At 72.4% G+C, this 56,407-nt stretch carries 55 protein-coding genes (1 of these 55 cut by a window edge); 25 read left to right on the forward strand and 30 right to left on the reverse strand.

Features of this window, described 5'->3' with window-relative positions:
• The first annotated feature begins 14 nt into the window (after positions 1–14).
• Positions 15–5,141 (forward strand): SDR family NAD(P)-dependent oxidoreductase, encoded by a 5,127-nt coding sequence (locus ACT4N7_RS20440; RefSeq protein WP_444830468.1) that lies wholly within the window; start codon positions 15–17, stop codon positions 5,139–5,141.
• A gap of 49 nt (positions 5,142–5,190) precedes the next feature.
• A complete protein-coding gene (locus ACT4N7_RS20445; RefSeq protein ID WP_444830397.1) occupies positions 5,191–5,376 on the forward strand; it encodes a DUF5302 domain-containing protein in 186 nt (61 codons plus the stop codon).
• A 204-nt stretch (positions 5,377–5,580) separates the two neighbouring features.
• Here the strand turns inward: ACT4N7_RS20445 and ACT4N7_RS20450 are convergent, their stop codons facing one another.
• From ACT4N7_RS20450 to ACT4N7_RS20560, 23 genes are all read right to left on the reverse strand, one after another.
• Positions 5,581–7,086: an MFS transporter gene (locus ACT4N7_RS20450; RefSeq protein ID WP_444830398.1), complete on the reverse strand. Its 1,506-nt coding sequence runs from the start codon at positions 7,084–7,086 to the stop codon at positions 5,581–5,583.
• Positions 7,059–7,274: a transcriptional regulator gene (locus ACT4N7_RS20455; RefSeq protein ID WP_444830399.1), complete on the reverse strand. Its 216-nt coding sequence runs from the start codon at positions 7,272–7,274 to the stop codon at positions 7,059–7,061. The genes ACT4N7_RS20450 and ACT4N7_RS20455 overlap by 28 nt, the downstream gene beginning before the upstream one ends.
• Positions 7,271–7,882, reverse strand: a complete 612-nt coding sequence (locus ACT4N7_RS20460; RefSeq protein WP_444830400.1) for a hypothetical protein — start codon at positions 7,880–7,882, stop codon at positions 7,271–7,273. The genes ACT4N7_RS20455 and ACT4N7_RS20460 overlap by 4 nt, the downstream gene beginning before the upstream one ends.
• A gap of 21 nt (positions 7,883–7,903) precedes the next feature.
• A complete protein-coding gene (locus ACT4N7_RS20465) occupies positions 7,904–8,692 on the reverse strand; it encodes a thioesterase II family protein (RefSeq protein WP_444830401.1) in 789 nt (262 codons plus the stop codon).
• A complete protein-coding gene (locus ACT4N7_RS20470) occupies positions 8,692–9,654 on the reverse strand; it encodes a nitroreductase family protein (RefSeq protein ID WP_444830402.1) in 963 nt (320 codons plus the stop codon). The genes ACT4N7_RS20465 and ACT4N7_RS20470 overlap by 1 nt, the downstream gene beginning before the upstream one ends.
• A gap of 74 nt (positions 9,655–9,728) precedes the next feature.
• Positions 9,729–10,547: an AfsR/SARP family transcriptional regulator gene (locus tag ACT4N7_RS20475; protein ID WP_444830403.1), complete on the reverse strand. Its 819-nt coding sequence runs from the start codon at positions 10,545–10,547 to the stop codon at positions 9,729–9,731.
• 220 nt (positions 10,548–10,767) lie between these two features.
• Positions 10,768–11,730, reverse strand: coding sequence for a ScbA/BarX family gamma-butyrolactone biosynthesis protein (locus ACT4N7_RS20480; RefSeq protein WP_444830404.1), 963 nt, complete (start codon positions 11,728–11,730; stop codon positions 10,768–10,770).
• A gap of 112 nt (positions 11,731–11,842) precedes the next feature.
• The gene (locus ACT4N7_RS20485) at positions 11,843–12,481 is read right to left on the reverse strand and encodes a ScbR family autoregulator-binding transcription factor (protein ID WP_444830405.1); all 639 of its coding nucleotides are present in this window, start codon (positions 12,479–12,481) and stop codon (positions 11,843–11,845) included.
• 162 nt (positions 12,482–12,643) lie between these two features.
• Positions 12,644–14,026 (reverse strand): acetyl-CoA carboxylase biotin carboxylase subunit, encoded by a 1,383-nt coding sequence (locus ACT4N7_RS20490; RefSeq protein WP_444830406.1) that lies wholly within the window; start codon positions 14,024–14,026, stop codon positions 12,644–12,646.
• Positions 14,023–14,502: an acetyl-CoA carboxylase biotin carboxyl carrier protein gene (locus ACT4N7_RS20495; RefSeq protein WP_444830407.1), complete on the reverse strand. Its 480-nt coding sequence runs from the start codon at positions 14,500–14,502 to the stop codon at positions 14,023–14,025. Before ACT4N7_RS20495 ends, ACT4N7_RS20490 begins: the two co-directional genes overlap by 4 nt.
• Complete coding sequence (gene accD, locus ACT4N7_RS20500) at positions 14,499–16,154, reverse strand: acetyl-CoA carboxylase, carboxyltransferase subunit beta (RefSeq protein WP_444830408.1); 1,656 nt, start codon at positions 16,152–16,154, stop codon at positions 14,499–14,501. Before accD ends, ACT4N7_RS20495 begins: the two co-directional genes overlap by 4 nt.
• Complete coding sequence (locus ACT4N7_RS20505; RefSeq protein WP_444830409.1) at positions 16,151–16,411, reverse strand: acyl carrier protein; 261 nt, start codon at positions 16,409–16,411, stop codon at positions 16,151–16,153. Before ACT4N7_RS20505 ends, accD begins: the two co-directional genes overlap by 4 nt.
• Before the next feature lie 30 nt (positions 16,412–16,441).
• Positions 16,442–17,659, reverse strand: coding sequence for a ketosynthase chain-length factor (locus tag ACT4N7_RS20510; RefSeq protein ID WP_444830410.1), 1,218 nt, complete (start codon positions 17,657–17,659; stop codon positions 16,442–16,444).
• A gap of 73 nt (positions 17,660–17,732) precedes the next feature.
• The gene (locus ACT4N7_RS20515; protein ID WP_444830411.1) at positions 17,733–19,004 is read right to left on the reverse strand and encodes a beta-ketoacyl-[acyl-carrier-protein] synthase family protein; all 1,272 of its coding nucleotides are present in this window, start codon (positions 19,002–19,004) and stop codon (positions 17,733–17,735) included.
• Positions 19,005–19,098: 94 nt separating this feature from the next.
• Positions 19,099–19,776 carry a hypothetical protein gene (locus ACT4N7_RS20520; protein WP_444830412.1) on the reverse strand — a complete coding sequence of 226 codons (678 nt, stop codon included), beginning with the start codon at positions 19,774–19,776 and terminating at the stop codon, positions 19,099–19,101.
• 70 nt (positions 19,777–19,846) lie between these two features.
• Positions 19,847–20,503 (reverse strand): hypothetical protein, encoded by a 657-nt coding sequence (locus tag ACT4N7_RS20525; RefSeq protein WP_444830413.1) that lies wholly within the window; start codon positions 20,501–20,503, stop codon positions 19,847–19,849.
• Positions 20,500–21,642 (reverse strand): acyl-CoA dehydrogenase family protein, encoded by a 1,143-nt coding sequence (locus tag ACT4N7_RS20530; RefSeq protein WP_444830414.1) that lies wholly within the window; start codon positions 21,640–21,642, stop codon positions 20,500–20,502. Before ACT4N7_RS20530 ends, ACT4N7_RS20525 begins: the two co-directional genes overlap by 4 nt.
• Positions 21,643–21,649: 7 nt before the next feature.
• A complete protein-coding gene (locus ACT4N7_RS20535) occupies positions 21,650–22,024 on the reverse strand; it encodes an ectoine synthase (protein WP_444830415.1) in 375 nt (124 codons plus the stop codon).
• The gene (gene trpA / locus ACT4N7_RS20540) at positions 22,021–22,866 is read right to left on the reverse strand and encodes a tryptophan synthase subunit alpha (RefSeq protein ID WP_444830416.1); all 846 of its coding nucleotides are present in this window, start codon (positions 22,864–22,866) and stop codon (positions 22,021–22,023) included. The genes ACT4N7_RS20535 and trpA overlap by 4 nt, the downstream gene beginning before the upstream one ends.
• Positions 22,863–23,879: a hypothetical protein gene (locus ACT4N7_RS20545; RefSeq protein ID WP_444830417.1), complete on the reverse strand. Its 1,017-nt coding sequence runs from the start codon at positions 23,877–23,879 to the stop codon at positions 22,863–22,865. The genes trpA and ACT4N7_RS20545 overlap by 4 nt, the downstream gene beginning before the upstream one ends.
• Positions 23,876–24,130: a phosphopantetheine-binding protein gene (locus tag ACT4N7_RS20550; RefSeq protein WP_444830418.1), complete on the reverse strand. Its 255-nt coding sequence runs from the start codon at positions 24,128–24,130 to the stop codon at positions 23,876–23,878. The genes ACT4N7_RS20545 and ACT4N7_RS20550 overlap by 4 nt, the downstream gene beginning before the upstream one ends.
• 1 nt (position 24,131) lies before the next feature.
• Positions 24,132–25,607 (reverse strand): AMP-binding protein, encoded by a 1,476-nt coding sequence (locus tag ACT4N7_RS20555; RefSeq protein WP_444830419.1) that lies wholly within the window; start codon positions 25,605–25,607, stop codon positions 24,132–24,134.
• Positions 25,607–26,419, reverse strand: coding sequence for a cyclase family protein (locus tag ACT4N7_RS20560; RefSeq protein ID WP_444830420.1), 813 nt, complete (start codon positions 26,417–26,419; stop codon positions 25,607–25,609). Before ACT4N7_RS20560 ends, ACT4N7_RS20555 begins: the two co-directional genes overlap by 1 nt.
• A gap of 236 nt (positions 26,420–26,655) precedes the next feature.
• Here ACT4N7_RS20560 and ACT4N7_RS20565 point away from each other — a divergent pair, with 236 nt between their 5' ends.
• On the forward strand, positions 26,656–27,555 hold the full coding sequence (locus ACT4N7_RS20565) for an AfsR/SARP family transcriptional regulator (RefSeq protein ID WP_444830421.1): 900 nt from the start codon (positions 26,656–26,658) through the stop codon (positions 27,553–27,555).
• A gap of 35 nt (positions 27,556–27,590) precedes the next feature.
• Positions 27,591–28,346 carry an SDR family NAD(P)-dependent oxidoreductase gene (locus ACT4N7_RS20570; RefSeq protein ID WP_444830422.1) on the forward strand — a complete coding sequence of 252 codons (756 nt, stop codon included), beginning with the start codon at positions 27,591–27,593 and terminating at the stop codon, positions 28,344–28,346.
• A 58-nt stretch (positions 28,347–28,404) separates the two neighbouring features.
• Here ACT4N7_RS20570 and ACT4N7_RS20575 read toward each other — a convergent pair whose 3' ends face one another.
• The gene (locus tag ACT4N7_RS20575; protein WP_444830423.1) at positions 28,405–29,355 is read right to left on the reverse strand and encodes an aromatase/cyclase; all 951 of its coding nucleotides are present in this window, start codon (positions 29,353–29,355) and stop codon (positions 28,405–28,407) included.
• Between the two features lie 36 nt (positions 29,356–29,391).
• The gene (locus tag ACT4N7_RS20580; RefSeq protein WP_444830424.1) at positions 29,392–30,177 is read right to left on the reverse strand and encodes an SDR family NAD(P)-dependent oxidoreductase; all 786 of its coding nucleotides are present in this window, start codon (positions 30,175–30,177) and stop codon (positions 29,392–29,394) included.
• Between the two features lie 154 nt (positions 30,178–30,331).
• Between ACT4N7_RS20580 and ACT4N7_RS20585 the strand changes: the two genes are divergently transcribed.
• From ACT4N7_RS20585 to ACT4N7_RS20620, 8 genes are all read left to right on the forward strand, one after another.
• Positions 30,332–30,655: an antibiotic biosynthesis monooxygenase family protein gene (locus tag ACT4N7_RS20585; protein WP_444830425.1), complete on the forward strand. Its 324-nt coding sequence runs from the start codon at positions 30,332–30,334 to the stop codon at positions 30,653–30,655.
• A gap of 10 nt (positions 30,656–30,665) precedes the next feature.
• Positions 30,666–31,103: a SnoaL/DnrD family polyketide biosynthesis methyl ester cyclase gene (locus ACT4N7_RS20590; RefSeq protein ID WP_444830426.1), complete on the forward strand. Its 438-nt coding sequence runs from the start codon at positions 30,666–30,668 to the stop codon at positions 31,101–31,103.
• Positions 31,104–31,146: 43 nt separating this feature from the next.
• On the forward strand, positions 31,147–31,986 hold the full coding sequence (locus tag ACT4N7_RS20595; protein WP_444830427.1) for an NAD(P)H-binding protein: 840 nt from the start codon (positions 31,147–31,149) through the stop codon (positions 31,984–31,986).
• 40 nt (positions 31,987–32,026) lie between these two features.
• On the forward strand, positions 32,027–32,914 hold the full coding sequence (locus ACT4N7_RS20600) for an NmrA/HSCARG family protein (RefSeq protein ID WP_444830428.1): 888 nt from the start codon (positions 32,027–32,029) through the stop codon (positions 32,912–32,914).
• A 63-nt stretch (positions 32,915–32,977) separates the two neighbouring features.
• A complete protein-coding gene (locus tag ACT4N7_RS20605) occupies positions 32,978–33,751 on the forward strand; it encodes a TetR/AcrR family transcriptional regulator (protein WP_444830429.1) in 774 nt (257 codons plus the stop codon).
• A 126-nt stretch (positions 33,752–33,877) separates the two neighbouring features.
• Positions 33,878–34,945: an ATP-binding cassette domain-containing protein gene (locus ACT4N7_RS20610; protein ID WP_444830430.1), complete on the forward strand. Its 1,068-nt coding sequence runs from the start codon at positions 33,878–33,880 to the stop codon at positions 34,943–34,945.
• Positions 34,942–35,784, forward strand: a complete 843-nt coding sequence (locus ACT4N7_RS20615) for an ABC transporter permease (protein WP_444830431.1) — start codon at positions 34,942–34,944, stop codon at positions 35,782–35,784. Before ACT4N7_RS20610 ends, ACT4N7_RS20615 begins: the two co-directional genes overlap by 4 nt.
• A 103-nt stretch (positions 35,785–35,887) precedes the next feature.
• A complete protein-coding gene (locus ACT4N7_RS20620) occupies positions 35,888–36,886 on the forward strand; it encodes an alpha/beta hydrolase (RefSeq protein ID WP_444830432.1) in 999 nt (332 codons plus the stop codon).
• Positions 36,887–36,961: 75 nt separating this feature from the next.
• On the opposite strand, the gene ACT4N7_RS20625 is transcribed toward ACT4N7_RS20620, so the two are convergent.
• Both ACT4N7_RS20625 and ACT4N7_RS20630 read right to left on the reverse strand, forming a co-directional pair.
• Entirely contained in the window at positions 36,962–38,410 is a 1,449-nt protein-coding gene (locus ACT4N7_RS20625; RefSeq protein ID WP_444830433.1) for an MFS transporter, read from the reverse strand.
• Between the two features lie 2 nt (positions 38,411–38,412).
• Positions 38,413–39,342 carry a DMT family transporter gene (locus ACT4N7_RS20630; RefSeq protein WP_444830469.1) on the reverse strand — a complete coding sequence of 310 codons (930 nt, stop codon included), beginning with the start codon at positions 39,340–39,342 and terminating at the stop codon, positions 38,413–38,415.
• 183 nt (positions 39,343–39,525) lie between these two features.
• On the opposite strand from ACT4N7_RS20630, the gene ACT4N7_RS20635 reads away from it, so the two are divergent.
• The 3 genes from ACT4N7_RS20635 to ACT4N7_RS20645 are packed head-to-tail and all read left to right on the forward strand — an operon-like array spanning position 39,526 to position 41,584.
• Entirely contained in the window at positions 39,526–39,972 is a 447-nt protein-coding gene (locus tag ACT4N7_RS20635; RefSeq protein ID WP_444830434.1) for a nuclear transport factor 2 family protein, read from the forward strand.
• Positions 39,973–39,977: 5 nt separating this feature from the next.
• The gene (rfbA, locus tag ACT4N7_RS20640) at positions 39,978–40,856 is read left to right on the forward strand and encodes a glucose-1-phosphate thymidylyltransferase RfbA (protein ID WP_444830470.1); all 879 of its coding nucleotides are present in this window, start codon (positions 39,978–39,980) and stop codon (positions 40,854–40,856) included.
• Entirely contained in the window at positions 40,856–41,584 is a 729-nt protein-coding gene (locus ACT4N7_RS20645) for a glycosyltransferase family 2 protein (protein ID WP_444830435.1), read from the forward strand. The genes rfbA and ACT4N7_RS20645 overlap by 1 nt, the downstream gene beginning before the upstream one ends.
• Positions 41,585–41,752: 168 nt before the next feature.
• Here the strand turns inward: ACT4N7_RS20645 and rfbC are convergent, their stop codons facing one another.
• The gene (gene rfbC, locus ACT4N7_RS20650) at positions 41,753–42,325 is read right to left on the reverse strand and encodes a dTDP-4-dehydrorhamnose 3,5-epimerase (RefSeq protein ID WP_444830436.1); all 573 of its coding nucleotides are present in this window, start codon (positions 42,323–42,325) and stop codon (positions 41,753–41,755) included.
• Positions 42,326–42,626: 301 nt separating this feature from the next.
• On the opposite strand from rfbC, the gene ACT4N7_RS20655 reads away from it, so the two are divergent.
• From ACT4N7_RS20655 to ACT4N7_RS20685, 7 genes are all read left to right on the forward strand, one after another.
• The gene (locus ACT4N7_RS20655) at positions 42,627–43,550 is read left to right on the forward strand and encodes a hypothetical protein (protein ID WP_444830437.1); all 924 of its coding nucleotides are present in this window, start codon (positions 42,627–42,629) and stop codon (positions 43,548–43,550) included.
• Between the two features lie 14 nt (positions 43,551–43,564).
• Positions 43,565–44,824 (forward strand): activator-dependent family glycosyltransferase, encoded by a 1,260-nt coding sequence (locus ACT4N7_RS20660; protein WP_444830438.1) that lies wholly within the window; start codon positions 43,565–43,567, stop codon positions 44,822–44,824.
• Entirely contained in the window at positions 44,824–46,287 is a 1,464-nt protein-coding gene (locus tag ACT4N7_RS20665; protein WP_444830439.1) for an NDP-hexose 2,3-dehydratase family protein, read from the forward strand. Before ACT4N7_RS20660 ends, ACT4N7_RS20665 begins: the two co-directional genes overlap by 1 nt.
• Positions 46,288–46,450: 163 nt before the next feature.
• Positions 46,451–47,437 (forward strand): thiamine pyrophosphate-dependent dehydrogenase E1 component subunit alpha, encoded by a 987-nt coding sequence (locus ACT4N7_RS20670; RefSeq protein WP_444830440.1) that lies wholly within the window; start codon positions 46,451–46,453, stop codon positions 47,435–47,437.
• A gap of 12 nt (positions 47,438–47,449) precedes the next feature.
• On the forward strand, positions 47,450–48,487 hold the full coding sequence (locus tag ACT4N7_RS20675; protein ID WP_444830441.1) for an alpha-ketoacid dehydrogenase subunit beta: 1,038 nt from the start codon (positions 47,450–47,452) through the stop codon (positions 48,485–48,487).
• Positions 48,488–48,548: 61 nt separating this feature from the next.
• Positions 48,549–51,338 (forward strand): DEAD/DEAH box helicase, encoded by a 2,790-nt coding sequence (locus tag ACT4N7_RS20680; protein WP_444830442.1) that lies wholly within the window; start codon positions 48,549–48,551, stop codon positions 51,336–51,338.
• Between the two features lies 1 nt (position 51,339).
• On the forward strand, positions 51,340–52,662 hold the full coding sequence (locus ACT4N7_RS20685; RefSeq protein ID WP_444830443.1) for an SWIM zinc finger family protein: 1,323 nt from the start codon (positions 51,340–51,342) through the stop codon (positions 52,660–52,662).
• A 48-nt stretch (positions 52,663–52,710) separates the two neighbouring features.
• Here the strand turns inward: ACT4N7_RS20685 and ACT4N7_RS20690 are convergent, their stop codons facing one another.
• Positions 52,711–53,526: an NAD(P)H-binding protein gene (locus ACT4N7_RS20690; RefSeq protein WP_444830444.1), complete on the reverse strand. Its 816-nt coding sequence runs from the start codon at positions 53,524–53,526 to the stop codon at positions 52,711–52,713.
• 153 nt (positions 53,527–53,679) lie between these two features.
• Between ACT4N7_RS20690 and ACT4N7_RS20695 the strand changes: the two genes are divergently transcribed.
• Genes ACT4N7_RS20695 through ACT4N7_RS20705 form a run of 3 tightly spaced genes read left to right on the forward strand, consistent with a single transcriptional unit; the run spans position 53,680 to position 56,220 of the window.
• Positions 53,680–54,111: an ester cyclase gene (locus tag ACT4N7_RS20695; protein ID WP_444830445.1), complete on the forward strand. Its 432-nt coding sequence runs from the start codon at positions 53,680–53,682 to the stop codon at positions 54,109–54,111.
• Positions 54,111–55,166: a zinc-binding dehydrogenase gene (locus ACT4N7_RS20700; RefSeq protein ID WP_444830446.1), complete on the forward strand. Its 1,056-nt coding sequence runs from the start codon at positions 54,111–54,113 to the stop codon at positions 55,164–55,166. Before ACT4N7_RS20695 ends, ACT4N7_RS20700 begins: the two co-directional genes overlap by 1 nt.
• A 58-nt stretch (positions 55,167–55,224) precedes the next feature.
• Positions 55,225–56,220, forward strand: coding sequence for a Gfo/Idh/MocA family protein (locus tag ACT4N7_RS20705; protein WP_444830447.1), 996 nt, complete (start codon positions 55,225–55,227; stop codon positions 56,218–56,220).
• Between the two features lie 147 nt (positions 56,221–56,367).
• On the opposite strand, the gene ACT4N7_RS20710 is transcribed toward ACT4N7_RS20705, so the two are convergent.
• Positions 56,368–56,407 carry the 3' portion of an ATP-binding cassette domain-containing protein gene (locus ACT4N7_RS20710; protein WP_444830448.1) on the reverse strand. It continues 2,216 nt past the right edge of the window, so the window shows 40 of its 2,256 coding nt (coding positions 2,217–2,256); its start codon lies beyond the right edge, outside the window — the gene reads right to left on this strand; its stop codon occupies positions 56,368–56,370.

Consider the following 56,407-nt stretch of genomic DNA (forward strand, 5'->3'; position numbering starts at 1 on the left):
AGCCCAGTCCGCACATCGAGTGGGTGGGTAGTGGGTTGGAGTTGTTGCGGGAGGGTCGGTCGTGGGTGGCCGGGGAGCGGCCGCGGCGTGCGGGTGTGTCGTCGTTCGGGCTCAGTGGCACCAATGCGCACGTGATCATCGAGGAGCCGCCCGCCCGCGAAACCGCCGCGCCGCCCGCGCCGCTTGCCGCCTACCCGCTTCTCGTGTCCGGCCGAGACGAGTCCGCCGTCCGTGCTCAGGCGAGCCGGTGGGCGGACTGGCTCGACAGCCACCCAGACGCGCGGCTGACCGACGTCGCGGCAACGGCCGCGCTGCGCCGCACCCACTTCGACTACCGGGCGGGCGCCGTCGTCACGTCCACAATGGACGCCGTGGCCGCACTGCGCGGCATCGCCGACGGCCGCACCGCGGTCACCCCCGTCGGGCCAGGGGACGTGGCGGTGCTGTTCACCGGGCAGGGCAGTCAGGAGCCTGGGATGGGGCGTGCACTGTACGCCGGGTTCTCGGTGTTTCGGGCGGCGTTCGACGAGGTGTGTGCGGAGTTCGGCGAGTACTTGGCGCATCCGCTGGCGGAGGTTGTGCTTGGCGGGTCGGATTTGGTGCACCGGACCGAGTACACGCAGCCCGCGCTGTTCGCGTTCGAGGTGGCGTTGTTTCGGTTGTGGGAGTCGTGGGGTTTGCGGGTGTCGGCTTTGGCCGGGCATTCGGTGGGTGAGTTGGTGGCGGCGTATGTCGCTGACGTGTTGTCGCTGGGCGACGCGGTTCGACTCGTCGCCGCGAGGGGACGCCTGATGCAGGCGTGTCCAGAGGGTGGGGCGATGGTGTCCGTGGGGGCCGGGGAGGAGGAGGTTCGGGCGGCGATCGCGGGCTTTGACCATGTGGTGTCCATCGCCGGGATCAACACTCCCACCCAGACCGTGATCAGTGGTGACGCCGACGCGGTCGATGCGGTGGCTCGTCGGTTCGCGGAGCGGGGTCGCAGGACGCGGCGGTTGCGGGTTTCGCACGCTTTCCACAGTGTGCACATGGATTCCGTGCTGGGTGAGTTCGCGCGGGTGGCGGCGACGTGTGAGTTCCGGGTGCCGCGTATTCCGATCGTCAGCACTGTGACCGGTGCGCGGTTGGATCACGTGGATGCGGACTACTGGGTGGCGCAGGTTCGTGGCACGGTGCGGTTCACCGATGCCCTGCGTACCCTCGCCGATACCGGGGTGTTCTTGGAATGCGGTCCCGGCACTGCCCTCACCGCGATGGCCGCGTCCACTGTGGACGACATCGCTTGTGTGGCCGCGCTCGGCGACGGTCTGCCGTACGCGGGCGCGGTCGCCCTGTATGCGGCGGGCGTCGCCCTGGACTGGTCGGCGATCCTCGCCGACACGCCCGCGTCCGACCTGCCGACCTACCCGTTCGCGCGGCACCGCTACTGGATCGACCCGATCGCCAGGCCGGACGCCAGGCGCTCCGGTCTCGACGCCACCGGGCACCCGTGGCTGGCTGCCGCGACCGCACTGGCAGACGGCGGCGGGCACCTGTTCACCGGTCGTGTCTGTGCGGCCGAACACCGGTGGCTCGCCGACCACGCCGTGCACGGCACCGTCCTCATGCCCGGCACCGGCCTGCTCGAACTGGCCGCCGCCGCCGCGCGGGCCCTCGACGCGGGTGGTGTCGGCGAACTCACCCTCGCCCAGCCGCTGCCGCTGACCGGCGTCCCGCTGCGGTTGCAGGTCCGCGTCGGTCCCCCCGAGGAGCGGGGCAGGCCGATCGAGATCCACAGCAGGCCCGAGTCCGGCGACGGCGAGTGGACCCTGCACGCCACCGGCGCCCTTGCCGAGGTCGCTGCCCAGCCCGTGCCCGCCGACCTGCGTAGCTGGCCGGTCCTCGGCGCCGAGCCCGTCCCGGTCGAGGGCGTCTACCCGGATCTGCGCAGCCGCGGGCTGGAATATGGTCCCGCCTTCCGCGGTCTCGCCGAACTGGCCGAGCGGGACGGGGTGGCTTTCGCCCGGGTCGTGCTGCCCGACGCGGTCCAGTCCGGGGCCGCGGGCTTCGGGCTGCACCCGGCGCTGCTCGACGGCGCGCTGCACGCCTTGGCCGCGCTGTCCGGGTCGGACGCCGCCGTGCTGCTGCCGTTCGCCTGGTCCGGGGTGAGCCTGGCCGAAGGCAGCCCCACCGAACTGCGGGTGCGCGTCGAACTCCTCGCCCTGGACAGCGACAGCGGACACGCCCGGCTCGACGCCACCGACCCCTCGGGCAGGCCGGTGATCAGCGTCGGCAGACTCGATCTCGTGCGGGTCACGCCCGAGCGGTTGCGCGTCCGCCCGCCGGGCGCCGACCACCTGTACAAGATCGGGTTCAACGCGATCACGGCCCCGACTGCCCAACCTGGCGCCGCCGTTGCCGTCGTCGGCGCCGGGGCCGTAGCCGAACTGCTCGGCGTCGCGCCGGTCGCCGACCTCAACACACTGCTCGCCCGGCCGGTGCCGCCGCACGTCCTGGTCGACCTGACCGCACCTACCCGCGGCGACCTTGCCACCGCCGCCGGGCACGAGGCCATCCATGCCCTCGACTGGATCCAGGGCGCCCTCGCCGAACCGGGTCTCGACGCCGCCGAACTGATCTGGGTCACCCGCGACGCGGTCAGCGCGGGGCCGGACGACGCCGTGTCGGACCTCGCCAGAGCCGCGGTCTGGGGGCTGGTGCGCGCGGTCAGGGCCGAGTATCCGCAGCGGTCGCTGCGGCTGATCGACCTCGGCGCCGACGTCACCGACGGCGCCCTGCTCGCCCACGCCGTCGGCACCGCCGACGAGCCCGAACTGGTGCTGCGCGAGGACCGCGTCCTCGTCCCCCGGCTGGCCAAGGTCACCGACGCCGTCGCGTTGCCCGACGACCCGCCGTGGCAGCTCGACATCCCGGAGAAGGGCAGGCTCGACGCGTTCGCCATGCGCCCGGTCGAGCGGGTCGAGCTGCCCGCGGGGCACGTCCGTGTGCGGGTGCGCGCGGCGGGCATGAACTTCCGCGACGTGCTCAACGCGCTCGACGTGGTGCACGCCCCGCAGCTCGGCCTGGAATGCGCAGGCGAGGTCGTCGCGGTCGGGGCCGACGTCACCGGCCTGCGGGCGGGGGATCGGGTGCTGGGGCTGGCCATCGGCGCTTTCGGCACCGAGGTCGTCGTCGACGCCCGGATGATGGTGCCGATCCCCGGCACCCTCGGATTCGCCGACGCGGCGACCGTGCCGCTGGTGTTCCTGACCGCGCACTACGCCCTGAACGAGCTGGCGGCGATCCGCGCCGGGCAGCGGCTTGTCGTGCACGCGGCGGCAGGAGGTGTCGGCATGGCGGCGGTGCAGTTGGCCGAACACCTCGGCGTCGAGGTGTATGCCACGGCCAGCCCGGGCAAGTGGCCCACCCTGCGCGCACTCGGCATCCCCGACGACCGCATCGCGTCCTCCCGGGACACGGGGTTCGAGCGGCGGTTCCTCGACCGGACCGGTGGGCAGGGCGCTGACGCCGTGCTCAACGCCCTGGCGGGGGAGTTCGTCGACGCCTCGCTGCGGCTGCTGCCCCGCGGCGGGCACTTCCTGGAGATGGGCAAGACCGACGTCCGAGACGCCGCCGAGGTGGCCGCCGCCCACCCGGGCGTGCGGTACGCCGCGTTCGACCTGATGGGCAGCGGTCCCGAGCGGATCGGCGAGATGCTCCGGGTCGTCGCCGACCTGCTGGAGCGGGGGGTGATCCGGCCGCTTCCGCTGGCGGGCTACGACGTGCGCGAGGCGCCTGCCGCATTCCGCACCATGGCCAAGGGCAGACACATCGGCAAGATCGTGCTCAGCCCGCCGCGCGCGCTCGACCCCGACGGCACCGTGCTGGTCACCGGCGGCACCGGCGAGCTGGGCGCGCTGGTGGCCCGGCACCTGGTGCGCGGGCACGGAGTCCGGCACCTCGTGCTCGTCTCGCGCAGCGGCATGGACGCCCCCGGCGCGGCCGAACTCGGCGCGGAGCTGGCGGCCGACGGCGCCGCGGTGCGGGTGCTGGCCCGAGACGTCGCCCAGCGAGCCGACGTCGCCGCCGCATTGTCCGAAGTGGACAAAGCGCACCCGCTCACCGCCGTTGTGCACCTGGCCGCCGTACTCGACGACGGGGTGGCGCAGAACCAGGACGCCGAGCGGTTCGCCCGCGTGCTGGGGCCCAAGCTCACCGGGGCGGTGCACCTGCACGAGCTGACCGAGGGCCTTGACCTCGCGGCGTTCGTGCTGTTCTCCTCGATTGCGGGCACGTTCGGCTCGCCGGGGCAGAGCACCTACGCCGCGGCCAACGCCTTCCTCGACGCGCTCGCCGCGCACCGGCGCGGGCGCGGGCTGCCGGGCGTGAGCCTGGCGTGGGGGCTGTGGGCGCCGGAGGGCGCGGGCATGACCGCCCGGCTCGGCGCGGCCGACCTCGATCGGATCAGCCGCTCGGGCGCGGGCGCGCTGACCGGCAGCGAGGGGATGGTGCTGTTCGACGCGGTGCTGCACCGGCCGGAAGCCCACCTGGTTCCGGTCAAGCTCGACCTGCCGACCTTGCGGCGCGCGGCCGAACCGCCCGCGCTGTTTCGCGGGCTGCTCCGGCACCGGCCGCGGCAGGCCGCGCCCAGCACGGGTCTGCGTGAGCGGCTCGCCGCGCTGGCCGCCGAGCGACGACTCCCCGCGCTCGTCCAGTTCGTGCAGCAGGAAATCGCGGGGGTGCTCGGTCTGCCGGAGGCGGCCGAGGTGCTCGCGCACAAGCCGTTGCACGACTACAGCTGGGACTCGTTGATGGCGGTGGAACTGCGGAACCGCATCGCTCGGCAGAGCCAGATCCCGTTGCCCAGCACACTTACCTACGACTACCCGACAGCGCGAGCGATCGCCGGGTACCTGCACGAGCGGCTGGCACCGACCGCAGAGGACTCGACCGGTGATCCGCCGACCGACCCCCGGGCGGCCGTCGAGTGGGCGCTGGCCCGCGTCTCGCCTGAGCGACTGCGGCACAGCGGAGTCCTCGACCAGCTCCTGCGGCTGGCGCAGCCCGATGAGCCGGGTACCGCCGGGGAGGCCATGGCCGTCGCGGCCGCACTGTCCGAAGTGGAGATGGACCAGGCGATCGAGGCCGCGCTGGCCAACCTCTGACCGGGCTGACGACCGTCCGACAACCGCACGAACCAACCAGGAGGTGCCCATGAGTACGACCGAGCCAACCCCGGACGAGCGCGGCGACGAGGTCCGGGCCCGCTTCAGCGAAGCGCTGGCCCGCAAGACCGACCGCGTCCGCGAGTCCCAGGAGTCGAGCGGATTCCAACCGAAGATCCACGGGACGCACGGGCCCGCGGTACGCAAGCGGGCGTTCCGCCGCAAGAACGGATAGCGCCGGAAAGCCGGTGGCGTGACCGACCCGTCCGCTGTCCCGCATCCCCGTCTGGAGGAGGTCGCCATGGTCGACATCAGCACGCCGGGCGCATAGCCGCCGCGCGATTCTGCGCCGCGCGCGCCTTCCGCCACGGCAGCGGCTGACCGCTCCCGCTGACCCCCGTGCCGTCCGGCACGGGGGTCAGCCGCCTGCGGGATCTGGTCAACTGACCGATTCCGTCTTGAGCAGGTCGACCTGCTCGGCCTCAGGAGTGGACTCAGCGCTCCTGCCTGCGGGCAGCAGGGACGTCAGCAGCACGGCCAGGACGAAGACGCCGACGTTGTACCAGAGCGTCGTCGTGGTCGCCGCGTCCACATCCGACACCGCGGAACCGGTCATGCTGAAGAAGATCGTGCCCACGAACGCCACGCCCGTCGCCGAACCGAACTGGATCACCGCGTTCACCACGCCCGACCCGGCCCCCGCGTCCGCCACCGGCACGTCCCCGAGGACGACACCGGTCAGGATGGGCGAGGTCAGACCCATGCCCAGACCCAGCACCAGCGACGGCAACCCGATGTGCCACCAGCTCAGCCCCGCCCCCGCCGCGTCCACCATCACGATCGTCAGCAGGGTGCCCGCCGCCATGGTTCCGGCGCCGATCCTGACGAACAGCCTGCCTCGCCCCGCGCCCATGCGCCAAGCGATCTGGAAAGTCGTGGCGATGCCGAGCGGCCAGGCCGCGGTGGCCAGCGCGGTGTGCAGCGGCGACCAGCCTAGGCCCAATTGGAGGTGGTAAGTCAGCACCAGGAAGAACGACCCGACGCCGATGAACATCAGCAGCGTGATCAGCAGGCCCACGCTGAACGACCGTTGGCGAAACAGGGGCGGCGGGATCAACGCCGAACCGTCGCGCCGGTGCCTGCGCACCTGGTAGGCGGCGAAGCAGAACAGCAGCGGCACCGACGTGGCCAGCAGCGCGAACATCCACCACGGCCACCCGTACTCACGGCCCTGTACCAGCGGGAACATCAGCGCCAGCGTGGCGAGCGCCAGCAGCACCATGCCCGGCCCGTCCACCCGCGGCGCGCGCGGCGACCGCGACTCCGGCAGGTACCGGGTGGCCATCACCAGGCCCAGCACACCGATCGGCACGTTGAGGTAGAAGATCGCCCGCCAGCCCAGGCCCAGGATGTCCGCCTCGGTGATCGCGCCGCCGACCGCGGGCCCGATCACCGCGCCGCTGGTCAGGGCCAGCCCGAGCACGCCGAAGGCCTTGGGCCACTCGTGCTGTTCGAACAGCGTGACGATGACCGACACCACCTGCGGCACCATCAGCGCCGCGGCCAGGCCCTGCGCGACCCGGCCCGCGATCAGCAGTTCGGGGGTGCCTGCCGCGCCGCAGGCGATCGAGGCCGCGGTGAACCCCGCGACGCCCACCAGGAACAGCCGCCTGCGGCCGTAGATGTCGCCGAGGCGCCCGCCGGTGATCAGCATCAGCGCGAAGGCCAGCGTGTACCCGGCCAGCGTCCACTGGGCGGTGGCGAAGTCGGCGGCCAGGTCGGCCTGGATGCTCGGCAGCGCCAGGGTGACGACGGTCGAGTCGAGATTGTCGATGAACGCGGCGATGGTGACGATCGCGAGCGCGACCCAGCGCCTGCTGGGAGCCTGCGGCTCCCCGTCTTGTGTGGACACTTCGATCATCCGCTCCTGCTCGGTGGTGGACACCCGGCCGGCCGGTCGGCCGACTGGCGTTTGGCGACGATCTCGGCGAGCTCGTCCAGGCTGTACTCGGCTTTCCCCGGTGTGCCGTAGCGGGTGAGCCGTCCGCGGCTGGCCCACTTGCGGATCGTCGCCTCGGGCACGCCCGCGGCGAGAGCGGCCAACTGGGTCGGCACGGTGCGGTCGCGTTTCATTCGGCCGCACCGATGCTCAAGCGCAGCCAGCGGTGCGGCGCCAGCGCGTGGCCGTCCGCGCAGACCACTTCCGGGCCGGGGCCATCCGGCCGGGACACCGCCGACACCGGGGCAGCGCACCCGGGCTCCGGGCACTGCCCCAGCCTGGTGCGCACGGTCGCACCGGTCCGGGACACCCGGCGCGCGGCGCGGACCGCGCCCGCGACCTCCTCGGCGTAGTCGGCGGCGGCGGGGTGCGCGACGAGCCAGCTGTCGTGCCGGTGCAGGAACGCCGCCAGCGGCCCGACTTCCCTGGCGGGCGGGGTGACCCGCCGCTCGGTCACCACCAGCGCGCACCAGCAGGCAAGCACCTCCACGATGCGGGCGCGCGCTTCCACCGCGCCCGTGTTGAGCCGGATGCCGCTGGGCCGCCAGCCACTGACCCGCTCCCGCAGGTGCGGATTCGGCTGGGACAGCTCTTCCTCGCAGGCCGCGAACAGCTCGGGCAGCGCAGCGAGATCGTCGGCGACGTGCGCGACGCACGGCGCGCACAGCCGCCACCGAGGCCCGGCCGCCCGGGTCCGGTCGCAGTCGGGCTTCTCGCATAAGCCCTCGTTCGCTGTCGTCATCCCTGCCTCCTACCGCGCCGCTCAGCCCGCGGCACGCAGGCGTGGCGCCGCGCCCGCGGTGGCGACGTCGGCCCTGATCTGGCCGACTACGTCGGCCAGCCGCTGCCGGAAGTAGAAGTGGTCGCCGGGGAACAGGTGGACGCCGAGGAACCGGTCGGTGTGCTCGGCCCACGCCGTCAGCCGCTCGGGCGGCACCGCGGGATCCCGCGTGCCGCCGAAGGCGGAGACCGGCACCGGCAGCCGTGGCCTGCCAGCCACCGGACGCCAGGTCTCCACTAGCCGGAAATCGGCCCGCAGCATGGGTTCCAACAGTGCCCACCACTCGGGGTCGTCCAGGATCTCCCGGGGCGAGCCGCCGATGCGGGCCACCGCCTCCCGCAGCTTGGGGGAGGGCAGCGTGTGGCGCGCAGGCGTGTCCAGCCCGCCGTCCGCCCTGGGCGCGCCGCGCCCGGACAGCCCTACCCAGGTCGGCAGCGGCAGATCGTCAGCGGCCAGTCGGAGGGTCAGCTCCTGGGCCAGCAGCGCGCCCATGCTGTGGCCGAAGAACACGAACGGCAAGTCCAACCACGGCCGCAGCCCGGTCAGCAACCAGTCCACCGCCGAGTCCACATCGGACATCGCGGGGGTCCCCGCGTCCCGACCGCGGCCGGGCGCGTCGACCAGAACCGCATCCCAGTCGGCGGGCAGCAGGGGCAGCCAGTCCCGGAACAGGTGGTGTGAGCCGCCCGCGTGGTGGAACAGGAACAGCCGCAGACGGGCGTCTGGCACCGGCTGGGGCCGGACGACGGCGGAGGACGGTGGTGGGCTCATCACGATTCCTTGTGGCTCGACCGGGTGTCGGAACTGGCGCCAACCAGGCTTTCCCGCCGGACGAGGTCGGCCGTGCGCAGCGCGCCGCCCCACAGCGAGACCAGCAGGTCTTGCCTCGGTTCGAGGTGGAAGTGCCTACGCACCAAGGCGAACTCCATGCTGCCGACCTGGGCGAGGCCCAGTCCGCGCGCGGGCGCGGAGGTGATCAGCAACTGGGAGATGTGCCCGGCTTCCAGCACGCTGAACCGGGTGGCCAGCCGCTCGCCCCAGAGTGGGGCGATGGCGGCCGGGGTGGACACCAGGAAGATCCCGAACGCCGCCCTGGCCACCAGCGACCGGTTGGGCGGGCGCTGGGTGTCGGCGGTGATCCGCAGGTCCTCGTCTACGTGCACGAGGATGCGCTCACCTGGGTTGAGGTAGTAGAGCCCGCCCGCCAAGTCCAGCACCCGGCGGTGCCGCACGTACAGGTAGATCTGCACCGGGTAGCAGCCGCCCGCGGACGGGTAGCGCCTGCACGCCCGGCCGGACAGCTCGGCGGAGGCGGTCAGGGTGAGTAGCGAGTTGAGCAGGGCGCCCGGAAGCGGGCCCTTGTCGAACTCCCGCGGTGCCGCCGCGTCGGACAGCGCGGCCCGCTCGGCTGGGGTGACGGGGTCGAGCGCGACCCGGGTCAGCTCCGGGTGCAGCCTGCGCTCGGCGATCCTGGCTTCCCGGAACCGCTGCTGGACCCGGGGGTCCAGCGCGATCCGCACGTCGCGGGACAACTCGCCGCAGTGCGACGGCGCCAGCCCGTCGGCGATGGCGCGCGGGGTCGGGTTGTCGATCAGCGCGTCGACCGAGACCCGCACGCCGTAGCGTGCGGTCAGACCAGCGGCCAGCCGGATCATCGTGTCCCAGGTGGCTCCCAGGTCGTAGAGGTCGGTGTCCGGGCCGACGCTGGGCAGGCCGAGCAGCTCCGCTGCCATCCGCGTCACACTGTCGATGGTCGGCATCGCCATGGTTGCCGCCCTTCTCCCGCTGCCGGGAATCGGGTCCGCCGTCAGCCGACCTGTTCCAGCCGGTGCTCGTCGGCCGGAAACAGCAGGCGGGGGTCGGAAGAGAGGATGCGGCGCTGTAGGCCGTGCAGCGCGGGCGACGGGTCCAGGCCGAACTCGTCGACCAGGCAGGTGTGCAGGCGGCGGTACACGTTGGCGGCGTCGCCGCGGCGGCCCGACCGGTACAGGGCCACCATCAAGTGCGCGTACAGGCTTTCGTGGGTGCGGTGCCGGGCGACCAGCCCGGTCAGCTCGCCCAGGAGTTCGTGGTGGCGCCCCAGCCGCAGATCGGCGTCAATGCGCCGGTCCAGCACGCTCAGCCGCGCCTCCTCCAGCCTGCGTGCCTCGACTTCCAGCACGGTGCCCACCTGCACGTCGACCAAGGCGTCGCCGCGCCAGTTCGCGAGCGCGGCGTGAAACTCCCGCGCCGCCCGCTGGTAGTCGCCCGCCTGGCAAGCCCGGTGCCCGGCCTCGGCCAGCCGCTCGAACGTCTTCACGTCCACCGCGTCGGGCTCGGCCACCAGCAGGTATCCCCCCGACTGGGTGAGCAGCACCTGCTTCGGGTTGCGCACCGCGCCCGGCGGGGAGTGTTCCAGCGCCGCGCCGATGAGTCCCCGCAGGTGCATCACGTAGGTCTGCAGCGTCGTGGTGGCGCTGCGCGGCACGTCCTGCCCCCACAGCTCCTCGATCAGCGCCGCGACCGGCACGACCTGGTTGGCGCGCACGGCGAGCACCGCCAGCACCTTGCGCGCCTTCGCGGCAGTCGGGGTGACGGACTTGCCCCAGATGCGAGCTTCCAGCGGACCCAATACGTCGACGTCCACAACGGCCTCCCTCTCGGCTTGCGGCACAGGACTCAATGCCGCAAGGCCAATCTACAAACCGACCGCCCGGTTTGGCAAGGCGCATTCGGTCCCTTGGGTTCTGTTTCGATTCAGTTACGGTGAGCAGCGAGTTCGCGGTCCTCGCCGGGCGAATGCGGTGCTAGGGGCCAGGCCGCGTGCGGCCTGGCCCCTAGTGCGGACACCAGTTGTCGTCGAGAGGTCAGGTGATGTGCATTGCCAGGGACGCGCTCCCCATGAGCCTGCCCGCCTGCTCGAAGGCGAGTGTCATCGTCCGGTCGCCGGTGACGGTCGGCGCTCCCGTCCGCGCCGTGATCAGGCAGGGGGCGTCGAACTCGATGTATCGGGCGAACCGGAAGTCGAGGCCGACCGGCAGGGCGTGTGGGTGGCCGACCATCCTGACCGCGGCCTGCCTGGCCGCCTCCAGCAACAGCATCCCGGGCACGTGGTCGACGGGGTGGTCGAACAGCACCGGGTGGTCGGGGTCGAAGCGCAGCGCCCAGACTCCGGGGCCAGTCTCGGCGATCACCACGTCCTCGCAGCGATCGCGGCCGACCAGGGCGGGCTCGACCGGCGGCAGTTGCGGCGCGTCGTGCGGGGTCGCGGAGACACGACTGCCACGCACCTTGCGGTAGACCGCGGGCGACACCCGCCGCCACACCGTGCTCGCGCTGCCGATCTGCCTGCCGTCGCGGTAGCACTCGAACTCGAAGCGCACGTTTCCCCGGGTGGCGGACCCCCAGGCCGGCCCGTCTGGAGCGGTGGCGGTGATGATCAGGTTGACCGGCTTGCCCGCGGTGCGCAGGCCCGCCGGATCGATGGTGAGAGTCTTGCGCTGGTACAGGAAGGTGTCCGTCATCGGCACACCGAACTCCTGATGGGCCAAAGCCAGCCCGGCCTGCCGGATCGACTCGGCGAACAGCAGCGGGTCGTGGGCGTCAGCCGTCCTCGGCCGGAAGAAACCGTGCCTGCGCGGCCACTGCACGCCGACCCTGGCCACATTGTCCACATTGTCCACCGCGGCCTGCAGGTCGGTCACGAATACCTCGGAGACGGCCGCGCGGTGCACGAGGTGCCGCGGCATGGTCTGGTCGAACCGGACGAGTCGAGGGCCCGATAAGTCGCCGCTCGGGCCCTCGGAGAGCTGGTCAAGCGTGGTGGTCATGACTTTCCTCCCAGTGTTCACCCATGAACGATTCATAGTCTGTCCGATCAGGTAGGCAAAAACCATACCCACCGCCCGGTTTTTTTGTACCGTTTCTGGGTGACTTCCTGGACTACTCGCCGCCAGTGGAACCGAGCAGGTCCAACAGGAGCGCGCCCGCTTCCCCCACCATCTGCGGCAGGATCAAGGCCCACAGGTCGGCCAGGTTCTTCGCCATGTCGATGCCGCTGTCCGCGGTGTCGAGCGAGGTCAGCACGTCCAGGCCGAGGCACAGCGCGGAGGCGAGCAGGGCGGCCACGTCCGGCGTCGCGCCCAAGGTCAGCTCGCCCGCCCGCGCGACGGCGTCCGCCTCGGCGCGCACGGCATCGACCCAGCTCTGGACGAACCGGCTGAACCTGACGCCCTGGCTGCCGACTTCGCGCGCCATCCGCACACTGGCGCCGATCTCGGGTTCGTCGCCGATCCAGCGCGCGAGGGCGTGGGTCAGGTCGATCAGCCGCCGGGCGGCCGAGGGCTGCTGCTCGCGCAACCGCTCGGTGAACGATGTCAGTCTGGCCACCGCGATCTCCTGGACGGCGTCGCACACGTCGTCCTTGGACTGGAAGTGGAAGTAGAGCCCGCCTTTGGTCATTCCAGCTGCCTCGGCGATGGCGACCATGCCCGCGCGCTCGTACCCGTCGCGACTCAGCAGTTCGGCGGCGGCGCGCAGCAACAGCGTCCGCGACTGCTCCGATCGTGCCTGCTTTGTCACGTGGCTCCAACTCCGATGCCCGGGCAGGGGTCACCCGGCGGGGTACAGTGTACTGTATAAACCAACCAACCGGTTTGTCAATGTCGTGTCAACATCCCGGCCGACCCTGAGGATGGGTCCGCGGGGCCAGTCTGTCCACTCCAGACGGACGGATCCGGCAGCTCACCCGGCGTCGGCCGCGGTGATGCGGTCGACCAAGGCCGTGGTGTGCTCGGCCGCCACGAACGCCGGGTGCGCCAGCACGTCGGCCAGGAATCCCGCCGTGGTGCGCATCCCGGGCCCGGTGACCCGCACCTCGGCCAGCGCCCGGCGCATCCGGGCCAGCGCCTGGGTGCGGTCCGGCGCCCACACAACGACCTTGGCCAGCAGCGAGTCGTAGGACGCCGACACCTTCGACCCTGGCGCGGCATAGGTGTCGACCCGGGTGAACGGCCCGCCTGGCAACCGCAGGTCGCTGACCAGACCGGGCGTCGGGGCGAAGCCGCGTTCCGGGTCCTCGGCATTGATCCGGCACTCCACGGCGGTGCCCCGGGCCGCGACGTCGGCCTGGGTGAAGCCGAGCGCCGCGCCCGCGGCGACCAGGATCTGCTCGCGCACCAGGTCGATCCCGGTGGTCATCTCGGTCACCGGGTGCTCGACCTGGATGCGCGGGTTGACCTCCATGAACCAGTAGCGGCCCGCGCCGTCGACCAGGAACTCGAAGGTCCCCACGCCCTGGTAGCCCACCGACAGCGCGCCCCGCACCGCGGCGGCGCACATCTCCGCCGCGGTGCTCCGCGGCAAACTCGGGGAGGGGGTCTCCTCGATCAGCTTCTGGTGCCTGCGCTGCACGGTGCAGTCGCGCTCGCCGAGGTGCACGCCGTTGCCGTGACCGTCGCAGAGGATCTGCACCTCGACATGGCGGGCGTCGGCGAGGAACCGCTCAAGGTAGACATCGGCCGAGCCGAACAGCGCCAGCGCGCTGGCCCGTGCCTCCGCGAACGCCGCGGGCAGCCCGGCCCGGTCCGCGGCCACCCGCATCCCGCGCCCGCCGCCGCCCGCCGCCGCCTTGACGATCACCGGATAGCCGATCGAGTCGGCAAGATCCGCCGCGGCCTGCGCGTCGGGCACCGGCTCCAGGCTGCCCGGCAGCAGCGGAAGGCCCGCCACCGACATGGCCGCGCGCGCGGAAGTCTTGTCCCCCAAGGTGGCCAGCACCCGCGCGGACGGTCCGATGAACACGATGCCCTCGGCCGCGCACGCCTCGGCGAAGTCGGGATCCTCGGAGAGGAACCCGTAGCCGGGATGGATCGCGTCCGCGCCGGTCTGCAGCGCGGCCTGAAGAATCGCCGCCGCGTTGAGGTAGCTTCGCTTGGCGGGCGCTGGGCCGATGCGCACCGTCTCGTCGGCGAAGTCGACGACCGCCGCGCCATCGTCCTCTGTGGAGTGCACAGCCACCACCCGCAGACCCAGTTCCCGGCAGGTGCGGGCGACCCGCAGAGCGATCTCGCCGCGGTTGGCGATCAGCACGGTGTCGATCCGCGGTCCCGTCTCTGCGCCGCTCATGACGCCACCGGCTCCAAGGCGGTGGCGGGCTCCAGCGCGTACAGCGGCTCGCCGAACTCGACGGCGGCGCCGTCGGCGGCCAGCACCCCGGTGACCCGGCCCCTGCGGTCGGCCTCGACCGGGATCATCACCTTCATCGCCTCGACGATGCCGACCTGCTGACCGGGGCGCACCACATCGCCGACCGACACGAAGGGCGCGGCGCCCGGCGACGGCGCGTGGTGGAAGACGCCGACGATCGGCGAACACAGCGCAAGGTCGGGGGCGGCCTGCTCAGCGGGCGCGGGCGCCACCGCGACCGGGACCGGGACGGGCGCCTGCGGCGCGGCGATCCCGGTAGCGACCGGCCACTCCAGTTCGACGCTCACCTCGCCCGCCCTCGCCACCAGCCTGCTCGGCCGCGCGGGCGCGACGGCCAGCAGTTGGCAGGCCTCGCGGGCCACCGCCGCGAGCAACTTCTCCGGGTCCGCACTCATCGTTCCTCCACAGTGGATAGTCGCGCGCCGAACGCGCGCCAGCGGGCGTGCCGCCGGGTCAGCAGGTCCTCGGCAGGCAGCGGCAGGAGTTCGCCGAACGCGCCGCGCACGGCGCCGCGCACGGCATCGGCGGCCGCGGCGTGGTCGGCGCCGGTGCCGCCGGGCGGCTCGGGCAGCACGCCGTCGACGATCCCGGCGGCCAGCAAGTCGCGCGGGGTCAGCCGCAGCGCCGACGCCGCGGTGGGCGCCTGCGCCCGGTCGCCCCACAGGATCGCCGCGCAGCCCTCCGGGCTGATCACCGAGTAGTAGGCCCCGGCGAACTGGAACACCCGGTCCGCCACGCCGAGCGCCAGCGCCCCGCCGCTGCCGCCCTCCCCGGTCACGATCGCGACCACGGGCACCGGCACCGACGACAGCAGCCGCATGCTCTCCGCGATCGCGACCGCCTGGCCCTGCTCCTCGGCGGTGACGCCCGGGTGCGCGCCCGGAGTGTCGATGAAGGTCAGCACCGGCGCGCCGAGCTTGGCGGCCAGCCGGACCAGCCGGGCCGCCTTCCGGTAGCCGCTGGGCGAGGGCATGCCGAAGTTACGGGCGGCCAACTCGGCTGGGCCGTGGCCCTTCTGGTGGCCGATCGCCACCACCGGGCGCCCGTCGAGCGCGCCGATCCCGCCGACGATCGACGGGCAGTCGTCGCCGATGCGGTCGCCGTGCAGCTCGTCGAACCGGTCGAACAGCCTGCCCACGAAGTCCAGCGTGGTCGGCCTGCTCGGATCTCGGGAAGCGGTGACCAGCGCCCACGGGTCCACCTCGGGCAGCAGCCCGGGGTCGGTCACCGGCGCCGTCCCCGGTGCCGACTCGGCAGGCGGCGGGGGTGCCGTGGCGGCCAGCAGCCTGCCGAGTGTGCCCCGCAGCTCACCGCGCGGGCGGATCATGTCGATCATGCCGTGGTCGAGCAGGAACTCCGCCGTCTGGAAGCCGGGCGGCAGGCTCTGTCGGATGGTCTGCTCGATCACCCGCGGCCCGGCGAAGCCCAGCCGCGACCCTGGCTCGGCCACAATGACGTCGCCCAGCGTGGCGAACGAGGCGGCCACCCCGCCGTAGGTCGGGTCGGTGATCAGCGACAGCGTCAGCACGCCCGCGGCGTCCAAGCGGGCCAGGGCCGCGCTGGTCTTGCCCATCTGCATCAGCGAAAGCGCGCCCTCCTGCATCCGCGCGCCGCCGGAGGCACACACCAGCAGCAGCGGCGTGCGGTCGGCGAGCGCGACCTCGGCGGCCCGGGTGACCGCCTCGCCGACGGCGGCGCCGAGGCTGCCGCCGAGGAAGCGGAAGTCCATCACCGCCACCACGATCGGCCACCCGTGGACGGTTCCCTTGGCACACAGCACCCCGTCGGTGAGGCCGGTCTTCGCTCGGGCGGCGGCGATCCGGTCGCGGTAGTGGACCTTGTCGGCGAAGCCGAGCGGATCGCCTGCGTCGGTCACGCAGTCCAGCGGTGCCAGGGAGCCCGGATCGAGCAATTGGGCCAGCCGCTCGGGCGCGGACACCCGCTCGTGCCTGCCGCATCCTGGGCACACCCCGAGCTGCCGCGCCACGCGCTTGGCGTAGACCAGCGAGCGGCAGCCCGGGCAGTGCACCCAGTCCTGTTCGGTCACACCCGCACCGCCGTGGCGAGGTGGTCGTTGACGAGGGCGAGGAACGAGCGTGGGGTGGTGGCCTCGCCGAGGATGTCGTCGGAGAAGGCGACCCCGTGCTCCCGCTCGATCTGGCCGATCGTCTCCAGCAGGGCCAGCGAGTCGTAGCCCAGCTCGCCGAACGGGATGTCCAGGCTCTCGTTCGAGACCGCGGCGGCGTCGCCGCCCGCGGAGACCTGCAGGATGCGGGCGAACTCGGTGGTGGTCAGGTGCTGCATGGCGGTGAACCTTTCGTGTGGGTCGGGACGTCAGGCCGTAGCGCGGACGACCAGTGCGGAGTTGAAGCCGCCGTAGCCGCGGGCCACGACCAGCGCGGTGCGCACCGCCGCCGTGCGCGGGGTGTCGATGACGAGGTCGAGCCGGTCGTCGGCGAGCCGGGTGGTGTTGACCGTCGGCGGCACCACACCGTCGCGAATGGACAGCAGGGCCGCGGCGGTGTCCAGCGGCGCGCCCCCCGAGTAGAGCCTGCCGGTCATCGTCTTGGGCGCGGTGACCGCGACGCCGCCCGGTCCGAACACGGCGCTGAGCGCATCCGCCTCGGCCCGGTCCAGGTCCGGCTCACCGGCCGCGTCTGCGAACACCACGTCGACAGCGGCCGGGCTGATCTCGGCGTCGGCCAGCGCGGCGACGATCGCCCGGCGCAGCCCGGCCGGACGGCCGGAGTCCGGGGCCGGGTCCATGCTCGCGCCCCAACCCGCGATCACCCCGTACGGCGTCGGCCCGCCTCGCCGGGCGGCGGCGTCGGCCCGCTCCATGATCAGGATGGCGCCGCCCTCACCGGGCACATAACCCGCCGCGCGCTCGTCGAAGGGCAGGTACGCGGTGTCCGGGGCGGTGCCGGTGCTGAGCCTGCCGCTGGACAGTTGCGCGACCAGGCCCCACGGGCACAGCGAGGAGTCCACGCCGCCGGAGACCACGACGTCGGTGCCGCGGCGCAGATGCCTGCGGGCCTGCGCCAGCGCGTCCAGCCCGCCCGCCTGCTCGCCGACCAGCACGCCGCTGGGGCCGCGCATCCCGTGCCGGATGGAGATCTGCCCGGTGTTGACCGCGTAGAACCAGGCGAACGACTGGTAGGCGCTGACGTGCTTGGACCCCTTGCTCCACAGGTTCTCCAGCTCGCGCTGGCCGAACTCGAACCCGCCGGAGGCGCTCGCTGTCACCACGCCCATGGAGTACTCGTCGAGGTCGGCGGGCGAGATCGCGGCATCCCGCAGCGCCTCGTCCGAGGCGACCAGGGCCATCCTGGTCATGTGGTCGGTCTGCGGTAGCAGCCGCGACGACAGGTGCTCGGCCGCGTCGAAGCCGTCGACCTCGCCCGCCAGCGTGCACGGGTACCCGGCCGGGTCGAACCGGGTCATCCGGGCGATGCCGCTGACGCCCTTGAGCGTGGCGGCCCAGAACTCGTCGAGCCCCACCCCGTTGGGGGCGAGCACTCCGATGCCGGTCACGACGGCTGTGGTCCTCATGACATCCCCTCGCAGGCTCCGTGATGCCCCTCGCGGACGCCCTGTGACGTTGATTCGCGCGCAAGCTCGCTCACTAGGCCACCATCCCCGGCCGGGAGAGCACCATCGCGCTCTGGAAGCCGCCGAAGCCGCTGCCCACCGTCAGCACCGCGTCGACGGTCGCCTCGCGCGCGGTGAGCGGGGTGTAGTCCAGGTCGCACTCGGGGTCGGGCTCGTGCAGATTGGCCGTCGGCGGTACGACGCCGTGCTCGATGGCCAGCGCGCACGCGGCGATCTCGATGGAGCCGATCGCGCCGAGCGAGTGGCCGATCATCGACTTGATCGAGCTGACCGGCACCGCGTAGGCGTGCGCGCCGAGCGCGGACTTCATCGCCGCGGTCTCGTGCCGGTCGTTCTGCCTGGTCCCCGACCCGTGCGCGTTGACGTAGCCGACGGCGGTCGGGTCCAGCCGGGCCGCGTCCAGCGCGGCGGTGATCGCCTCGGCCAGCTCGCGCCCGTCGGGGCGCAGCCCGGTCATGTGGAAGGCGTTGGAGCGCGAGGCCATGCCGCTGATCTCGGCATAGACGCGCGCCCCGCGCGCGGCGGCCCGCTCGGCGTCCTCCAAGACGAACACCGCGCTGCCCTCGCCGAGCACGAAGCCCTTGCGGGTGTTGTCGAAGGGCCGCGAGGCGTGCTCGGGGTCGTCGTTGTAGGGGGTGGTCGCCTTGATCGCGTCGAAGCAGGCCACCGTGATCGGGGAGATCGGCGCGTCGGCCGCGCCCGCGATCACCACGTCGGCCGCGCCGTCGCGGATCAGTTCGCAGCCGTGCCCGACGGCGTCGATGCCGGAGGTGCAGCCGGTGGAGATCACTGTCGCCGGACCCTCCGCTCCGACCTCCCACGCCACCTCGCGTGCCAGCGAGCTGGGCACCAGGTAGTCGTAGAGGTGCGGCACGGCATAGGTGGGGTCGACCAGCCACCGGGCGCCCGAGTCGCTGACGACGGCGTACTCCTCTTCCAGGCTCATCGTGCAGCCGACAGCGCTGCCCACCGCGACCCCGGTACGCTCCGCAGGCAGGTCCGCCGGACTCAGGCCGCTGTCAGCCAGTGCCTCTCTGGCGCAGACCACGGCGAACTGCGCGGCCCGGTCCATCCGGCGGGCCTGCCGCGGCGTCAGCCCGTGGGTCAGCGGATCGAAGTCGACCTCGGCGGCCACCCGCGAGCGGAACGTGGAGGCGTCGAACGTCGAGATTGCGCGGGTGGCGGTGCGGCCGCTGGTCACCAGGTCCCAGAACGCCGCCCGCCCGATGCCGCCGGGCGCGATTACCCCGATCCCGGTGATCACGACCCGTCGCTGTCCAGCCATGAGATGACCTTTCGTCCAGTCCGCCGTCGGGCGGGTCCACTGCGAGCATCGCCGTCCAGCCTCGAAGCGGGCTGGAGCGCGGCCACAGAACCGATCAGTTGCGCGCCAAGGCGAACTCCGCCACCCAGGCGTCCACATCGGACCCCAGCAGTCCGGTGCCGACGAGCACGCCCGCGTACCCGGCGGTGACCATGGCGGCCGCGGCGCGCGGGTCGTCCAGCCCGCTCGCGCTGACCGGGCACGGGGTGGCGACGCGCAGGGTGTCGAGCAGGGCGCGGCTGCGCCCGTAGTCGGCGGCTCCCCGCTCGCGGTCGCCGATGTCCTTGTTGTTGACCGCGATGACGCAGTCGGTCGGGTGCGGCACCGCCCGCGCTTCCTCGGCGTCGGTGACTTCGACGAACGGGGTCAGCCCCCGGCGCAGGGCACCGTCGACGAGTCGCGTGAGGACCGGCCGGGGGAGCAGTCCCGCGATCAGCAGGACGGCCGCCGCGCCGAGGTCCACGGTCTCGTCAAGATGGCTGTCGCGGGTGATGAAGTCCTTGCGGAGCACGGGTTTCGTCGTGTGCTCGGTGATCTCGGCCAGCAGTCGCGGCGTGCCACCGAACCAGCGTCCGGTGACCACCGACAGGCAGGGCGCGCCCGCCTGCTCGTAGGCTGATGCGACAGAGCGCGGGTCGCGCCCGCGCAGCAGCGGGATGCCGTCACCGGTGCACGGCTTGATCTCCATGATGACCGGAAGCTCCGCGCCGCACAGCGCCTCGATGAAGCTCATGACATCCCCTCGCAGGCTCGGTGATGCCGCTCGCGGACGCCCTGTGCCAGTGATTCGCGCGCAGGCTCGCTCATTGGGCCGCCTTCCAGGCTTCGACCAGCGCGGCGACCCGTGCCCGGTCCAGGACGCCCGCCGGGGAGCGGGCCGCCGTGTCGACATCCACGCCGCGGAATCCAGGCTCCGCCAGCACTTCGGCGAACCGGTCGCGGTTGTCCGCGGTGAGGCCGCCCGCCAGCAGGAACGGTGTCGACAGCCGCCGGGCCAGCCCGGCCAGAGCGACCGGGCACGACGACTCGCCGGTGCTGCCCAGCCGTCCGTCCTCGGCGGCGGTGTCGAGCAGGAAGTAGTCGGTGCCCGCGCGTTCGTACGCCGGGATCAGGCCCGCCTGCGGGCATTTCCCGCCGCGCAGGTGCAGCACCGTGATGACGGTGACCTCCCTGGCCTTCAGCTCGCGTACCGCCTTCGGCGGCTGGTGGCCGTGCAACTGCACCCAGCGCGCGCCGGTCCGGTCGACCAGATCCGGCAGCTCCGAACCGGCCAATGTCACCAGGACCTGCGTCGGCCGGGTGGCCGCGAGCAGCGCGGCGGCGGCATCGGCCCGCAGGTCGGCGTAGCCGCCCGCGACCCCGCACCAGACCCCGCTGAGGTCGACCCCTGCCGCGGCCAGCAGCGCCAACTCGTCCGCCGTCCGCGCACCACAGACCTTGACGATCGCGGTGCCGGTCATCCCAGCCCCATCATCGCGGCGATCCGGTTGCGCTGGATCTCCGATGTCCCCGAGTAGATGGTGCCCGCGACCGCGTCGCGCAGGTCTCTCTCGACCCCACACTCGGCCAGGTATCCCGCGCCGCCCATGAGCTGGACCACAGCCAGCGCGGAGGCGACGTTGGCCTCGCTGACCACCAGCTTGGTCATCGCCACCTCGGTCGTGACGTTCTCGCCCGCGACGAACCGGCGGGCCGTGTCGAACAGCCAGTGCCGGGCCGTGCGCAACCCGATCTCCAGGTCCACCAGTCGGTGCGACACGGCCTGGTAGCTGCCGATTGGTGCGCCGAAGGCGACCCGCTGGCGGGCATGGCGCACGCAGCGGTCGACGCGGTGGCGCATCTGGCCTGCGGAGATCGCGAACGACAGCAGGATTTCCCACTTCATGATGTGGTCGAGCACCAGGAACCCGCCGCCGACCCGGCCGAGGACGTTCGACGCGGGCACCCGGACGCCGTCGAGGTACAGCGCGCCCAGTGGGGAGGTGCGCAGCCCCATCTTCGCCTCGGCGGGCCCGGCGGACAGGCCGGGTGTGGCGCTCTCGACCAGGAACGCCGTCACGCCGACCGGTCCGGCGTCGCCGCCAGTCCTGGCGTACACGACCACCAGGTCGGCGATCGGGCCGTTGCTGACGAACGCCTTCGACCCGGTGAGCACCCAGTCGTCGCCATCGCGGACGGCGCGGGTGCGCATGCGCAGGGCGTCGGACCCGCTGTCGGCCTCGGTGACGGCGTGCGCGCCGATCGTCTCGCCCGCGCACACCCCCGGTAGATACCGTTCCCGCAGCCACGGCGAGCCGAACCGCTGTAGCGCGACCCCGGTGCTGACCATGTGCGTGGCCACCGAGAAGGCGAACCCGCCGTCCCGGCAGCCCTCGCCGAGTCCTTCCAGGACGCACATGGTGGTGAGCAGGTCCTGGCCGAGTCCGCCCCACCGCTGCTCGAACGGAAGGCCGAGCAGACCGCTGGATCTCATCGCTTCCCAGGATTTCACCGGGAACTCGGCGCGGGCGTCCTGGGCGACGTGCTCGTGGTTGAGCACGTCGAGCCACGGCCCCAAGCCGTCGCGCAGCGCCTGCTGCTCGGCTGTCCACTGGATCATATCGGCCTCAGTAGTGGGAGAATTCGGCGGAGTCCAGGCTGTGCCGTTCGTCGCCGCGCAGCGCTGGGGTGAACACGCAGATCAGCTTCAGGTCGCAGTCCGGGCTCGCGATGAGGAAGTGCGCGTCGTGTTTGTCCAGCGCGTACAGCACGCCCGGCACGATGCGGTGCGAGGTGCCTTCGAGGTCGACCACCTCGCCTACGCCCTCGACGCAGTAGCAGGCCTCCAGGTGCCTGCGGTACTCCAGCCGCGACTTGGTGCCCGCCCGGACTGTGGTCTCGGTGACCGTGTAGCCCATGCCGTCGGCCTGGACCAGCAGCCGGGTGCTGAGCCCGTTGCCCCAGTCGACGGTCGGCGCTTCTGAGCGTGTTCTGATGATCATCGCGGTACTCCTGCTCTCTCGGGTCCTCTGGTGGATTCATGCTCGGATCCGCCGCTGCCGACCAGCGACAGCACGTAGTCGGCGACGGCCGCGACGGCATCGGTGCCTGCCGCGTTCGCCCGGTCCAGCACCGATGCCACCTCGGTGCCGACGATCGCGGCGTCCGCACCCGCTTCGGCCACCCGCCGCACATCGGCGGCCGCGCGCACGCCGAACCCGATGGCGATCGGCGCCCGGGTATCGCGCCGCAGCCCGGTCACCGTCGCGGCGAGCGCCGCGTGCCCGGTCGCGGGGGTGGTGCCCGTCCTCCCGTAGTGCGCCACGAGGTACAGGTAGGCGCCCGCGTCGCGGGCGGCGGCGGCGCGCGTCTCATCGGGGGACGCGGCGTAGCAGGTGGTGACGAGCGGCAGCCCGGCTTCGGCGGCGCCCTCGTGCCAGGCCGCCCGCCTGCGCGGTGGGACACCGTGTGCCAGCGCCGCGTCGGCGCCCGCGGCGGCCAGCCTGCGCGCGAACGCGGCCTCGCCGAGCCCGGCCATGCTGTGCCGCCAGTCCGCCAGCACCGCGATCCGGGTGTGCCGCAGCCCCGGCCGTACCCGCTCGACGAAGTCCAGCGTCTCGTCCAGCCCGGTGCCCAGCGCGATCGCGCGGTCGGCGGCCCGCCGCAGCACCGGCCCGTCGGTCACCGAGCCGGGGAACGGCACGGCCAGTTCGAGGCAGTCCACCCCGGCGTCGTCGAGCGCGGCGACCAAGCGCCGCATCCTGTCCGGCGGCTCGCAGCCCGCAGTGAGGAACACTGCCAGGCCGGGGTCGGCGGGACAGCGGCCGAGGAAGAACGGACTCACACCGCCACCGCCGCTGTCCGTTGTCCCATCAGTGCGACCAGACCGGCGGCGGCCCCGCTGGACAGCGTGGTCTCCATCCGCCGCAAGGCATCCAGCCACGGCGTGGCCGGCCGCGCCGCCACGGCCAGCGCTGCCGCGTTGAGGGCGACCACCCGCGACGCCACCGGTTCCCGACCGGCCAGCACGCGTAGGAAATGCGCCACCACGTCGTGGTCCGCGACCGGACGCAGGTCCGCGAGCGAGCCCGCGACCGGTGGAACCGGCACCCGCGCCGGGGCGGACCCATCGCAGCGGTCCACGGTGTCCGCGGCGAATCCCAGCAGCTCGTCAGCGCCTAGATCGTTGTTGCACAGCCAGATCCGGCGGTCGGTGACGCCCGAGGCGACCGCGCGCAGCAGCGGCAGCCGCGTTCGGTCCGCTACCCCGGTCAGTTGCGCGCCCACCGGGACCGCCGCCAGGAACGGGCCCATGAGGTTGAGGAAGCCGCTGACCGCGCGTGGGTCCACCGGCAGCACGGCCCTGGCCAGCGCGCCCAGCTCAGCCGGGTAGACGAAGTCGCCCGCGAACGCCACGCCGTGGCGCCCCAGGTGGTCCTCGGCCTCGGCCCAGTTGCGCACCTTGGCCACGCCGAGCCGGTCGAGCAGGTCGTAGGAACCCAGTGAACTTGTGTGCGCGCGGGAGCCGGTCTTGACCACCCGCACCCCGGCCGCGGCCGCGAGGAACGCTGCCGCGGTCGAGATGTTGAAGGTGGGCGGGCCCCCGCCGGTGCCCACCACGTTGACCGCGTTCGGGAACCGCCGGTCCGGCGCGGGCGCCCGCTCGCGCAGCGACGCGAGCAATGCCGCGGTGGTCGCCGGACCCGGCGGCAGGGTGGTCAGCGACGCCAGCAGCGCCACCGGCTCGCCGCGGCGCAGTTCACCGGCAGCAAGGGCATCCCAGAAGGACCGCCAGGTGGCCAGATCGACCTCGTCGCGGCGGGCCAGCAGGACGCGGACGGCGGGGTGCGTGGTCACACCGGACTCGCCGAGTTGGCCATGACGAACGCGTCGATGGCGACCACCGAGCGGAACGACTCCGGGTCGAGGTCGACGTCGTCGGCGCGGATGCCGAAGGTGTCCTCCAGCCACACGAGCAGCTTGAGCAGCCCCAGGCTGTCGATCACGCCGTCGGCGATCAGGTCGACGTCGGTGGCCAACTCGGCGGCGGGCACGTCGGGCAGGAACTCGCTGATGATGAACTCGGTGATGGCGCGCGCGTGGTGCATGTCAGTCTCCTTCCGGATGCGCGGCGCCGCATTGGCGCCACTCGGCGTCGGCGCGGGCGACCGCGGCGCGGTCGACCTTGCCGTTGGCGTTGCGCGGCAGCGGCCCGTCGACGATGAGCAGGTCCTGCGGCAGCGCACCGCGCGGCAGCACGGCGGCGCAGTGCCTGCGCAGCCGCAGGCTGTTGAGTCCGCTGCCCGGCGCGCGCCGGGCCAGCGCCAGCAGTCGCTTGCCGCCCAGCGGGTCGGGCTCCGCCAGCGCGACGGCGTCCAGCACGTGCTCGTGGGACAGCAGCGCGTGTTCCACCTCGGCGAGGTCGACGCCGACCCCACGCACCTTCACCCGGAAGTCGCCGCGGCCCACCAGCACCAGCGCGCCGCAGTCGCGCCGCCGGACCAGGTCGCCGCTGCGGTACCAGTCCGGGCCGTTCGGATCGGCTGGGTGCGGGGCGAACCGGCCGCCGGGCCCGGCACCCAGGTACCCGGTGCTCTGGAACGGGGTGCGCACCCACAGTTCGCCGGACCCCGGCCCGGTCACCTCGCGGCCGTCGGAATCCACAATGGATATCGAGACGCCGGGCAGCGGGTCGCCGAGGGGGACCGGTCCGTCGGCGGCCGGGTCGATCTCGTGGACCAGACTGTCGTTCGTCTCGGTGCAGCCGTAGACGTTGTGCAGGCGGGCGTTCGGGAACGCGGCGGGCAGCGCCGCGACCGCGCCTGGCGGCATGGTGTCGCCGGTGCACAGCAGGTGCTCCACGGACTCGAACACGTCGCCGGTTGCGGTGAGCAGGCCGTGCAGCATCGGGACGCCCTGCACGACCCGGACTCGCCAGTCGCGCAGCAGCCCGGCCAGCCGAGCGGGCTGCAGGGCGTCCTCGGCGGGGACCAAGACCGCGGTCGCGCCCGCGGCAAGCGTGGTCCACAGATCCAGCAGGGACAGGTCGAAACTCAGCGGGGCGTAGCTGAGCACCGCGACGCCCGGCCCGATGTCGAAGCGGTCCGCCGCCCACGCGGTGAACGCGTCGACGGAGGCCAGCGGCAGGGGCACGATCTTGGGCGGCCCGGTCGATCCCGACGTGGCCAGCATGAAGCCGGTTCCGGCAGGCGCGGGGGTGGCACCTTGCGGGTTGTCCGCCACCACGCGCACCGCGTCGGGTTCGATGACCCGCACGCAGCCCGCGGCCGCGTACATCGCCGCCAGCACGGTCTCGGGGTGGGTCGGCGCGGCGAGCAGCACCGGGTGGCCCGCGGCCAGCGCGCCCAGCGCCAGCGCCACCGTCTCCGGCGACTTCGCCGCAGGCACCGCCAGCGGCGCCGCGGCAGGCAGGCCGATGCCGTGAATCCGCGCGCGCTCCCGGTCCACCGCCGACCACAGGTCGGCGTAGCCGACCGACTTGCCCCGCCACCCGAGCGCGGGCGCGTCCGGTCGGACGGCGGCGTGCCCGGCCACAGCGGCCACGAGCCCCGAACGCGTGTCCATCAGTCGCCGAGCAGGGCGACTGCCCTGGTCCACCCGGCGCCCGCCCCGGCGATCTTCACCGGGAAGCAGACCAGCCGGAACCCGAAGGGCGGCAGCGCGTCGAGGTTGGCCAACCGTTCCAGCTGGCAGTACTCCCGCTCCCGCCCGGCGACGTGGGCGGGCCACAGCACCGACCGGTCGCCGGTGCGGCGGTAGCGCTCGATGATGTCGCCGAACGGCGCGTCCAGGCTGAACGCGTCGGTGCCGATCACCCGCACGCCGAGGTCCAGCAGCAGGTGGGTGCCAGGGCCGTCGAGGCCGGTGAAGTCGGTGAAGTAGCGCGGGGTTCCCGCCCATGCCGACGCGCCGGTGTTGACCACGACGATCTCACCCGGCTGCGGCGTGTGGCCGATCCTGGCGAACTCCTTCTCCAACTCGGGGACCCCGACCACGCCGGTGCCGTGCCCGGTCATGTCCAGCACGACACCGGGGGCGTGGAACCACTCCAGGGGGAGTTGGTCGACGTGCCGGGGGGTGCCGTCGCCGTAGCTGGTGCGCGAGCCGTAGTGCGACGGCGCGTCGACGTGCGTTCCGGTGTGGCTGGTCAGCGTGATCCGGTCCAGGGAGAGAAACTCCCCGTCCGGCAGTTCGTCCGGGTCGAACTCGATGCCGAAGTGCTCGCGCATCTCGGCGGCCATGTGCAGCGCGCCCTCGCGCGGGCCGAGCACCTCGTGCCGCACCGGGTCGGCTTCGTAGGCCGCCGCGTCCACCGGCGCGGACAGGTCGATGATCTGCATGTCTGCTGCCTCCTCCTGCTTGCCGTCCAGCGTCATCCAGCCGGCTTGAAGCGACCTGGAAACCGGCTCGACCGCGCGGGGCACTGGGTGGGTGGAGTTGAACAGGCCCTAGAACGCTGGTGGAGTCGTGACACAGCCCCGGCTGTACGGCGCCGGGGCACTGCTGGACACCCGGCGGCGGACCTGCCCACGATGGGATGGCACCGCAGAGGCAGCGAGCGACAACGGAGTCTTCAGACCATTTAGGACACTCACAAACCCAAGGGGGATCGATGTCATTCGCACGCGTCGTCCGCAGCGAGTCCGTCCGCACGGGTGCCGAGGACGGAATCGAGGTCGGGGTGCTCGGCCCGCTGGTGCTGGCATTCGACGGCCATGTCCACACGCCTACCGCGCCCAAGCTGCGCAACGTCCTCACCACGCTGGTCCTCAACGCCGACAAGGTGGTGCCGGTGTCGCTGCTCATGCGGGAGCTGTGGGAGGACGAGCCGCCCGCCAGTTGGCTGACCACCCTGCAGACCTACATCCTCAACCTGCGCAAGCTCTTAGCCCGCGCAGCCGGTGTACCGACGGCGGAGATCAGCCGCACGCTGCTGGTGACCAAGGCGGGCGCCTACCTTTTCAAGCTCGGTGCCGGAAACCTGGATCTGCACCGGTACCAGGCCCTGGTCAGCTCCGGGCGCGAGTTTCTCGCCGCGGGCGACTGCGAGCAGGCGGCGCACACCCTCGACGCGGCGCTGCGGGTGTGGCGCGGTCCGGCGTTCCTCGACGTGCAGGGCGGGCGCTTGCTGGAGTCGCGGCGCAGGCAGATCGAGGAGTCCCGGCTGGTCGTGCTGGAGCAGTTGGTCGACGCGCGGTTGCGGCTCGGCCAGTACCACGAGGTGCTTACGGAGCTGATGGCGCTCACCGTGGAGAACCCGATGCACGAGGGCCTGTTCGCCCAGCACATGCTGGCGCTCTACTGCCTCGGTAGGCGCGCCGAGGCGCTGGCGGTGTACCGCAGGCTGCGCGGCAGCCTGATCGAGGAGTTGGGCCTCGAACCCGGCCCGCGCGCCCGCCAGGTCCACCAGGCGATGCTCGACGGCGACAGCGCCGCAGTCGACCGGCTGCTGCGGTCCGGCGGCTCCGACACCCGGTGGGCCATGGCCGAACAGTCCACCAGGGCGTACTGAGCGATCCTCTAGCGGCCGTGCCTAGCGTCGGCCGTATGACCTCCACCACTCCCCGAGGCGTCGTCATCACCGGCGGCGGCACCGGCATCGGTCGGGCCGCCGCACGCGCCTTCGCCGAGCGCGGCGACCGCGTGCTCGTCGTCGGCCGCTCGCCGGAACCGCTCGCCGAAACGGCCGACGGCCACGACGCCATGCACAGCCTCGCCATCGACATCACCGATCCCGGCGCGCCCGCCGGGGTCATCGAAACCGCCCTGCGGGTGCTGGGCCGCGTCGACGTCCTCGTCAACAACGCCGCCACCGCGGGCTTCGACCCGCTGCCCAAGCTCACCCGCGCCGACGTCCAGTCGCAAGTGGACACCAACCTGCTCGCTCCGCTGTACCTCACCCAGGCCGCGGTCGACGCGCTGGCCGCCACCGGCGGCACGGTCGTCAACGTCGGCTCCGCGGGCTGTATCGGCCTGCGCGCCATGCCGGAGAGCGCCGTATACGCCGCGACCAAGGTCGGGCTCGACGCGCTCACCCGCAGTTGGGCGGTGGAGTTGGCGTCGCTGGGCATCCGCGTCCTCGGCATCGCGCCTGGCCTGGTGGACACCGGGGTCGCCGTCCGGGCGGGCATGCCGCAGGAGGCATACGACGCCTTCCTCGCGGACATGGTGGGGCGCATCCCCTCCGGCCGGGTCGGCGGTCCCGAGGACATCGCGTGGTGGATCGTCGCGGTGACCGAGCCGGGGGCGTCCTACGCCAACGGCGCCGTGATCGCGGTGGACGGCGGGCTGTCGGTCACCTGAGCCGGGACATGGCTGAGGGGCGCGAGCGACAGTGCTCGCGCCCCTCGGTGTGTGCCGGTCAGCTCGCCCGCGCGGCGACGCGGCTCTCGGCGTACTCCTTCGCCGCGAGCATGGTCGCCGTGCTGTTGCGCCCCAGCGCGTCGCGGATGTAGTTCTTCGCCTGCTCCACGGTCGCGTCCGGTCCTAGGACGGACGCGATGTTCTCCGGGACGACAACCACGGTGTGCGTGGAGGTGACCGTCGTCCCGGCGCCGGTCGCCGCGAACCGCCACTGTCCGGTGTGGACGGACATGAGCTTGGGCAGGACCTGCTGCTTGTAGACGATCCGCTCGGCGGGCAAACACACCCGAACCGACTTGGTCGTGTGGGTGGCGCCGTCGGCGGTGCGTGTGTCCATCTCCAGCACCTGCAGTCCGGGGGTTTCCTCAGTCAACCGGACACTCGCCACGTGCGGCAGCCGCCGCGCCCACTCACCCGCCTCGTCGATGAACGCGAAGACGTCGGCGGGGGACGCGTCGACGGTGACCACGTCGTCGAAGGTGATCGTGAGCCGCGCGCGCTCCGCGGCGAACTCGGCTGCCGCCTTGAGCGAGGCCAGCTCCGAGCCGCTGTTGCGGTCGACGGCTTCGGCGATCCAGCGCGCGTTCTCCTCGGTGTCGCCGACCGCGCGGTAGTCGTGCAGCAACCGCACCGAGCACGCCGCCTGCCCGCGCCGCTCGATGATCCACTCGCCACCCATCGCCGCGACCGGGTGCTGCGACACCTCTTGCCGGAACCGCACCCGCAGCGCGGCCGGATCGAGGTCGCGGCGTGAGGTCCACACCTTGACCGCGCCGTTGGCGGTGGCCCAGATCCTGATGCGCTCGACGCCCTGGCCGCGCTCAAGCTGTTCGACGTGCACGGTGGGAGTGAACACGGCGGGCCAGGACTCGGCCCGCGCGATCAGGTCGTACACCGTCTCGGCGGGCGCGTCGACGTCGATGCGGTGTTCAGTGTCGTGGGTAGTCACGCTGTTGTCTCCGTCCTCACTGGTCTTCTCGCGCGTTCAGTAGTTGCCCAGACCGCCGCAGACGTTGAGCGCCTGGGCGGTGATGGATGCGGCGGTGTCGGTCAGCAGGTAGCCGACCAGGCCCGCGACCTCCTCCGGCGTGGAGTAGCGGCCGAGCGGGATCTTCGCCTCGAACCGGGTCTGCACGTCGTCCTCCGTGGTCTCCCAGAATGCGGCGTAACCCGCGCGGACCCGTTGCGCCATCGGCGTTTCGACGTAGCCGGGGCACACCGCGTTGACCGTGACGCCGGTCTTGGCCAGCTCCAGCCCGAGCGCCTTGGTGAAGCCGACGACGCCGTGCTTGGCCGCCGAGTACGGCGCCCCGTAGACCACGCCCTGCTTGCCGCCGGTGGAGGCGATGTTGACGACCCGGCCCCAGCCCGCGTCGAGCATGCCGCCCGCGGTCAGCACCTCCCGGGTCACCCGGAAGACGCTGTTGAGGTTGGTCTCCACCACATCGAGCCACAGCTCGTCCTCGATCTTGGCGGTCGCCCCCCCGCCGCTGCGGCCCGCGTTGTTGACCAGTACGCCGATCGGGCCGAACTCCGCGGTGGCCGCGGCGACCACCGCGCGCACCTGCTCGGTCGAGCGCACGTCGGCGCTGCTGCCCGCGACCCGCAAGCCGTCGGCGCGCAGCTGCTTGACCGTCAGCTCGACGGCGTCGGCGTCGCGCGCGCAGATGTAGACCTCGTCGCCGCGCTCGGCGATCGAGCGGGCCACCGCCAGTCCGATGCCGCTGGTTGCCCCGGTGACCAGCGCGACCCGCTTTCCCTGTCCGCCCATGTGTTTCTCCTCGTCACTCGCGTCGCTTTCGCCTGACGGTGGCAGCGGTGACTCGAAGCCCGGTCGACACCGGCCGCGTCGAGCGGGACTCGATCCGGTCGCGACCGTCCGGGCGCACGGTGGGACACGACCACCGGCCGAGAGGACACACGCCATGGCAGCACCCGAGACCGGCGCCCCGGTCACCTTCGTCAACCGGTTCACGCTGCACGCCGCGCCGGAGGAGTTCGAGCGGGTCTTCGCCGAGTCCTCGCGGTTCATGGCGCGCCAGCCGGGCTTCCTGCGGCACACCCTGCTGCGGCACACCGCGGACGGCGCGGCCTACCTCAACATCGCCGAGTGGGCGGACGAGGAATCGTTGCGCCGCGCGGCCGCGCACCCGGACTTCGGCCCGCACGCGAGCGCACTGCGCGAGCTGTGCGCCACCGAGCCCAACCTCTACCGCCCCCACCTGCACTGCGAACCCGAAACAGCCTGAGGAGCACTCCGTGAGCAGTCCCAACATCGATCTGGTCCGCCGCATGGTGGTGGCCTACAACTCCGGCGACACCGGTGATGTCGCCGAGTACATCCATCCCGACTACCTCAACCCCGCGTCGCTGGAGCACATGGACCTCAAGGGGCCCGAAGCCTTCGCGATGGCGGTGAAGTGGCTGAAGATGACCTTCTCCGAGCAGGTCCGCCTTGAGGAGGTCCGCTACGAGGAGAACGGCCCGTGGGTGCGTGCCTACCTCGTCCTCTACGGGCGCCACGTCGGCGAGCTGGTCGGGATGCCCGCCACCGGCCGGGTCTTCTCGGGCGAACAGATCCACCTGGTCAAGATCGTCGACGGCAAGATCCGCGACCACCGCGACTGGCCCGACTACCAGGGTACCTACCGCCAGCTCGGCGAGCCGTGGCCCACCGAGCGCGGCTGGCGGGACTGATACGACCTAACCGAACAATCCGGGAAAGGCAAGGGAGACAACGATGATCCTGGTGACTGGGGCGACCGGCAAGGTCGGCGGTCGGGTACTGGCCCGGCTGGTCGCGCGCGGCCTGCCGGTGCGCGCGCTGACCCGCGACCCGGCGAAGGCGGAGTTCCCCGCGGGTGTCGAGGTGGCCACCGGGTCTCCGGCCGACACTGACGCGATGACCGCCGCGCTCGACGGCGTCGACGCGGTGTTCGCCGTGCTGGTGGGCGACGTGGCCGCGCAGGTCGGCGGGTTCGCCGCGGCCGTCGAGGCGGCGGACACGCGCCGAGTGGTGCTGCTGTCGTCGTCGGCGGTGAACCACCCGGTGCGCCACCGCATCGGTGACGAGCACCGCGCGGCCGAGGTGGCGCTGGCCGCCGTGGCTCAGGAGTGGACGTTCCTGCGGCCGGGCCCGTTCCACAGCAACGCCCTGTGGTGGGTCCGGTCCGTGCGGGAGTCCGGCACCGTGCGCTGCTTGGTCGGCAACCGCCCCGGCGCGCCGATCGACCCGGATGACGTGGCCGCGGTCGCGGTGCGCGCGTTGACCGAGGACGGCCACGCGGGCATGGCCTACGAGCTGACCGGCCCGCAGGTGCTGACCTCCGGTGACCAGGTGCGCATCCTGGCCCGCACCGCTGGTCGCGCCATCGGCTTCGAGGTGGCCACCGAGGCGCAGGCCGTCGACACCTTCGCCGCCATCGGCGGCGATCGCGTGGTGGCCGAGGGCAATGTGGCCGCGCTGCGCAGCCGCAGCGTGCCGTGGGGCCGGGTGGACACGACCGCGGAGCGGCTGCTCGGCCGGGCACCCCGGCGCTTCCACGACTGGGCCGACGAGCACAGGGCCGTCTTCGCCTGATCCGCGACATCAGCCGGGGGACCGGCGGAAAGGACACGACATGACCGACCGAGACGAGATCCTGGTGACCGGCGCGACCGGCCAGCAGGGCGGGGCGACCGCCCGCGCCCTGCTCGCCCGCGGCCGCCGGGTTCGCGCCCTGGTGCGCGACCCGCTGGCGCCCGCGGCTCAGGAGCTGGCCATGGCCGGGGCGGCCCTGGTCCGCGGCGACTTCGACGACCGGCACTCGCTACGCGCGGCCATGGCGGGCGTGCGCGGCGTGTTCAGTGTGCAGAACTTCATGAGCCCCGCGGGACTCGGCGGCGAGGTCCGGCAGGGGCGAGCGGTCGCCGAGGCCGCCGCCGCGACCGGGGTCCAGCACGTGGTCTACAGCTCGGTCGGCGGCGCCGACCGGCACAGCGGCGTCCCGCACTTCGACAGCAAGCGCGCTGTCGAGCGCACCCTGGCCGCGCTCCGGGTGCCGACCACCGTCCTGCGGCCGACGTTCTTCATGGACAACTTCGCCGCGCACGGCCCGGCCGTGGAGGACGGCGAGCTGGTGGTCCGGTTGGCGCTCAAGCCCGACACCCGGGTGCAGCTGATCGCCACCGCGGACATCGGCGAGTGCGCCGCGCTCGCCTTCGAGGACCCCGACCGGTACGTCGGCCAGGCTATCGAGCTGGCCGGGGACGAGTTGACCGCCGACGGCATCGCCGCCGCCTTCGCCGCCGTGTCCGGGCTGTCCGCCCGGTTCGAGGAGCTGGAGCTGGACCAGGTGGCGTTCAACACCTACATCCCGTACAGCCACGAGATCGCGCTGATGTTCGAGTGGTTCCAGACTGACGGGTACGCCGCCGACATCGCCGCGGTGGGCGCTGTCCACCCGGGTCTGCGCACCTTCACCGACTGGTTGCGCACCGGTGCCTGGAAGGCGCCAGTCCCGGCCTGACCTCGGCAATCAGTGACCCGTATGATGTATCGTACGACATACGGAACGAGGGGCGGTGACGGCATGGGGGCCGAACGGGGCGGCGATCCCGCGCGCAGCCTGGCGCTGCTGTGGGGTGACCGGCGCCGGTCCGCGCGCCGGAGCCGGTCGGATCTGAGCGTGGAGAAAATCGTGCTGACCGCGATCGGTCTCGCCGACGCGCAGGGGCTGGGGGCACTGTCCATCCGCCAGGTCGCCCAAGCTCTGGGCGCGGGGGCGATGTCGCTGTACACCTACATCCCCGGCAAGGGCGAACTGATCGATCTCATGGTCGACGCGGTGTACGCCGAGACCGCCAAGCCCGACGACCTGCCCGGCGGCTGGCGGACCCGACTGGAGCACGTCGCCAAGGAGAACTACGCCATGCACCTGCGCCACCCGTGGACGTTGCAGATCCCGGCGGGCAGGCCGCCGCTGGGACCGCACGCCATGGCGAAGTACGAGTTCGAACTGCGGGCGGTCGAGGGCACCGGGCTGACCGAGGTCGAGATGGACTCGGTGGTCGGGCTGGTCTCCGACCACGCCGAGGGCGTCGCACGCCGGGCCGTGGAGGCGCGGCGGCAGGAGCGCAACTCGGGGATGACCGACGAGCAGTGGTGGCAGGTGTACGAGCCTTTGCTGTCGTTGGTGGTGGACCGGACGAGGTTTCCGGTGGCGGCGAAGGTCGGTGCCGCGGCAGGCGCGGCGCACGGCGCGGCATACCCGGCGCGGCACGCCTTCGAGTTCGGTCTGCAGCGACTCCTGGACGGCATCGAGGTTCTCGTCGGTCGGCGCGCCAACGGTGTCGACCTGCCCTGAACTGCGTCGACGAGACTCGAAAAGAATCTTGGGGAAAATTGGCGTACGGCGTACGGCATGGTGTATCGTACGTCGTACGCCAGTGTTGGCGCTCTCATCACGGCGGGTACGACGGAAGGGGACAAAGTGGGTTCGAGCAATCTCGCGATCGTCGTCGAGGGGCTTCGCAAGCGGTACGGCGACAAGGTCGCCCTGGACGGAGTCGACCTGCAGGTCCCGCAGGGCACGGTGTGCGGGCTGCTCGGTCCGAACGGCGCGGGCAAGACCACGATCGTGCGGATCCTGGCGACGCTGCAGCGCCACGACAGCGGCCGCGCCGAGGTCGCGGGCTTCGACGTGGCCGCTGACGCCGCGCAGGTGCGCTACCGGATCGGCCTGGTCGGGCAGAACGCCGCGGTGGACGAGATCCTCGGCGGCCACCAGAACCTGGTGATGTTCGGCAGGCTGTACCGGCTCGGCGCGCGGGCCGCGCGGCAGCGCGCCGACGAACTGCTGGAGCAGTTCGGCTTGGCCGAGGTCGGCGACAAGCCGGTCAACACCTACTCCGGCGGCATGCGGCGCAGGCTGGACCTGGCCGCGGGCATGATCCTGGCCCCTGCGGTGCTGTTCCTCGACGAACCCACCGTGGGCCTGGACCCTCGTGGGCGCAACGAGGTGTGGGAGGCCGTGCGCGGACTCGTCCGTCAGGGCACCACCGTGCTGCTGACCACGCAGTACCTCGACGAGGCCGACCAGCTCGCCGACCAGATCTCGGTGATCGACACCGGCAAGGTCATCGCCTCGGGCAGCCCGGACGAGCTCAAGGCCAGGATCGGCCAGGACCGGATCGACCTGGTCGTGCAGCGGCAAGCCGACCTGCCCGCCGCCGCCCGGGCGCTGGAGACGGTCGCCTCCGGTGCCGCGGAGACCGACGAGGATCGCAGGCTCATCTCCGCTCCGGTGGCCAGCCGGTCTGGAGCGCTGGCCGAGGTCGTCCGCGCCCTCGACGCCGCGGGCGTGTTCGCCGAGGACGTCGTCATGCGCAGGCCGACGCTGGACGAGGTGTTCCTGCACCTGACCGGCCGCAGGCCCGAGACGGCTGAGGAGGCCGAGGCGGCTGCCAAGGCCGCCAAGACGAAAAAGTCGAAGAAGGACAAGGATTCCGGGAGCGCGGCCGGGGTCGAGACCGTCGAGCAGCAGGAGGTGTCGGCATGAGCCAGACCCTGACCAGCACCGTCCCCGCCCCGCCTGCCGTCGCCCAGGCAGGCGGCCTGCGGTGGACCGTCGCCGACGCCTGGACGCTGACCCAGCGCAACCTGGCGCACTGGACGCGCAACCCGGGCATCCTGATCACCTCGCTGGCGTTCAACGTCCTGATGGTGCTCATGTTCGGGTACCTGTTCGGCGGCGCCATGGTCGTGCCCGGCGGGGGCGACTACCGCGAGTTCCTGATGCCCGGCATGTTCGCCATGACCATGGTGTTCGGCATCAGCATGACCACCATCGCGGTGTCCACCGACATGGAGCGCGGCGTCACCGACCGCTTCCGCTCCATGCCGATGTCGCCGATCGCGGCCCTGATCGGCCGCGCCGTGGCCGACATGCTCTTCGCCGTGGTCACCCTGGTGTCGATGATGCTGCTCGGCCTGGCCATCGGCTGGCGGGTCAACGGCTCCTTCGGCGCGACCCTCGGGGCGATGGGCCTGATCCTGCTGCTGCGGTTCGCCCTCGTGTGGGTCGGCATCTACCTGGGCCTGGTGATGAAGGGCCAGGAGGCGGTGTCCGGGGTGCAGATCCTGGAGTTTCCGATCGGCTTCCTGTCCAACGCCTTCGTCGCCCCGGACACGATGCCCGGCTGGCTGGGCGCGATCGCCGAGTGGAACCCGCTGTCCTCGACCGTGGCAGCCACCCGCGAGCTCTTCGGCAACCCGGGCTGGGGCGGCGAGTCCTGGATTGCGCAGAACGCCCTGCTGATGGCGGTCGTGTGGCCGTTGGTGATCCTCGCGGTGTTCCTCCCACTCGCAGTGCGGCGCTACCGAGCGTTGAGCGACTGACGAGGACGCGGCCCGACCATCGAGAAGAGCTGCTGACCGCAGGCGGATTCCAGCCTGCGGTCAGCGGCTCTTCCCAGCCATGTCGTCAAGGAGGTCAGTCCCTGTGAGGAAACGAACCCCGTCCCGGATCGCCGCCGTCGTCGCGTCGGCCGGGCTGGCGCTGGGTGTGTCCGCGGCGCCCGCCGCCGCCGCTCCCGTCCCGCGCTGCGCCAAGGTCACCGTCCCGGTCGCGATCACCGAGGGCGCCCCAGCGGCCGAGCGGATCGCGGGCACCCTGTGCACCCCCCGGCGCGGTGCCGACACGATCCACGTCCTGGTACCCGGTGGCACCTACGGCCAGGCCTATTGGCGTCTGCGGGGGACCTGGCGCGATCCGTCCTATGTGGAGCGCATGGCGGCCGAGGGCCACGCCACCCTGACCATCGACCGGCTGGGGGCGGGGGCCAGCTCGGCCCCGCCGAGCACGGCGTACCGGCCCGACACCCAGCAGCACGTCCTGCACCAGGTGTTGCGCGCGGTCCACGCCCGCGGCTACGGCCGTGTGGTCGTCGTCGGTCACTCGTTCGGCTCCACCCTGGCCCGCACGATCGCCATTCACCACCCGGAGGACGTCGACGCCCTGATCCTGACCGGAGAGGCGAGCTACCCGGCCGAGGTCCCCTGGGACCAGGTGGTCCACCCGGCTCCGCATGACCCCCGCCTGGCCCACCGCGGCCTGGACGAGGGCTACTACACGACGCGGCCTGGCGCCCGGGCCACCTGGTTCTACTCCTCGGCTGCCGACCGTGCCGTCATCCTGCTCGACGAACTCGCCAAGCAGGCCGACGTCTACAGCGAGTCCTACCCGCTGCCCCAGGAGAACGCCGCGATCACCGTTCCGGTCCTGATCGTCGTCGGCGCCGAGGACAAGATCGTCTGCGGGGCCGGAGCCAGCGACTGCTCCAGCAGCGCCGCGTTGTACGGGCAGGAGAAGCAGTTCTACCCGAACGCGCGGCTCGACGTGCGGGTCGTGCCGGGCACCGGCCACTCCCTCAACCTGCACCGCTCGGCTCCGCAGTGGCACGGCGCCGTCGCGGGCTGGCTGGCTGCTGTGGCTCGTTAGGCCGACACGGTTTGGTCGACGAGACGATGCGGGCGGGTCCACTGTGGACCCGCCCGCATTCGCGCTGTGCGGTTCTCAGGCGCGGGTGCGGCCCCGCAGGAACAGCGCCGCCACCGCGGTCGCCACGGCGAACAGCGCGCCCGCGACGAACGCCGCCGACATCCCCTCCACGAACGCGTACCCGGCGACCGCGTCCGCAGGCAGGTCCGCAGGCGCGGACGCGGCGGCCGAGTTGGCCGCGGTGGTCGTCACCGACACCAGCACCGCCAAGGCCAGCGAGGCCCCCAGCGTCGTCACGGTCGCCACGACGCTCGACGCCGCGCCGTACTCGTCCGCCCGCACACCGGACGTTCCGGCGATGGTCGCGGGGATGGTGCCCAGCGCGATGCCCGCGCCCAAGAGCAGCAGGGCGGGGAGCACGTCGGCGGCGTACTCGGTGTCGAAGTCCAGGGTGGACAGCACCAGATTCGACCCCACCAGCAGCACGGCCCCGGCCACCACCAGCGGACGTGCCCCCACCTTCGGCTCCAGTCGGACGACGACGCCCGCGAGCAGCAGCAGCGTCACGGTCACCGGCAGGAACGCGAGCGCCGCGCGCATCGGCGAAAACCCAAGCCCCTGCTGGAAGAACTGGGTCAGGAAGAACAGTTGACCGATCTGGCTGCCCTGCACCAGCAGCACCGCGATGTAGGCCGCCGCCCGGTTGCGGTCGGCGAACAGCGCGGGGACCATGATCGGCTGCCGCGCACGGCGCTCGATCACGGTGAACGCCACCAGCAGCACCAGCCCGGCGGCGAGGGCGACCCGCACCGCGCCGCTGGACCAGCCCTCGGTGCCGACCGCGGACAGCGCCCACACCAGTGCCGCTACACCGACTGCGGACGTCAGCGCGCCCGCCAGATCGAAGCGGCCGGGGCGGGCCGGGGTCTCCCGGACCACGAGCGGGGTCAGCGCCAGGATCACCAGGCCCACCGGCACGTTGAGCATGAGCGCCCAGCGCCACGAGCTGACCGAGGTGAACACGCCCGCCAGGAGCAGGCCGCCCGCCGCCCCGAGGCCGCCTGCTGCGGTGTAGACGGCGATGGCGCGCTTGCGGCCGTGCCCCTCGCGGTACATGCCGATGATCAGCGCGAGCACCGACGGCGACACCAGCGCCGCGCCGACGCCCTGTACGGCGCGGGCGGCGATCAGCAGTTCCGGCGATTCGGCCAGACCCCGGGCCAGGGACGCGGCGGTGAAGAGCAGGACACCGGTGGTGAACACCCGGCGCCTGCCCAGGATGTCGCCCGCCCGGCCGCCGAGCAGGAGCAGACCGCCGAAGGTGAGCAGGTAGGCGTTGACTACCCAGGACAGTTCTACGGACGAGAGCGACAGGCCCGCGCCCAGCCCGGGCAGCACGATGTTGATGATCATCTCGTCGATCAGCACCATCGCCTGGGCCGCGACGAGCACGGCGAGGGCGATCCCGGTGCGCGCGGACACCGGGGCGTGGACGGTGGGTCGGGCGGTGAGTTCCGCGGCCATGGTCAGCTCCCCCCTGTGGCGACGGGCACGCGGGCCGACCCGGCCGTCGCGGACTCGACGCGGGCGTTGGGCAGCCGGGCGATCACGACGCCGAGCACGGCGACGGCGATGCCGATGACCTGCAGCCCGGTGATCGCGGCGCCCTCCAGCCAGACGCTGCCCAGCATGAGCACGACCGGGACGATGTAGAGCACGGTGCCGGACTTGACGGCGCCCTCGTCGCGCACCATGCGCACGAAGAAGGTGAACACGACCGCGGTGTTGAGCACACCGAGCACCAGCAACGCGACGACGATCTCACCGGACCACTGCGGCGCGGCGCCCCAGCCCTGGACGGGGATGGTCAGCGCGGCCCAGCCGACGCCGAACAGCGCCTGGGTGGCCGAGAGCACCAGCGGGCGCGTGTTCTCGGCTTCCATCAACCGTCGCATGAAGATCATCGCGTAGCCGTAGGCGACCGCGGCGACGAGGTTGACCAGCGAGCCCCAGGTGAGCCACCGGCTCGCCTCCTCCCACGGCGGGAACATCAGCAGCACGCCTGCGAACCCGACGAGCACGCCGGTCACCAGCCCGCGCGGGCTGCGCGGCTCGCCGGTCGCGGGAGCCAGCAGCAGCACCCACAGCACGACGCTGGCGTTGAACACCGAGACCACGCCGAAGTCGGCGCCGGTCGCGTCCGGCACGACCTGCACGAGCAGCACCGGCAGCGCGTTGGTCAGGAAGCCGATGAGCAGCAGTCGCAGCCAGACCGAGGGCCGCTTCGGCAGCACTGCCCGGGTGATCGCCACGATGGCCAGCATCGCGCCCGCGCCGATCAGCACCCTGATGAAACTGAACTGGGTGGGCGACATGCCACCCAATGCCATCTTGATCCAGAAGTACGTCGATCCCCACATGAGGGCGACTGCGCCGAAGCGCAGGATTCCACCCATACCCACGGTTGGCCCCTTTCGGTCGGCTGTTCACCCCGGTCGGGGTCGGCGCCGACGCTCCCGGTATCCGGTCGTACGCCGCTGAAGAACGGCTCGACGCCGGTCCGGGGCGGTTTCGAGCGGTTCCCCAGCCGCGCGGGCGAGCATCGGGGACGACCACTCGCGGACCGGAAGGAACGGGCGATGACTAGCGTTCAGGAGCGTGCGGCGGAGCTGACATTCGCGGAGTTGTACGCGCGGGTGCAGCAGTTCTACGCGCGGCACATGTGGCTGCTCGACACCGGCGCGGCCGAGGAGTGGGCGGCGACGTTCAGCGAGGACGGCGTGTTCGCCCCACCGTCGGCTCCTGAGCCGATCGCGGGCCGGGCCGCGCTGACCGCCGGGGTCGAGGAGGCCAAGCAGCGGCTGTCCGAGATCGGTGAGCAGCACCGCCACCTGCTGCTGTCCCTGGACGTCGTCCCGCGCGGCGACGGCGGAATCGATGTGCGCAGCTACGCGCAGATCATCGCCACCCCGCGCGGCGGCGACCCGCGCGTGCACCTGATGTGCGTCACCTATGACCTGCTGGTGTTCGAGGACGGCGAGTTGCGCGTAAAGCACCGCAGGGTCACCCGGGACGGCCGCCCGTGACGCGGATGAAGGGCATCATCCTGGCAGGGGGGTCGGGCACCCGCCTGTACCCCCTGACCAAGGTGGTGTCCAAGCAACTGCTGCCGGTCGGCGACAAGCCGATGATCTACTATCCGCTCTCGGTTCTGATGCTCGCGGGCATCACCGACATCCTCATCATCTGTACCCCGCGCGACATCGGCCAGTTCCGCGACCTGCTCGGCGACGGCAGCCTGCTGGGACTGCGGCTGACCTACGCCGAGCAGCCCAGCCCGGACGGCCTCGCCCAAGCCCTGATCATCGGCGCCGACCACATCGGCGACGACCCGGTCGCGCTCATCCTGGGCGACAACATCTTCCACGGCGGGTCGTTCCAGTCGATCCTGCGCGCGGCCGCGGCCGATCTCGACGGCTGCGTGTTGTTCGGCTATCCCGTCCAGGACCCGCAGCGCTACGGCATCGGCGAGACGGACGCGGGTGGCAGGCTGGTGGGCATCGAGGAGAAACCTAGCCGCCCACGAGCGAACCGGGCCATCACCGGGCTGTACTTCTACGCCCCGGACGTCGTCGACATCGCCAAGAACCTGAACCCGTCGCCGCGCGGTGAACTGGAGATCACCGACGTCAACCGGGCCTACCTTGCCCAGGGCCGCGCCCGCCTGATCGACCTCGGCCGTGGGTTCGCCTGGCTGGACACCGGCACCCCGGACTCGCTCGGCCAGGCGGGCCAGTACGTGACCGCGCTCGAACAGCGTCAGGGCATTCGGATCGCGTGCGTCGAGGAAGTGGCCCTGCGCATGGGTTTCATCGATGCCGACGCCTGCCGCCTGCTGGGCGCCGAACTCGGATCGAGCCGGTATGGCAGGTATGTGACCGAGATGGCCGACGAACTCGGGGCCGCCTGATGCCGCTGTTGTCGATCATCACCGCCGCCCACGGCCCGCAAGCCACCTTCCTGCCGGACACCGCGGCGTCGCTGGCCGAGCAGACCCTGCCTGCCTGCTGGGAGTTCGAGTGGCTGGTCCAACAGGACGGTGAAGGGCCGTCGGTGCGCGACATGGTGCCGCGGGCCCGTTTCGCGGCCAACGGACGCCTGCTCGGCATCGCCGCCACCCGCAACCTGGCCCTGAGCCGCGCCCGCGGTGACCTGGTGCGCGTCCTCGACCACGACGATGTCCTGCTGCCGGGCAGTCTGGCCCGCCCACTGCCGCTCTTCGCCGACCCGTCGGTGCACTGGACGCTGACCGGAGCGGACGAGATCGACGCCGTCGGAACCCGCACCGCCATGCCGGAACCACCCCGCGTCGGCCGCGTGCCCCGGGGCGCGGTCGGCGCGGTCACCGACACCGTCGGCCGCTGGTCTCTGCTGTGCGCGGGCATGACCGCCCGCACCGACTCCGTACGCGCTCTCGGCGGTTGGCTGGCCACCCCGCGCTCGGAGGATGTCGGCCTGCTCACGGTCCTCGCCGAACTGACCGACGGCCACATCATCCCGGAGGCCACCTGGTGCTACCGGCGCCACACCGCGCAAACCCACCTGACCCCTGACTGGAGACAGCGCGCCGACGAAGGCGTCCGCGTGGTGACCCAACGCCTCGCCGCCGCCAAGCGCACCGGCCTGCGTTTCGCCTGACCGACGCGAATGGCTCCGGCTCACGGACCGGAGCCATTCGCGCGCCTTGGTGGCTGGTGATCCCGCGGTGTCCACTTGGCGCTGTTGTCCGCGAGCGTCCTAGTGTGAACGCCTCCCACGTTCAACCAGACACGCCCAAACCAGTGGCATGGCCGGGGTCTCTCCCAGCTAGAACCGCGGCAGCAGGTCCCGCTCCCGAGCCTGCCGCAGCGTCGGGGCGGTGCGGTCGCGCTCGGAGATGATCGGCGGCAGGTCCGCGGGCCACGGCAGCGCGAGGTCGACGTCCAGCGGGTGGATCGTGCGCTCCGCTCCCGGCACGTACTCGCGGTCGCACAGGTACTGCATCACCGCGCCGTCGCTCAGCGCCACGAAGGCGTGGCCGATCCCCCGGGGCAGGAAGACCGCGCGCGGCTCGCGCGGGCTCATCGGGGTCGCCGTCCAGTGACCGAAAGTGGGGGAGCCCAGACGCAGGTCCACGGCGATGTCGAGGGCCTCGCCGCTCGCGCAGGTGACGTACTTGGCCTGGCCGTCGTCGTCGGCGAAGTAGTGGATACCCCGAATGACGCCCCGGGCGGAGATCGACATGTTCGCCTGAGCGATGGAGAACGCGACGCCTGTGTTCGCGGTGAACCGACTGGAGCGATACCACTCGACGAACTCGCCGCGCTCGTCGCTGTGGACGGTGAGGTCGGCGCTCCAGACTCCGGGAATCCGGTCCGTGCGCTGGTCGATGGTTGTCACGTGTGCACCCTCTTCTTTTGCGGCCCCTCGGACAGGGCTTGTGGTTGGTGCGAAGGCGGGTTGCCGAGCCCTGCGCGGACATGCCCACCCGACCGGACCGCCGCCTGCCCCTGATCCCGATGCCGACACCAGGGGTGTCATGACGCTCCTTTCGGCAGGGCAGGCTCAAGGGTGGCGCGCCGCGCTCGAAAACCGGTCCAGTCCGACCGCTTCTAGTCGCGCTCCGGTCGGCTGCGAGGACGGTCCGACATTCTGGTTTGGACGGCCCGCAAAGGGGCCGTCGCGACGGAAGGTGCGCGCGGTGCTGCTCACGGATCACGAACCCGGACTCGCTCGCCGGGTACAGCTCACTAGGGGCCTGCACTGGCTGTACGCCGCCCAAGGCGACCCTTACGCAGCGCTGCTGCGCGGCTACGACCTCGACCCCGCCGCCGTCGACGCCCTGCGCGAACCCGGCGCCCTGTGGCGCTCACGGACGGGGGACTGGGTGGCCGCGGGCTACGCCGCCGCGGCGGCGGCTCTTGCCTGCCCGGACCTGGAACCCACGCTGCTCGATCTCGCGCGGCAGGTGTCTGCCTGCGCCGCGCCCGAGGATCTCGCCGTCCATGAGGCGTGCTCGAAGGTCCTCGACCGCCTGCCCGCGCGGTTCGACATCGTCGCCACCGCGCGGGCAGTCGCGGTCAGTGCGCTGGGCGGCGATCCGAACGCTCTGATGTGGACGGACGCGGCTGGCGCGGTGGACGCGGTGCTGTGCCCGCCCAGCCCCGCGGCCGCCGCCACCTTGCGCGCGGCGCTGGCCCGAATCGGGGACGGTTTCGCCTCGGCAGCGGTGCCGGTCGCGACCGCGCTGGCCGCCGACGCCGTGCTGGCCCACCTGGACCGGCGGCCGGTCCGGCTGACCGATGTGCTCCGTGCCGAGCCGCCCGTGCACCTGGTGCCCTGCACCGCGACCGCCGACGTGCGGATCGCCGAAACCACCGTCGAGAAAGGACAGACGCTGGTGGTGGCGGTCGGTGCGGCCAACCGCGACCCGGGCGCGCGCTCGGTGCTCGTGCCCGGCGGCTCGCTCGCACCGGTGGTCGACTTCGCCCGCGCGGTCGCGGGCGCGCTGCTCACCGCGCTCGCCGAGCGGCACCCGGGGTTGCGCGCCGACGGTCCCGCCCTGCGCGCCCGACGCGCCCCGGTGACCCGCACGCTGTCCCGCTGTCCCGTGGCCGCGGCCTGACCAGGAGGGTGATCATGAAGGTCCTGTTCGCGTGCATGCCGCACGCTACGCACATGCAGCCGATGGTGCCGCTGGCCTGGGCGCTGCGCGCCGCGGGCCACGAGGTGCGCGTGGCGAGCCAGCCCGAACTGGCAGAGGCCATCACCGCCGCGGGGATGACCGCCGTCCCGGTCGGCACCGAGCACTGGTACGCCGCCGACCCGTGGGCGCCGGAACTGCTCGGCGAACTGCTCGGCGCGGGCGGCTCCGAGCACGTGCAGCGGTTCGACTGGACCGCAGCCGAAACCTGGGACACCGAAGACCTGCTGGAACTCGAACACGTGATGATCTCCACGCTGTTCGCCTCGTTCAACAGCGACACCATGATCGACGACTTGGTCGCTTTCGCCCGGGACTGGCGGCCCGACCTGGTGGTCTGGGAGCCGTTCACGCTCGCGGGCGCTGTCGCGGCGACGGTGACCGGCGCCGCGCACGCCCGCCTGGTCTACGGGCCGGACATCACCATGCGGGCTCGTCAGCGGTTCCTCGAACTCAACGCCGAGCAGGCTCCCGAGCACCGCGAGGACCCCACCCGAGAGTGGCTTTCCGGCGTGCTGGCCCGATTCGGCCACAGCTACGACGAGACCGTGCGCACCGGCCAGTTCACCATCGACACCACCCCGCCGAGCGCGCGGCTCGACACCGGTTTGCCCACCGTCGACGTGCGCTACCTGCCCTACAACGGCCCGGCGACGTTGCCCGCGTGGATCGCCGAGAAGCCGACTCGCCCCCGCGTCTGCCTGACCCTCGGTGTGTCCGAGGAGATGGACCGGTCGGCGGCGTCGGTGTCCGACATCGTGGCTGGACTGTCCGAAGTGGACATCGAGGTGGTGGCAACGCTCGGCGTCGACCAGCGCGCCGGTCTGCCTGCCAACGTCCGCGCCGTCGACTTCGTGCCGCTGCACGACCTGCTGCCAAGCTGCGACGCCATCGTGCACCACGGCGGCGTCGGCACCCGCGCCACCGCCGAGACGCACGGCGTCCCGCAGTTGATCCTCGCCTACGGCTGGGACACCGTGGTCAAAGCCGAGCGCACCGAGGAACTGGGCGCGGGGATCTGCTTGCGCGCCGAGGACGCCACGGTCGAGGCAGTCCGCGCCGCCGTGCGGCGCCTGCTCGACGAGCCCGGCTTCGCCAAGGGCGCCGCCGCGGTGCGCGAGGAGCTGGCCGCCTTGCCCGCGCCCGCCGAGGTGGTCGCCGAGTTGGTTGTCCGCGCCGGGGCGGTGACCCGCTGATGCGGGCCGCGCTGCTCGCCCCCACCGACCGCATCGACGAGCGGCTCGCGCTGTCCAGCGTGACCATCGACAGCGCGGTCAGCACGCACGCCGACTTCCCGGGGTGGTTCGACGACTTGCGCACCCGCTCTTACACCGAGGTGGAACCGGCCGCCATCGACGACCTCGTCGGGTGGTCCGTGGACCCGGCCACCGGGAACATCGTGCACGACAGCGGCCGGTTCTTCGTCGTGGAGGGCCTGTCCGTCGCGGTGCCCGGCGGCCCGGTGCCGCGGTGGAGCCAGCCGATCATCAACCAGCCCGAGGTCGGCGTGCTCGGCATCGTGGCCAAGGAGTTCGACGGGGTCCTGCATTTCCTGATGCAGGCCAAGGTCGAGCCCGGCAACTGCAACGGGCTTCAGGTCTCGCCGACTGTGCAGGCGACCCGCAGCAACTACTCCGGTGCCCACCGCGGGCGCACGGTGCCGTACCTGGAGTACTTCTTCGACACCGCCGAGCACACGGTGATAGTCGATGTCCGCCAGTCCGAGCAAGGCGCATGGTTCCACCAGAAGCGCAACCGCAACATGGTTGTCGAGGTCCGTGGGCCGGTCGAGGTGCGCGACGGGTTCCGCTGGTTCACCCTCGGCCAGTTGCACCGGTTGCTCGCCGAGGACGACCTGGTGAACATGGACGCCAGGACCGTGCTGTCCTGCCTGCCGTTCTCCGGCAGCGGTGTGCGCCGCGTGGTGAGCGCGGGCGACGACTGGTTCCGCGACGGCCTGCTGCGCTCGTGCGTGCCCGGCGAGCACAGCGTGCACGGCAACGACGAGATCCTGAGCTGGATCAGCAGAGCCCGGTCGGCGACCGATGTGGACACCTGCCGCATTCCGCTGAACGAGGTGGCTGGTTGGCGCCGCGAGAACGGCCGAATCCGGCACGAGTCAGGACTGTTCTTCGACGTGATGGGCGTGCGGGTGCGCGCGCGCGGCCGCGAGGTCGACCAGTGGACCCAGCCGATGATCGAGGCACACGGCGCGGGCGTCGTCGCGTTCCTGGTCCGCAGGGTCGGCGGGGTGCTGCACATCCTGGTGCACGGCCGGGCCGAGCCCGGCTTCGTCGATGTCGTCGAACTGGCGCCGACTGTGCAGTGCAAGCCGGAGAACTACCGCGTCCTGCCGCCCGAGGCCCGGCCGCCTTTCCTCGACCGGGTGCTGGCCGCTCCGCCTGAGCGCGTGCGCTTCGCCGCCACGCTCTCCGAGGAGGGCGGGCGGTTCTACCACACGCGCAATCGTTACCTGGTCGTCGAAGCCGACCCCGCCGACGACCTCGCGCACCCAGATTTCCGCTGGGTCACCGTCGACCAGTTGGTCGGACTGCTGCGGCACAGCCACTACCTCAACATCCAGGCCCGCAGCCTCGTCGCTTGCCTGCACAGCCTGCTCGGCGCTCCGGCGGCAGGCACCAGCAAGGCGATCGCATGACACCCCTGGTGTCGACCGCACGGTCGAAGTCAGGCTGCGATCGGCCGTTCGACGCGGTGTCGGGCACCGCCGCGCGGGGTCAGGTCGTAGTCGCCGCCACCGGCTTCCGCCCAGTTCCCACGACAGGCCCCCTTCGCGGGCCGGTACGAAAGAGGGTGCACCAGTGACCACCGGAGCAGACCCCGAGCTCGTCCGCGCCATGGTGCGCATTCGTCGGGTTGAGGAGGTGCTCGCCGACTTCTACCGCGACGAGCAGCAGATGCGCACCCCGACGCACTTCTCCATCGGCCAGGAGGCCACCTCCGTGGGGGTGTGCGCGGCGGCCGAGCCGGACGACATTGTCTACAGTGGACACCGCTCGCACGCGCCGTATCTCGCCAAGGGTGGCGATCTGTCGGCCATGGTGGCCGAGCTGTACGGCAGGGAGGCGGGCTGCGCCAAGGGCCGGGGTGGCTCCATCCACCTGATCGACGCCGCCGCCGGATTCGGGGGCTCGGCGGCGATCCTCGGCGAGATGATCCCGGTCGCGGCCGGAGCGGCGTGGGCGTTCACGCTGCGCAAGTCCCCGCGGGTCGCGATGACCTTCTTCGGCGACGGCGCCACCGAGGAGGGCGTGTTCGCCGAGACGCTCAACTTCGCCGCCGTGCATCGGCTTCCGGTCGTGTTCGTCTGCGAGAACAACCAGTACTCGATCTCGTCGCCGCTGCGCCAGCGGCAGGCAGGCGGCCACGGCATCGCCGCGCGGGCGGCGGCGCACGGCGTGCGCGCGGCCGAGGTCGACGGCAACGACGTCTTCGCGGTGCGCGCCGCGGCAGGCGAGGCGTTCGCCCACGCTCGCTCGGGCCGCGGGCCGATGCTGCTGGAACTGCACACCTACCGCTGGCGCGAGCACGTCGGTCCCGGCTGGGACCACGACCACGGCTACCGCACCAAGGCCGAGATCGACTCGTGGATCGAGCGTTGCCCGATCCGCCGCGCCGCCGATGCCCTGCGCGCGACCCACCCCGACATCGACGAGCGGGTGCGCGAGTGGGAAGTGGCGGCGACCGAGGAGATCCATGCCGCGGTCCGGCTGGCAAAGGCGGCGCCGTGGCCGGACGTGGCCGAGTTGACCCGCGGCGCCTACGGCGACGCCGCCCTCACGAGCTGACGGGAGACAACGATGCGCAGGTTGCGGTACTGGCAGGCGATCAGCGAGGCGACCGTGCAGTGCATGGCGGACGACCCGAGCGTCTTCATCGCGGGGGAAGGGGTCGATGACCACAAGGGCACCTTCGGCACCACCAAGGAAGCCTTCGAGCGATTCGGGCCCACCCGGGTGGTGGACGTGCCGAACTCGGAGAACGCCACCGCGGGCCTGGCCATCGGCGCGGCGGCCGCGGGAATGCGGCCGATCGTGGTGCACACGCGGGCGGACTTCATGTTCCTTGCGGTGGACGCGCTGGTGAACCTGGCGGCCAAGTGGCGCTACATGTACGGCGGCGACCAGGGCGGGGTGCCGGTTGTGACCCGCGGGGTGGTCGGCCGGGGCTGGGGACAGGGTGCCACCCACTCGCAGAGCCCGCACGCGACCTTCGCCCACTACGCGGGCCTGCAGGTGGCCGCGCCCGCCTCGCCCGCGGACGCGAAGGGCCTGCTGGTGCAGGCGCTGCGGTCGGACACCCCGACCGTGCTGATCGAGAACCGCAACCTCTACCCGCTGACCGGCGAGGTTCCCGAGGAGGCGCTGGCGATCCCGTTCGGCGTCGGCCGCATCGCCCGCCGGGGCAGCGACATCACGGTCGTGGCGGCCTCGCTGATGGTGCACGAGGCTGAGCGTGCCGCCGACCAGCTTGCCGCGCGCGGCATCAGTGTCGAGATCGTCGACGTGCGCAGCCTGCGTCCGCTCGACGACGCGATCATCTGCGAGTCGGTGGCCAGGACCGGCAGGCTCGTGGTGGCCGACACAAGCTGGGCCCGCTACGGCTTCGCCGCCGAGGTGGCCGCCGTGGTCGCCGAAAACGTCCCCGAGGCGTTGCGTGCGCCGGTCCGCAGGGTGACCCCGCCGGACTGTCCCGCTCCGGTGTCCTGGCCGCTGGAGGAGGCGTGGCACCCGGGCGCGGACAGCATCGCCGAGGCGTGTCTCGACCTGCTCGGCGCCCACCGCGGCGATCTTCCCAGGCTGGCCGACGTCGCCGCCGGGTTCCAGGGTCCCTACTGACGGTAGTCCGTATATCATACGGTACGCTGTACTGAGAACGTGGAAGACGAGGGAGGCGCCCGTGCGACTGGGTCGGTACGCGGTGGTGTTCGAACCGGGCAAGCCCGCGCGGGCGGGGACTTTCCTGGTGCACTGCCCGGACGGCGGGCCGCTGCCGTCGGAACTGGACGGGCTGGGCGAACCCGCCGAGCCGCTGGTGAGCTTCCCGGACGGCGGCGGGGTCGCCGTCCGGGCAGTGCCTGCGCGCCGGGTATCGGCGGGTCACGGGCTGCCGCTGCTGGCCGCGGTGGACGGCGAACCGGACGCCCATCCGTCCGCCGCGTTCCACGCCGCCGCCGTCCGTGCGGCGCTGAACCTGGTGGCTCGGGGCAGGCTGCTTCCCGGGTTGGACGAGGACGGGTTCGACGCCTGGCGGGTCGGCCCGTACGACGTCACCGACATCGAGCGGCTGCGCGCGCTGGCCGCGGCGATGCCCGCGGCCGCGCGGGCAGTCCCGGTCGACGCGGCCGCCGCGGCACCGGTGCTGCCCGAGCCCGAGGGCCTGCTGCGCGCCCTGTTCGACACCGTCGCCGACACCTTGCCGCGCACGCCGGGCGCCGAATGGCTCACTGGCGACCCGCGCTTCGCCGCCGTCGCCCCGACTCCTGGTGACGCCGAGCTGCGCGAGTGGTCGCGGCAGGTGGCCGCAGGCGTCGACGCGGGCTTGCGGGTCGCATTGCGCCTGGAAGTGCGCGGCGACCTGGCCGACACCCCGTTCACCGCGGTCGTGCGGCTGCGGGACCTGGGAGACCCGACCCAGGTCGACGACGCGGCGGCGCTGTGGGCCGGGGCGGAGCACGGCTTCGGCGAGCGCGCCACCTTCGAGGCGATGCTCGCGGTGCGCAGGGCCGCGCGGGTGTGGTCGCCGCTGGAGAGCCTGCTCGCCGAGGCGGAGCCGGTCGAGCTGGAGTTGGTCGACGAGGACGTCGAAGACCTGCTCGGCGGGGCGGCGACCCAGCTGGCCGAGGCTGGGGTGGACATCGAGTGGCCGCCCGAGCTGTCCCGCGAGCTGGCCGCGCGCACTGTCGTGTCCGCGCCCGGTGACATGCCCGCCGACGTGGCCGCGTTCCTGCGGACCTCGCCGCCGCTGCCGCTGCGCTGGCAGCTCACGCTGGCGGGCGAGCCGCTCACCGACGCCGAGATGGATCTGATCGGCAAGTCCCGGCCGCTGGTGCGGCTGCACGAGCGCTGGGTGCTGGTCGAACCCGAGCTGGCCCGCAAGGCTCGCGAACCTGCCCTGCCGCCGCTGCCCGCCTACGAGGGCTTCGGTCTCGCGCTGATCGGCAGCGCCGAAGTGGAGGGCGACCTGGTTGAGACTGTCGCCGACGGCTGGCTCGGCGAACTGGTCGCCCGGACGGTCGACCCGGACGGCGGCCCCGAGGAAGTTGGCCAGCCCGACGCGCTCGCCGCGACCCTGCGCGACTATCAGCAGCGCGGCGTGCGGTGGCTGCACCGGATGACCTCGCTGGGCTTCGGCGGCTGCCTCGCCGACGACATGGGCCTCGGCAAGACGATCATGCTGATCGCGCTGCACCTGCGCCGGGCGCTCGACCCGGCGACCTCGGGTCCGACCCTGGTCGTGTGCCCGGCGTCGCTGCTGGGCAACTGGGAGCACGAGATCGCCAGGTTCGCCCCCGGCACCCCGGTCCGCCGCTTCCACAGCGGGTCGCGCTCGCTGGCCGGGCTCGACGGCGGGTTCGTCCTCACCACCTACGGCACCATGCGCGTCGACGCCGACGTGCTGGCCGCCGCGGCGTGGGGTCTGGTCGTGGCCGACGAGGCGCAACACGTGAAGAACCGGCTCAGCGGCACCGCCAAGGCGTTGCGCGCGATCCCGGCCAAGGCGCGGGTCGCGCTGACCGGCACCCCGGTCGAGAACAACCTCGGCGAGCTGTGGGCACTGCTGGACTGGACCACGACCGGCCTGCTCGGCACGGTCGGCACGTTTCGGACCCGGTGGGGCCGCACCATCGAGGTCGACCGGGACAACCGGAGCGCGGGCAGGCTCTCCCGGCTGGTCAGGCCCTTCCTGCTGCGCAGGCGCAAGAGCGACCCCGGCATCGCCCCCGAGCTGCCGCCGAAGATCGAGACCGACCACCACGTCGCGCTCACCGCCGAGCAGGCCGGGCTCTACCAGCGGGTGGTCGCGGACGTGATGGCCGAGATCCGGGCCAGCGAGACGGAGATCGCCCGCCGCGGCCTGGTGCTCAAGCTGCTGGTCGGCCTCAAGCAGGTCTGCAACCACCCGGCCCACTACCTCAAGGAGACCGACGCGCCTGCGCGGTCGCGCTCGGAGAAGCTGCAGTTGCTCGACGAGTTGGTCGGCACGATCACCGCGGAGGACGGGGCCGTGCTGGTGTTCACCCAGTACGTGCAGATGGCGAAGCTACTCGAACAGCACTTCGTCGCCAGGGGCGTGCCCGTGCGGCTACTGCACGGCGGTACCCCGATCCCGCGCCGGGAGGAGATGGTGCGCCGCTTCCAGGCGGGCGAGTTCCCGGTGTTCCTGCTCTCGCTCAAGGCGGCGGGTACCGGTCTCAACCTCACCCGCGCCGACCACGTCGTGCACTTCGATCGCTGGTGGAACCCCGCGGTCGAGGCTCAGGCCACCGACCGGGCGCACCGCATCGGCCAGACCAAGGCGGTCCAGGTGCACCGGGTGATCGCGCGCGGCACCCTTGAGGAGCGCATCGCCCTGCTGCTGGAGTCGAAGAAGGAACTCGCCGACGCCGTGCTGGGCGGCGGCGAGGCGGTGCTGAGCGAGCTGTCCGACGCCGAGCTGCTGCGCCTTGTCGAGCTGAGGAGTGTCTGAGATGTCCGACTTCCACGACGAGGACGAGTACGACGACCACCTCGCCGCCCTCTTCGCCGCCGACGAGGACGAGGACGAGGACGAGCCCGAGGCCGACCCCGGCGGGCGCGCCGTCACTTTCCCCGCGTTTCCGCCCGGCCGCCGCTACGGCAAGAAGTTCGCCGACACCTGGTGGGGCAACGCCTGGATCGAGGCGATGGAGGACACCGCCCTCGACCCGGAGCAGTTGAAGAAGGGCCGCGCGCACGCCTTCGGCGGCCAGGTCGGCGCGATCACGGTCAGCCCCGGCCGCGTCTCCGCCGCCGTTCACGACGGCGACCACACCCGGCCCTACGCCACGGTCGTCCGGTTCGCCGAGCTGACCGACGCGGGCTGGGACCGCTTCCTCGACCGGGTGGCCACCCGGGCGGGCCACATCGCCGCCCTGCTCGATCGCGACATGCCGCGCGACCTGGTCGGCGCGGCCGCCGACGCGGGCGTGCGCCTGCTGCCCGGCTACGGCGACCTCGACCCGGAGTGCGACTGCCCCGGATGGGACAGCCCGTGCAAGCACGCGGCGGCGCTGTCGTACCAGATGTCCTGGCTTCTCGACCGCGACCCGTTCGTGCTGCTGCTGGGCCGCGGCCGCGGCCAGGACGAGCTGACCGAGGAACTGCACCGCCGCAACACCCGTGGCGGGGCAACGCACAGCGGCGACCCCGCGGACCTCGGCACGCCCGCCGCTCAGGCGTGGTCCTCGGCCCCGGCCCCACTGCCCGAGCCGCCCGAGTTGGGCCCGTCGCTGCACCTGGCCCCGCTGCTCGCCGACGTCGAGATCGAGTCCCCTGTGGACGATGCCGCGATCTCCGCACTGGCCGCCGACGCCGCCGCCCGTGCCCGAGACCTGCTGTCCGGCAGGTATTCGACCGCGCCACGGTGGCCCGACGCCGTCCGGCTGGCCGCCCGCGCCGACGACGGGGTGATCGACCGCGCGGGCCGGGCTTGCGGCAGACCCGCCGAGTTCACCCGCGCCGTGCACGCCTGGCGGCTCGCGGGCGCGGCGGGCCTCGCGGTCCAGGAGAACTCCTGGACACCCGCCAAGGACGCCCTCGCCCGCGCCCGCACGGAGTTCGAGGAAGCCTGGCAGGACAGCGGCAGCGGCGAACCGCCCGAGCTGACGTCCTGGCGCAACCGCTGGACCGCCGAGTCCCACGGCGTCCAACTCCGCCTCGGCGAAGACCACCAGTGGTACCCCTTCCGCGCCGTGCAGGGCGGCTGGGTATTGGCGGGCCCGGCGACGGACGACGTCGGCGTGACCTTGGTCGAGCTACTGCGGGAGGAGTAGGTCGCCGTCGAAGGGGAAGGCCCGCACTGCGGGGCCTTCCCCTTTTCCCTATGCGGTGAACGCGGCCGCGTGGTCGCGGGCCCACTGGCCGAAGCCCAGCCCCGGCCGCCCGGTGACCTTCTCTACCGTCGGCAACACCATCGGCGGTGTGTCCACAGAGTCCGCCAGGTACTTCAGCACCATGTCCACCACCGGCGGCGGCATGAACCGCACCAGCTCAGCGCGGGTGGTCTCCGCAGGCACCTCCTCGAACGCGATGTCGCGCCCCACCGCGGCCGCGATCGCCGCGACCTGCTCGGCCTGGCTGAGCAGCTCGGGACCGGTCAGCTCATACGATTCGCCGACGTGGGTGTCCTCCAGCAGGGCGGCGGCGGCCACGGCGGCGATGTCGGCTTCGTGCAGCAAAGCCCTGCGGGCCTTGGCATACGGTGCGCGGACGACGCTCTCGGCGCGGATCGAGTGGCCCCACTTCCACAGGACATTCGTGGCGAACTCGTCCGGGCGCACGAGTGTCCACTCCAGACCGCTCTGTTCCACCGCCAGCTCGACGGCGCGGTGGTAGGCGCCGCTGAAGTTGGTCACGTCGTGCACGGAGCTGGAGGACAGCACCACGATGCGCCGCACCCCGGCGCGGGCCGCGCGCGCGACGACCTCCTGGGCCGTCTGCGGCACCGGGAACAGGTACATCCGCTCCACTCCGCGCAATGCGGCGTCCAGGCTCGCGGGTTCGGCGAGGTCGCCGCGCACCACCTCCACGTCCGGGCGCTCGCTGACGGCGGTGCGGCTCGTCGCCCGTACGGTCGCGCCCGCGGCGCGCAGGCAGGCAACGACGTGCCTGCCCACGTGGCCCGTCGCGCCGGTCACCAGGAACACCATCTCGTCCGCCTCTCCTCGTGTTCGGCCGGAGTCGGCCTTCTCCTGCCGACTATCGCGATCCGGCCTTGAGGTGTCCTCAAGCCCGGATCGCGATGCTGGTTCCAGGTGACCGGCGATGACGGAGATGACCGAGGAGAGGCGATGCGGGCGACCGACAGCACGACCATGGAAGAGAACAAGGAACGCTGCCTGGCAATGGTGGCGGCGTGGAACCGCTGGGAGCTCGGGGGAATCGTCGAGCACTGGGCGCCCGACGTAGTCCACTACTCGGAGAACCTGCCCGTGGACACCGACGAGATGATCATGCGGATGGAGGGCGGCCTCGCGGCGTTTCCTGATCTCCAGTTGGCGGTCGAGAGCATCATCGCCGAACGCGACCTGGTGAGCCTGCGGCTGACGATCACCGCGACGCACCTGGGCCAGTTCATCGACATCCCGCCCACCGGCAAGAAGGTGACCTGGCACATCGTCGAGGAGCTGCGGTTCGTCGACGGCAAGGTCGTCGAGCACTGGGACGTGATGAACTACTTGCCGATGCTCAAGGCCATCGGCCGCGTCCCCGAGGACGTGTGATGTCCCTGAACCTGCCCGAGAGCGCCGCCGTCGGCGCTCGGCCTGCCGAGGTCCGGCAGGTGGTGCTCACCGAGGCGCTCGGCGACCCGACCGCCCTGAAGGTGCGCACCGCGCCGATGCCACTGGCCCGCAAGGGCAGGGTCGTGGTCCGGGTCGAGGCGGCGGGCGTGTCCTACGCCGAGGTCCAGATGCTCGGCGGGCTCCACCCGTTCCCGCCGAAGCTGCCCTACGTCCCCGGCTACGACCTGGTGGGCGAGATCGCCGAGGTCGGCCCAGGGGTCACCGGCTGGTCTGTCGGCGACCGGGTAGCCGCGATGCCCCGCTCCGGGGCGTGGCAGGAGTGTGTCGAGGTGGCCGCGTCCGGGTTGGCGCCGGTGCCGCGCGCACTGGACGCGGGCGAGGCGGTCGCGCTGGTCTGCAACGGCGTCACGGCGTGGCAGATGCTGCACCGCGGCGCCAAGGTGCGGCCCGGTGAGACGGTCCTCGTGCAGGGCGCGTCCGGCGGTGTCGGTTCGGTGCTGACCCGGCTCGCGGTCCACCACGGCGCGCGGGTCATCGGCACCGCGTCGCCCGCCAAGCACGACCAGGTCCGCGCGATGGGCGCCGAGCCGGTCGACTACCGCGGCGACTTGGCCGCGACCGTCCGCGCCGTGGCCCCTGACGGCCTCGACGCGGTCTTCGACCACATCGGCGGCAAGGGGATCACGACCGGTTGGCGGCTGCTGGCCCGCGGCGGCAGGCTGATCTCCTTCGACTCCTCCGTGCGGGGTTTCCAGTCGGGCCAGTGGTTCCGCCCGCACCTGCCGGTCCTGCGCCGGGTCGCGGGCTGGACGCTGCTGCGCGCGGTCGGCGCCACCGGCGGTCGGGTCGCCAAGACCTACTACGTCCGCCCCGGCGACAAGTTTCGCGCCGATCTCGCCGCTCTGTTCGACCTCGTGGCCCAGGGCGTGCTGACCCCGCACGTGGACGCTCGCCACCGGCTGGACCGCGCCGCTGACGCGGTGCGCGCCCTGATCGAGGGCAGGGTGGTCGGCAAGCAGGTCTTGGTGCCGTGATCCGTTGGGGCGGACCGCTTTGCGGCGTTCCGCCCCTTCGCCACAGAGAGGAAGTCCGATGGTCCGCTTCGGGGTGCTCGGCTGCTCCTCCATTGCCCGCAGGCGGTTCCTGCCCGCGCTGGCCCGGTCCTCGGCCCGGCTGACCGCCGTCGCCAGCCGCGATCCGGGCCGCGCCGCCGCGTTCGCCGCGGAGTTCGACTGCGCGCCGGTGCCCGGCTACGACGCACTGCTGGCCCGCGACGACATCGATGCCGTGTACGTCTCCGTCCCCACCGGGCTGCACACCGAGTGGGCCCGGGCGGCCCTGGCCGCGGGCAAGCACGTGCTGGTCGAGAAGCCGCTGGCCACGACCCACGCCGAGGGCGTTGCCCTGTTCGGGGGCGCGGGCGGCCTTGTGGTGATGGAGAACCGGATGTTCGCCCACCACCGCCAGCACGCCGACGTCGCCGACCTCATGCCCGCCATCGGCAGCCTGCGCGCCGTCACCGCCGCGATGGCCATCCCCCCGCTGCCCGCCACGGATGTGCGCTACCGCCCCGAGCTCGGCGGCGGCGCCCTGCTGGACGTCGGCTACTACCCGCTGCATGCTGCCCTGATGTTCGCAGGCGCCGACCTGGAAGTCGTCGGCGCCACCCAGACCATCCACACAGGACACGAGGTGGACGTGGGCGGGACCGCCCTGCTCCGCGCTCCCGACGGCGTCACCGCCCAAGTGATCTTCGGCTTCGAGCACGGCTACCGCTCGTTCTACGAGCTGTGGGGCACCCGCGGCCGGATCACCCTGGAGCGCGCGTTCACGCCGGGGGAGACCTGGCGGCCGACCCTGCGCATCGAACGCCACGGCGCCACCGAGGTGCGGACCCTGCCGCCCGCCGACCAGTTCCGCGCCGCGATCGAGGTGTTCGCGGGCGCCGTGACCGGCACCTGGGGCCTCGGCGCGCACACCGCGCGCACGCTCGCGGGCCTCGCCCTGATCGACGCCGTGCGAAGGGCGACGGACTCGGACGCGACCCCGCTGCTCGGCGCGCCCACCCTCCTCGGCGCACGCGGCTGACCGCAAGCCCACAACCGCACAGGGAACCTCGGGACTGAGGAAAGCCCCCGCACGGCCTGGGGGCGGCCGTGCGGGGGCTTTCGCCTCCGCCGCACGTGGGGGAAGCGGCGGCGGAGGCGCACGCCGGGGATCACCCGGCGAGATCGGTCACATCAGCGGACGCAGGTATGCGGCCGTGGCGATCCCG

The organism is Actinokineospora sp. (assembly GCF_052390155.1).
Taxonomy (GTDB): Bacteria; Actinomycetota; Actinomycetes; order Mycobacteriales; family Pseudonocardiaceae; genus Actinokineospora.

Coding starts and splice junctions, on each gene's coding strand:
- ACT4N7_RS20465 (WP_444830401.1), bottom strand. CDS start 8,692: ATGAGCCCACCACCGTCCTCCGCCGTCGTCCGGCCCCAGCCGGTGCCA.
- ACT4N7_RS20565 (WP_444830421.1), top strand. CDS start 26,656: ATGTCATTCGCACGCGTCGTCCGCAGCGAGTCCGTCCGCACGGGTGCC.
- ACT4N7_RS20520 (WP_444830412.1), bottom strand. CDS start 19,776: ATGAGCTTCATCGAGGCGCTGTGCGGCGCGGAGCTTCCGGTCATCATG.
- ACT4N7_RS20470 (WP_444830402.1), bottom strand. CDS start 9,654: ATGGCAGCGGAGCTGCTCGGCCTGCCCAGCGTCGGCCCGGACACCGAC.
- ACT4N7_RS20510 (WP_444830410.1), bottom strand. CDS start 17,659: ATGAGGACCACAGCCGTCGTGACCGGCATCGGAGTGCTCGCCCCCAAC.
- ACT4N7_RS20595 (WP_444830427.1), top strand. CDS start 31,147: ATGATCCTGGTGACTGGGGCGACCGGCAAGGTCGGCGGTCGGGTACTG.
- ACT4N7_RS20495 (WP_444830407.1), bottom strand. CDS start 14,502: ATGAGTGCGGACCCGGAGAAGTTGCTCGCGGCGGTGGCCCGCGAGGCC.
- ACT4N7_RS20525 (WP_444830413.1), bottom strand. CDS start 20,503: ATGACCGGCACCGCGATCGTCAAGGTCTGTGGTGCGCGGACGGCGGAC.
- ACT4N7_RS20445 (WP_444830397.1), top strand. CDS start 5,191: ATGAGTACGACCGAGCCAACCCCGGACGAGCGCGGCGACGAGGTCCGG.
- ACT4N7_RS20580 (WP_444830424.1), bottom strand. CDS start 30,177: ATGGGCGGACAGGGAAAGCGGGTCGCGCTGGTCACCGGGGCAACCAGC.
- ACT4N7_RS20460 (WP_444830400.1), bottom strand. CDS start 7,882: ATGACGACAGCGAACGAGGGCTTATGCGAGAAGCCCGACTGCGACCGG.
- ACT4N7_RS20660 (WP_444830438.1), top strand. CDS start 43,565: ATGAAGGTCCTGTTCGCGTGCATGCCGCACGCTACGCACATGCAGCCG.
- rfbA (WP_444830470.1), top strand. CDS start 39,978: ATGAAGGGCATCATCCTGGCAGGGGGGTCGGGCACCCGCCTGTACCCC.
- ACT4N7_RS20455 (WP_444830399.1), bottom strand. CDS start 7,274: ATGAAACGCGACCGCACCGTGCCGACCCAGTTGGCCGCTCTCGCCGCG.
- ACT4N7_RS20585 (WP_444830425.1), top strand. CDS start 30,332: ATGGCAGCACCCGAGACCGGCGCCCCGGTCACCTTCGTCAACCGGTTC.
- ACT4N7_RS20635 (WP_444830434.1), top strand. CDS start 39,526: ATGACTAGCGTTCAGGAGCGTGCGGCGGAGCTGACATTCGCGGAGTTG.
- ACT4N7_RS20630 (WP_444830469.1), bottom strand. CDS start 39,342: ATGGGTGGAATCCTGCGCTTCGGCGCAGTCGCCCTCATGTGGGGATCG.
- ACT4N7_RS20490 (WP_444830406.1), bottom strand. CDS start 14,026: ATGAGCGGCGCAGAGACGGGACCGCGGATCGACACCGTGCTGATCGCC.
- ACT4N7_RS20570 (WP_444830422.1), top strand. CDS start 27,591: ATGACCTCCACCACTCCCCGAGGCGTCGTCATCACCGGCGGCGGCACC.
- ACT4N7_RS20515 (WP_444830411.1), bottom strand. CDS start 19,004: ATGGCTGGACAGCGACGGGTCGTGATCACCGGGATCGGGGTAATCGCG.
- ACT4N7_RS20555 (WP_444830419.1), bottom strand. CDS start 25,607: ATGGACACGCGTTCGGGGCTCGTGGCCGCTGTGGCCGGGCACGCCGCC.
- ACT4N7_RS20600 (WP_444830428.1), top strand. CDS start 32,027: ATGACCGACCGAGACGAGATCCTGGTGACCGGCGCGACCGGCCAGCAG.
- ACT4N7_RS20505 (WP_444830409.1), bottom strand. CDS start 16,411: ATGCAGCACCTGACCACCACCGAGTTCGCCCGCATCCTGCAGGTCTCC.
- ACT4N7_RS20530 (WP_444830414.1), bottom strand. CDS start 21,642: ATGATCCAGTGGACAGCCGAGCAGCAGGCGCTGCGCGACGGCTTGGGG.
- ACT4N7_RS20685 (WP_444830443.1), top strand. CDS start 51,340: ATGTCCGACTTCCACGACGAGGACGAGTACGACGACCACCTCGCCGCC.
- ACT4N7_RS20535 (WP_444830415.1), bottom strand. CDS start 22,024: ATGATCATCAGAACACGCTCAGAAGCGCCGACCGTCGACTGGGGCAAC.
- ACT4N7_RS20645 (WP_444830435.1), top strand. CDS start 40,856: ATGCCGCTGTTGTCGATCATCACCGCCGCCCACGGCCCGCAAGCCACC.
- ACT4N7_RS20700 (WP_444830446.1), top strand. CDS start 54,111: ATGTCCCTGAACCTGCCCGAGAGCGCCGCCGTCGGCGCTCGGCCTGCC.
- ACT4N7_RS20480 (WP_444830404.1), bottom strand. CDS start 11,730: ATGACCACCACGCTTGACCAGCTCTCCGAGGGCCCGAGCGGCGACTTA.
- ACT4N7_RS20665 (WP_444830439.1), top strand. CDS start 44,824: ATGCGGGCCGCGCTGCTCGCCCCCACCGACCGCATCGACGAGCGGCTC.
- ACT4N7_RS20705 (WP_444830447.1), top strand. CDS start 55,225: ATGGTCCGCTTCGGGGTGCTCGGCTGCTCCTCCATTGCCCGCAGGCGG.
- ACT4N7_RS20695 (WP_444830445.1), top strand. CDS start 53,680: ATGCGGGCGACCGACAGCACGACCATGGAAGAGAACAAGGAACGCTGC.
- ACT4N7_RS20675 (WP_444830441.1), top strand. CDS start 47,450: ATGCGCAGGTTGCGGTACTGGCAGGCGATCAGCGAGGCGACCGTGCAG.
- ACT4N7_RS20560 (WP_444830420.1), bottom strand. CDS start 26,419: ATGACGCTGGACGGCAAGCAGGAGGAGGCAGCAGACATGCAGATCATC.
- ACT4N7_RS20615 (WP_444830431.1), top strand. CDS start 34,942: ATGAGCCAGACCCTGACCAGCACCGTCCCCGCCCCGCCTGCCGTCGCC.
- ACT4N7_RS20605 (WP_444830429.1), top strand. CDS start 32,978: ATGGGGGCCGAACGGGGCGGCGATCCCGCGCGCAGCCTGGCGCTGCTG.
- ACT4N7_RS20625 (WP_444830433.1), bottom strand. CDS start 38,410: ATGGCCGCGGAACTCACCGCCCGACCCACCGTCCACGCCCCGGTGTCC.
- ACT4N7_RS20550 (WP_444830418.1), bottom strand. CDS start 24,130: ATGCACCACGCGCGCGCCATCACCGAGTTCATCATCAGCGAGTTCCTG.